At 64.0% G+C, this 55951-nt stretch carries 53 protein-coding genes and 1 riboswitch (1 of these 54 cut by a window edge); of the genes, 34 read left to right on the forward strand and 19 right to left on the reverse strand.

Annotated features, from left to right (window positions below; all coding sequences use genetic code 11):
- Positions 1-49: 49 nt before the first annotated feature.
- Together AB5Y94_RS00010 and fkpA are read right to left on the reverse strand one after the other, a co-directional pair.
- The gene (locus AB5Y94_RS00010; protein ID WP_042049593.1) at positions 50-1456 is read right to left on the reverse strand and encodes a sigma-54 dependent transcriptional regulator; all 1407 of its coding nucleotides are present in this window, start codon (positions 1454-1456) and stop codon (positions 50-52) included.
- A 139-nt stretch (positions 1457-1595) separates the two neighbouring features.
- A complete protein-coding gene (fkpA, locus tag AB5Y94_RS00015) occupies positions 1596-2402 on the reverse strand; it encodes an FKBP-type peptidyl-prolyl cis-trans isomerase (RefSeq protein WP_005303977.1) in 807 nt (268 codons plus the stop codon).
- Between the two features lie 119 nt (positions 2403-2521).
- Here fkpA and AB5Y94_RS00020 point away from each other — a divergent pair, with 119 nt between their 5' ends.
- Positions 2522-3490: a WD40 repeat domain-containing protein gene (locus AB5Y94_RS00020; RefSeq protein ID WP_017784365.1), complete on the forward strand. Its 969-nt coding sequence runs from the start codon at positions 2522-2524 to the stop codon at positions 3488-3490.
- Between the two features lie 14 nt (positions 3491-3504).
- Entirely contained in the window at positions 3505-3720 is a 216-nt protein-coding gene (locus AB5Y94_RS00025; RefSeq protein ID WP_005303987.1) for a SlyX family protein, read from the forward strand.
- 62 nt (positions 3721-3782) lie between these two features.
- Here the strand turns inward: AB5Y94_RS00025 and AB5Y94_RS00030 are convergent, their stop codons facing one another.
- Together AB5Y94_RS00030 and AB5Y94_RS00035 are read right to left on the reverse strand one after the other, a co-directional pair.
- Entirely contained in the window at positions 3783-4421 is a 639-nt protein-coding gene (locus tag AB5Y94_RS00030) for a peptidylprolyl isomerase (RefSeq protein WP_005303992.1), read from the reverse strand.
- Positions 4422-4653: 232 nt separating this feature from the next.
- Positions 4654-4860 (reverse strand): YheV family putative zinc ribbon protein, encoded by a 207-nt coding sequence (locus AB5Y94_RS00035; protein ID WP_010634894.1) that lies wholly within the window; start codon positions 4858-4860, stop codon positions 4654-4656.
- Between the two features lie 39 nt (positions 4861-4899).
- Between AB5Y94_RS00035 and AB5Y94_RS00040 the strand changes: the two genes are divergently transcribed.
- The 4 genes from AB5Y94_RS00040 to AB5Y94_RS00055 all read left to right on the forward strand — a co-directional run bounded on the left by AB5Y94_RS00040 (position 4900) and on the right by AB5Y94_RS00055 (position 8058).
- On the forward strand, positions 4900-5586 hold the full coding sequence (locus tag AB5Y94_RS00040) for a hypothetical protein (RefSeq protein ID WP_368204432.1): 687 nt from the start codon (positions 4900-4902) through the stop codon (positions 5584-5586).
- Between the two features lie 182 nt (positions 5587-5768).
- A complete protein-coding gene (locus AB5Y94_RS00045) occupies positions 5769-6668 on the forward strand; it encodes a chemotaxis protein (RefSeq protein ID WP_005304001.1) in 900 nt (299 codons plus the stop codon).
- Positions 6669-6724: 56 nt separating this feature from the next.
- Positions 6725-7708 carry a hydrolase gene (locus tag AB5Y94_RS00050; RefSeq protein WP_368204433.1) on the forward strand — a complete coding sequence of 328 codons (984 nt, stop codon included), beginning with the start codon at positions 6725-6727 and terminating at the stop codon, positions 7706-7708.
- 107 nt (positions 7709-7815) lie between these two features.
- Positions 7816-8058: a YheU family protein gene (locus AB5Y94_RS00055; protein WP_005304010.1), complete on the forward strand. Its 243-nt coding sequence runs from the start codon at positions 7816-7818 to the stop codon at positions 8056-8058.
- A 425-nt stretch (positions 8059-8483) separates the two neighbouring features.
- Here AB5Y94_RS00055 and AB5Y94_RS00060 read toward each other — a convergent pair whose 3' ends face one another.
- A complete protein-coding gene (locus AB5Y94_RS00060; RefSeq protein WP_010634898.1) occupies positions 8484-9830 on the reverse strand; it encodes a UDP-glucose/GDP-mannose dehydrogenase family protein in 1347 nt (448 codons plus the stop codon).
- 220 nt (positions 9831-10050) lie between these two features.
- Here AB5Y94_RS00060 and arnB point away from each other — a divergent pair, with 220 nt between their 5' ends.
- The 9 genes from arnB to AB5Y94_RS00105 all read left to right on the forward strand — a co-directional run bounded on the left by arnB (position 10051) and on the right by AB5Y94_RS00105 (position 19106).
- A complete protein-coding gene (gene arnB, locus AB5Y94_RS00065) occupies positions 10051-11187 on the forward strand; it encodes a UDP-4-amino-4-deoxy-L-arabinose aminotransferase (protein ID WP_017787720.1) in 1137 nt (378 codons plus the stop codon).
- A gap of 6 nt (positions 11188-11193) precedes the next feature.
- Positions 11194-12171 carry an undecaprenyl-phosphate 4-deoxy-4-formamido-L-arabinose transferase gene (arnC, locus tag AB5Y94_RS00070; protein WP_368204434.1) on the forward strand — a complete coding sequence of 326 codons (978 nt, stop codon included), beginning with the start codon at positions 11194-11196 and terminating at the stop codon, positions 12169-12171.
- On the forward strand, positions 12171-14162 hold the full coding sequence (gene arnA / locus AB5Y94_RS00075) for a bifunctional UDP-4-amino-4-deoxy-L-arabinose formyltransferase/UDP-glucuronic acid oxidase ArnA (RefSeq protein ID WP_368204435.1): 1992 nt from the start codon (positions 12171-12173) through the stop codon (positions 14160-14162). Before arnC ends, arnA begins: the two co-directional genes overlap by 1 nt.
- Positions 14155-15054, forward strand: a complete 900-nt coding sequence (gene arnD / locus AB5Y94_RS00080) for a 4-deoxy-4-formamido-L-arabinose-phosphoundecaprenol deformylase (RefSeq protein ID WP_368204436.1) — start codon at positions 14155-14157, stop codon at positions 15052-15054. Before arnA ends, arnD begins: the two co-directional genes overlap by 8 nt.
- A gap of 69 nt (positions 15055-15123) precedes the next feature.
- Positions 15124-16767, forward strand: coding sequence for a lipid IV(A) 4-amino-4-deoxy-L-arabinosyltransferase (gene arnT, locus AB5Y94_RS00085; protein ID WP_368204437.1), 1644 nt, complete (start codon positions 15124-15126; stop codon positions 16765-16767).
- The gene (locus AB5Y94_RS00090) at positions 16767-17111 is read left to right on the forward strand and encodes an EamA family transporter (RefSeq protein ID WP_005304030.1); all 345 of its coding nucleotides are present in this window, start codon (positions 16767-16769) and stop codon (positions 17109-17111) included. The genes arnT and AB5Y94_RS00090 overlap by 1 nt, the downstream gene beginning before the upstream one ends.
- Complete coding sequence (gene arnF / locus AB5Y94_RS00095; RefSeq protein WP_017787714.1) at positions 17108-17521, forward strand: 4-amino-4-deoxy-L-arabinose-phosphoundecaprenol flippase subunit ArnF; 414 nt, start codon at positions 17108-17110, stop codon at positions 17519-17521. Before AB5Y94_RS00090 ends, arnF begins: the two co-directional genes overlap by 4 nt.
- Before the next feature lie 166 nt (positions 17522-17687).
- Positions 17688-18557: a phosphoribulokinase gene (locus AB5Y94_RS00100; protein ID WP_010634905.1), complete on the forward strand. Its 870-nt coding sequence runs from the start codon at positions 17688-17690 to the stop codon at positions 18555-18557.
- A gap of 15 nt (positions 18558-18572) precedes the next feature.
- Positions 18573-19106, forward strand: a complete 534-nt coding sequence (locus AB5Y94_RS00105; protein ID WP_279452380.1) for a DUF4136 domain-containing protein — start codon at positions 18573-18575, stop codon at positions 19104-19106.
- Positions 19107-19168: 62 nt separating this feature from the next.
- Here the strand turns inward: AB5Y94_RS00105 and AB5Y94_RS00110 are convergent, their stop codons facing one another.
- Positions 19169-19465 (reverse strand): MliC family protein, encoded by a 297-nt coding sequence (locus AB5Y94_RS00110; protein ID WP_017763891.1) that lies wholly within the window; start codon positions 19463-19465, stop codon positions 19169-19171.
- A 49-nt stretch (positions 19466-19514) separates the two neighbouring features.
- Complete coding sequence (locus AB5Y94_RS00115) at positions 19515-19919, reverse strand: OsmC family protein (protein ID WP_005304045.1); 405 nt, start codon at positions 19917-19919, stop codon at positions 19515-19517.
- 311 nt (positions 19920-20230) lie between these two features.
- Here AB5Y94_RS00115 and crp point away from each other — a divergent pair, with 311 nt between their 5' ends.
- Together crp and AB5Y94_RS00125 are read left to right on the forward strand one after the other, a co-directional pair.
- A complete protein-coding gene (crp, locus tag AB5Y94_RS00120) occupies positions 20231-20869 on the forward strand; it encodes a cAMP-activated global transcriptional regulator CRP (protein ID WP_005304048.1) in 639 nt (212 codons plus the stop codon).
- 126 nt (positions 20870-20995) lie between these two features.
- Positions 20996-21796, forward strand: coding sequence for a putative RNA methyltransferase (locus AB5Y94_RS00125; RefSeq protein ID WP_099358998.1), 801 nt, complete (start codon positions 20996-20998; stop codon positions 21794-21796).
- Positions 21797-21855: 59 nt separating this feature from the next.
- Here AB5Y94_RS00125 and AB5Y94_RS00130 read toward each other — a convergent pair whose 3' ends face one another.
- The 4 genes from AB5Y94_RS00130 to AB5Y94_RS00145 all read right to left on the reverse strand — a co-directional run bounded on the left by AB5Y94_RS00130 (position 21856) and on the right by AB5Y94_RS00145 (position 32783).
- The gene (locus AB5Y94_RS00130) at positions 21856-23778 is read right to left on the reverse strand and encodes a glycoside hydrolase family 19 protein (protein WP_368204438.1); all 1923 of its coding nucleotides are present in this window, start codon (positions 23776-23778) and stop codon (positions 21856-21858) included.
- A 75-nt stretch (positions 23779-23853) separates the two neighbouring features.
- Positions 23854-26232: a M66 family metalloprotease gene (locus AB5Y94_RS00135; protein WP_368204439.1), complete on the reverse strand. Its 2379-nt coding sequence runs from the start codon at positions 26230-26232 to the stop codon at positions 23854-23856.
- 68 nt (positions 26233-26300) lie between these two features.
- Complete coding sequence (locus tag AB5Y94_RS00140; protein ID WP_368204440.1) at positions 26301-28910, reverse strand: glycosyl hydrolase family 18 protein; 2610 nt, start codon at positions 28908-28910, stop codon at positions 26301-26303.
- A 110-nt stretch (positions 28911-29020) separates the two neighbouring features.
- A riboswitch (cyclic di-GMP riboswitch) is annotated at positions 29021-29108 on the reverse strand.
- A 174-nt stretch (positions 29109-29282) separates the two neighbouring features.
- Positions 29283-32783 (reverse strand): PAS domain-containing hybrid sensor histidine kinase/response regulator, encoded by a 3501-nt coding sequence (locus tag AB5Y94_RS00145; RefSeq protein ID WP_017779157.1) that lies wholly within the window; start codon positions 32781-32783, stop codon positions 29283-29285.
- Positions 32784-33002: 219 nt separating this feature from the next.
- On the opposite strand from AB5Y94_RS00145, the gene AB5Y94_RS00150 reads away from it, so the two are divergent.
- Genes AB5Y94_RS00150 through AB5Y94_RS00160 form a run of 3 tightly spaced genes read left to right on the forward strand, consistent with a single transcriptional unit; the run spans position 33003 to position 35046 of the window.
- Positions 33003-33614, forward strand: a complete 612-nt coding sequence (locus AB5Y94_RS00150; RefSeq protein ID WP_043171028.1) for a DUF2975 domain-containing protein — start codon at positions 33003-33005, stop codon at positions 33612-33614.
- Positions 33615-33621: 7 nt separating this feature from the next.
- Complete coding sequence (locus AB5Y94_RS00155; protein WP_005304071.1) at positions 33622-33831, forward strand: helix-turn-helix transcriptional regulator; 210 nt, start codon at positions 33622-33624, stop codon at positions 33829-33831.
- Positions 33832-33837: 6 nt separating this feature from the next.
- Positions 33838-35046, forward strand: a complete 1209-nt coding sequence (locus tag AB5Y94_RS00160; protein ID WP_324039856.1) for a hypothetical protein — start codon at positions 33838-33840, stop codon at positions 35044-35046.
- Positions 35047-35120: 74 nt separating this feature from the next.
- Here the strand turns inward: AB5Y94_RS00160 and AB5Y94_RS00165 are convergent, their stop codons facing one another.
- Positions 35121-36275 (reverse strand): 3-phenylpropionate MFS transporter, encoded by a 1155-nt coding sequence (locus AB5Y94_RS00165; RefSeq protein ID WP_368204441.1) that lies wholly within the window; start codon positions 36273-36275, stop codon positions 35121-35123.
- 266 nt (positions 36276-36541) lie between these two features.
- A complete protein-coding gene (locus AB5Y94_RS00170) occupies positions 36542-38635 on the reverse strand; it encodes a TonB-dependent hemoglobin/transferrin/lactoferrin family receptor (RefSeq protein ID WP_368204442.1) in 2094 nt (697 codons plus the stop codon).
- A 188-nt stretch (positions 38636-38823) separates the two neighbouring features.
- Between AB5Y94_RS00170 and AB5Y94_RS00175 the strand changes: the two genes are divergently transcribed.
- Genes AB5Y94_RS00175 through AB5Y94_RS00185 form a run of 3 tightly spaced genes read left to right on the forward strand, consistent with a single transcriptional unit; the run spans position 38824 to position 40863 of the window.
- Entirely contained in the window at positions 38824-39807 is a 984-nt protein-coding gene (locus tag AB5Y94_RS00175; protein WP_368204443.1) for a ChaN family lipoprotein, read from the forward strand.
- 60 nt (positions 39808-39867) lie between these two features.
- Positions 39868-40419 (forward strand): cysteine hydrolase family protein, encoded by a 552-nt coding sequence (locus AB5Y94_RS00180; protein WP_017784347.1) that lies wholly within the window; start codon positions 39868-39870, stop codon positions 40417-40419.
- A 39-nt stretch (positions 40420-40458) separates the two neighbouring features.
- A complete protein-coding gene (locus AB5Y94_RS00185) occupies positions 40459-40863 on the forward strand; it encodes a hypothetical protein (RefSeq protein WP_368204444.1) in 405 nt (134 codons plus the stop codon).
- 71 nt (positions 40864-40934) lie between these two features.
- Here AB5Y94_RS00185 and hutZ read toward each other — a convergent pair whose 3' ends face one another.
- Both hutZ and hutX read right to left on the reverse strand, forming a co-directional pair.
- Positions 40935-41492, reverse strand: coding sequence for a heme utilization protein HutZ (gene hutZ / locus AB5Y94_RS00190; RefSeq protein WP_005304092.1), 558 nt, complete (start codon positions 41490-41492; stop codon positions 40935-40937).
- Entirely contained in the window at positions 41489-42001 is a 513-nt protein-coding gene (hutX, locus tag AB5Y94_RS00195; RefSeq protein ID WP_005304096.1) for a heme utilization cystosolic carrier protein HutX, read from the reverse strand. Before hutX ends, hutZ begins: the two co-directional genes overlap by 4 nt.
- Before the next feature lie 168 nt (positions 42002-42169).
- Here hutX and AB5Y94_RS00200 point away from each other — a divergent pair, with 168 nt between their 5' ends.
- Genes AB5Y94_RS00200 through AB5Y94_RS00215 form a run of 4 tightly spaced genes read left to right on the forward strand, consistent with a single transcriptional unit; the run spans position 42170 to position 45706 of the window.
- A complete protein-coding gene (locus AB5Y94_RS00200; protein ID WP_368204445.1) occupies positions 42170-43009 on the forward strand; it encodes a hemin ABC transporter substrate-binding protein in 840 nt (279 codons plus the stop codon).
- Positions 43006-44037: an iron ABC transporter permease gene (locus AB5Y94_RS00205; protein ID WP_274438117.1), complete on the forward strand. Its 1032-nt coding sequence runs from the start codon at positions 43006-43008 to the stop codon at positions 44035-44037. The genes AB5Y94_RS00200 and AB5Y94_RS00205 overlap by 4 nt, the downstream gene beginning before the upstream one ends.
- A gap of 14 nt (positions 44038-44051) precedes the next feature.
- Entirely contained in the window at positions 44052-44840 is a 789-nt protein-coding gene (locus tag AB5Y94_RS00210; RefSeq protein WP_201970395.1) for a heme ABC transporter ATP-binding protein, read from the forward strand.
- 50 nt (positions 44841-44890) lie between these two features.
- On the forward strand, positions 44891-45706 hold the full coding sequence (locus tag AB5Y94_RS00215) for an ABC transporter substrate-binding protein (RefSeq protein WP_010634925.1): 816 nt from the start codon (positions 44891-44893) through the stop codon (positions 45704-45706).
- Here the strand turns inward: AB5Y94_RS00215 and AB5Y94_RS00220 are convergent.
- Positions 45694-46320 (reverse strand): YitT family protein, encoded by a 627-nt coding sequence (locus AB5Y94_RS00220; RefSeq protein WP_005304112.1) that lies wholly within the window; start codon positions 46318-46320, stop codon positions 45694-45696. The two genes, AB5Y94_RS00215 and AB5Y94_RS00220, sit on opposite strands and share 13 nt — an antisense overlap.
- Positions 46321-46643: 323 nt before the next feature.
- Between AB5Y94_RS00220 and AB5Y94_RS00225 the strand changes: the two genes are divergently transcribed.
- The 4 genes from AB5Y94_RS00225 (at position 46644) to AB5Y94_RS00240 (ending at position 50068) form a co-directional block, all read left to right on the forward strand.
- Positions 46644-47663 (forward strand): NAD-dependent epimerase, encoded by a 1020-nt coding sequence (locus tag AB5Y94_RS00225; RefSeq protein ID WP_054544205.1) that lies wholly within the window; start codon positions 46644-46646, stop codon positions 47661-47663.
- 209 nt (positions 47664-47872) lie between these two features.
- Entirely contained in the window at positions 47873-48061 is a 189-nt protein-coding gene (locus tag AB5Y94_RS00230; RefSeq protein ID WP_011704892.1) for a hypothetical protein, read from the forward strand.
- Between the two features lie 207 nt (positions 48062-48268).
- On the forward strand, positions 48269-49123 hold the full coding sequence (locus AB5Y94_RS00235; RefSeq protein WP_019840200.1) for a lytic transglycosylase domain-containing protein: 855 nt from the start codon (positions 48269-48271) through the stop codon (positions 49121-49123).
- Between the two features lie 108 nt (positions 49124-49231).
- Positions 49232-50068, forward strand: coding sequence for a 5'-methylthioadenosine nucleosidase (locus tag AB5Y94_RS00240; RefSeq protein ID WP_268000506.1), 837 nt, complete (start codon positions 49232-49234; stop codon positions 50066-50068).
- A 90-nt stretch (positions 50069-50158) separates the two neighbouring features.
- Here the strand turns inward: AB5Y94_RS00240 and AB5Y94_RS00245 are convergent, their stop codons facing one another.
- Positions 50159-50668 (reverse strand): YgjV family protein, encoded by a 510-nt coding sequence (locus AB5Y94_RS00245; protein WP_268000505.1) that lies wholly within the window; start codon positions 50666-50668, stop codon positions 50159-50161.
- Positions 50669-50725: 57 nt separating this feature from the next.
- Positions 50726-51301, reverse strand: coding sequence for a Crp/Fnr family transcriptional regulator (locus AB5Y94_RS00250; protein ID WP_368204446.1), 576 nt, complete (start codon positions 51299-51301; stop codon positions 50726-50728).
- A 241-nt stretch (positions 51302-51542) separates the two neighbouring features.
- Between AB5Y94_RS00250 and ettA the strand changes: the two genes are divergently transcribed.
- The 3 genes from ettA (at position 51543) to AB5Y94_RS00265 (ending at position 55246) form a co-directional block, all read left to right on the forward strand.
- A complete protein-coding gene (gene ettA / locus AB5Y94_RS00255; RefSeq protein WP_005304135.1) occupies positions 51543-53210 on the forward strand; it encodes an energy-dependent translational throttle protein EttA in 1668 nt (555 codons plus the stop codon).
- 96 nt (positions 53211-53306) lie between these two features.
- Entirely contained in the window at positions 53307-53642 is a 336-nt protein-coding gene (locus tag AB5Y94_RS00260) for a hypothetical protein (protein ID WP_368204447.1), read from the forward strand.
- Positions 53643-53902: 260 nt separating this feature from the next.
- Positions 53903-55246: an NCS2 family permease gene (locus AB5Y94_RS00265; protein ID WP_005304142.1), complete on the forward strand. Its 1344-nt coding sequence runs from the start codon at positions 53903-53905 to the stop codon at positions 55244-55246.
- A gap of 76 nt (positions 55247-55322) precedes the next feature.
- Here the strand turns inward: AB5Y94_RS00265 and djlA are convergent, their stop codons facing one another.
- Positions 55323-55951: the 3' portion of a co-chaperone DjlA gene (gene djlA, locus AB5Y94_RS00270; protein WP_017779140.1), read on the reverse strand. Its footprint extends 202 nt past the window's final position; 629 of the gene's 831 nt are visible here — the last part of the coding sequence; the start codon falls outside the window, past its right edge — the gene reads right to left on this strand; it ends in the stop codon at positions 55323-55325.

Here is a 55951-nt window from a genome sequence, read left to right on the forward strand (position 1 = left end):
AATGGGCCGCCCCGCACGCTTCATCCCCCGAGGGGGTAGCCCCAGGACGTCAGACCAGGCTCGCCTCCTCCCAGCTCTGTTTCTTGCGATAGATGGTGGAGGGGCTGATCTCCAGCAGGGCCGCCGCCTTGGGAATGTTGCCGTCACAGCTGGCGATGGCCTGCTCTATGGTCTCTTTTTCCACCAGCCAGAGCGGGCGGATCGGGGCATTGGACATCACAGGCTCGGTGCTGCCGACCGGCGCCGGTGCGGATACCGCCAGCGGCAGGCCCCCCCGGCTGCCATTGAGGGGCGGCGGCAAGATGTCAGGGCTCACCAGCTCGCGGTCGTTGAGCACCACTATGTTGCGCACCACGTTCTGCAGCTCGCGCACGTTGCCGGGCCAGGGGTAGTCGAGCAGCACCCGCGCCGCCTCGGCATCGAAATCCTTGAAACGCTTGCTCTCTTCCTTGGCGTAGCTTTGCAACAGGTTGCGCGCCAGCAACAGTATGTCCTCGCCCCGCTCGCGCAGCGGCGGCAGGCTCAGCGGGATCACGTGCAGCCGGTAGTAGAGATCCTCGCGAAAACGCCCCGCTTTCACCTCCACCAGGGGATCCCGGTTGGTGGCACAGACGAAGCGCACGTCCACCGTCTCCAGCTTGCCGCTGCCGACCCGCTGCAGGGTGCCGGTCTGGATGAAGCGCAGCAGCTTGCTCTGCAGGTCGAGATCCATCTCGCAGATCTCGTCGAGGAACAGGGTGCCGCCATCCGCCAGGCTGGCCGCCCCTTTGCGATCCCCCTGGGCGCCGGTGAACGACCCCTTCACGTGACCGAAGATCTCGCTCTCCATCAGGTCGTGGGGAATGGCGGCGCAGTTGAGGGCGATGAAGGGTTGCTCCCGGCGCGGGCTGCACTGGTGGATGGCCTCTGCGCACACCTCCTTGCCGGTGCCGCTCTCGCCGGTGATGAACACGGTCGCCTTGCTCGGCGCCGCGCTCTCGATGATGCGATAGACCGCCTGCATCGGCATGGAAGCACCGATGAAACCGGCAAACGAGCTGCGCTCGAAGTTCTCCCGGTACTGGGCCACCAGCGAGCTGAGTTGCTGGTGCTTGAAGGCGTTGCGAACGGTGGCGCACAGCCGCTTGCCGTCAAACGGCTTGGTCAGAAAGTCGAAGGCGCCGAGCCGCATCGCCTCCACCGCCACGTCCACCGAGCCGTGGGCGGTGATCACCACCACCGAGCAGGGCAGCTGCTGTTCGGTGATCTGCTGCAGAATGTCCATGCCGGACATGTCGGGCAGCTCGAGATCCAGCAGCACCACGGGGGGTGGGCTGCTCAGCAGCTGGGCCAGGGCCTGCTGGCCACAGTCGGCCCGCAGCACCTCATAGCCATCCTGGACCAGATACTGTTCATAGACCACTGCCAGACTGCGGGTATCTTCCACCAGCAGGACTCGGGGTTTGCTTTCCGCCACGGCGCCATCCTTGCAATTGATTTTGTTGTCTATTTCGCCATCTTAGCACAGTTGGCGACTCTCTCTTTTATCCCGCCATTCGGCAGGATATACAAGCAAAAACGGCTCCCTAAGGAGCCGTTTTTTCAACGCGGGCCGTTTACTTCTTGGCGTTCTCGCCATCGGCAGCCGGCTTCTCGATGGCCAGCAGCTCAACGTCGAACACCAGCACGGCGTTGGCCGGGATGGAGCCTGCACCGTGCTCGCCATAGGCCAGCTTGGACGGCAGGAAGAACTTGAACTTGGAACCAACCGGCATCAGCTGCACGCCTTCGGTCCAACCCGGGATCACCTGGTTGAGCGGGAAGGTGGCCGGCTCGCCGCGATCGACGGAGCTGTCAAACTTGGTGCCGTCGGTCAGAGTACCGGTGTAGTGTACCTTGACGATGTCGGTGGCCTTCGGCTTGGCGCCGGTACCCATCTTCTCGACCTGGTATTGCAGGCCGGATTCGGTGCTCTTCACGCCCTCTTTCTTGGCGTTGGCGGCCAGGTACTCTTCACCCTTCTTCAGGTTTTCCACCGCATCCTTGTCAGCCTTGGCCTTGGTCAGCTCGTTGATCTTGGCATCGTATTGCTGCAGAACCTTCTGGATATCCTCGTCGGTCATCTTGGCTTCTTTGCCCAGACCGTCGGTGACGCCCTTCAGGATCACGGCATTGTCCAGCTTGATGCCGAGCTCCTGCTGGCGCTCCAGGGTATTGGCGATATAACGACCCATGGAGAGGCCAATTGCATAGCCGGATTGCTCTTCAAAGCTCTTGGCTTCAGCCTTGGGGGCCTCTGCCGGCTTGCTGGCTTCTGCCTTGACCTCTGCGGTATTCGCAGCAGTCTTCTCGTCTTTTTGGCAAGCAGTCAGACCTACGGCAACCGCCGCAGCCAACAGGGACACCTTCAGAAAATTGTTCATCAGTTTCTCCAAAACTCTAAATACCGCTCTCGGTTCCTTCGTGAAATGAGAGGTTTATCGTGATAAGCGCCTTATACTAACGCCGTGATCGCAGGTAACGAAAGCATGAGACAGGAAAAATGATAAAAAGTGCCATTTATCTCGTCGCGGTTTGCCTGATACTGACAGGCTGCGAACAGAGCTCATCGCCGGACCGGCAACTGACCCTCGCCAGCCAGGGGCTGCTGAGCGCCGATCTGGCCAGTGACGGCAAGCAGGCCATCGTCTCCAGCCTGGGCCAGGGCACGGTAGTGTGGGACCTGGAGCAGGACAAGGAGCGCTGGCGCTGGCGCCAGTCCGACAATCCGGACGACTTCGTCATCATTACCCGCTTCTCGGCGGACAACAGCCACGCCGTGACCGCCAGCCTGAATACCTTCGGGATCTGGCGCCTCAAGGATGGCCAGTCCCAAGGCTACTATTCGCTTCCTGAATCCAGGCTGAGGGACATCGCCCTCTCCGCCGACGGCCGCCAGGTGCTGATCGGCAGGGAAGACGGCAAGGCGGAGGTGGTGGACACCCGCACCGGCCGCAGATTGCAATTCCTCGGCCACACCGAGCAGGTCAACACAGTCGACATCTCCCCCAACGGCCGTTATGCCCTCACCGGCGGCAACGACTACAGCGCCTACCTGTGGGATACCCGCAGCGGCCAGGTGGTGTGGCGCTTCAACCACGCCGGCCGGGTGGTGTTGGCCCGGCTCGACCCGAGCGGACGGCTCGCCTTCACCGCCGACAGCCGCCAGGCCAGCATCTGGGATCTGACAACCGGCAAGGAGCTGAGCCGGCTGCAGTTCGACCACCGCTTCGAGGTCTACACCACGGCGCGCTTTGCCAACGACGGCAAGTGGCTCATCACCGGCGCTCCCTCCCGCCAGCTCTCCCTGTGGCAGGTGAGCGACGGCAGCCTGCTGCAGAGCTGGCGCGTCTCGCCCCATCCCAAGGTGAAACCGCCGAGCGCAGTGGTCTACGGCGTGGCTTTGCGCGACAATAGCCACCTTGTCAGTGCCAGCTCCAGCGGCCTGGCCGAAATCTGGACTATCAAGTAAGGACCAAAAGGCCCATGAGTCAGCAATTAAACGATCGCCTCGAAACCCTGGAAAGCCGCCTCGCCTTCGCCGAATACACGGTGGAGCAGCTCAACGAGGAGGTCACCACCCAGGGGCGCGAGCTGGATCGGCTCAAGCATCGGATCCAGCTGCTGGTGGACAAGCTGCAGAGCGTGCAGCCAAGCCAGATCGCCAGCATGGCCGAAGAGACCCCGCCGCCGCACTACTGAGTGCGCAGCCATAAAAAAACCCGCGCCATGCGCGGGTTTTTTTATCATCGGCCAGGCCGTGATCAGTGCTGATGGCCCTTGCCACCGCAACCGCCGCCACCGCAGCAGCCGCCGTGACCATGGTCGTCGCCGTGGTCATGACCGTGATCGTGGCCGTGATGGCCACCGCCGCAGCAACCGCCGTGCTCATGGTCGTGACCATGATCGTGGTCGTGGCCATGGTCATGACCGCAACCACCGGCACCGTGCACGTGGCCATGGGCCAGCTCTTCGGCAGTGGCGGCGCGCACGTCCTTGATCTCGACCTTGAAGCCCAGGGTCACGCCGGCCAGCGGATGATTGCCATCCACCTTGACGAACTCTTCGGACACTTCGACCACGGTCACCGGACGGTGACCTTCGTCGGTCTCGGCCACAAAAGTATCCCCTTCAGACACTTCCATGCCGTCGAACAGCTCGCCCGGCACTTCTTGCACCAGGTTCTCGTCGTACTCGCCATAGGCCTGGCTCGGCGTCAGGGTGACGTCGAACGCCTCGCCCACGCTGCGCCCTTCCAGCTCGGCTTCGAGGCCGGAGACCAGATAACGGGTACCGTGCAGATACACCAGAGGCTCTTTACCGACAGTGGTGTCGATGACTTCACCGTGTTCGTCGGTGACCGTGTATTCCAGCGTAACCACGCTCAGGGGAGCTACTTTCATGTCAGGGATCCTGCGGATAGAAAAAAACGGGCCCAGAATACCTCAAAAAGGCAGACAAGCATATGGTGCGCCCGGCTCAGTCGTGATGAAAAAGCCAGCAGGGGATGGCAATGCAAAGCCGCCCGCCATCCCGTTGGCCGGCACTCATGGGAGTGAGCGGCGCGCTGGCCCGTGCAGGCCGGCGGCCGCCATCAGCCCGAGGGATGGGCACCATCTGCGCTCTGCCCCTCCATTATTCCGGGCGAAACACCCCGATCACCTGTTCGGTCTCGCGGGTCACCTTGGCCACCTCGGCCTCGGTCTGCACCTGGGTGTCTCCGCACTCGACGCAGGTCACCTTCTCGACTCCATGCTCCATATACAGCATCATGGTGTCCATTTTGCCGCACGCCGGGCAAACAGCCCCGGCAATGAAGCGTTTTTTACGTCTGGTTTCCATTTTTGTTACCTCCTGGCAGCATCATATCAGGGTTTTTACATGCATCACGCCATCGAACATCAGCATTTTTTCACCCCCCATCTGCAAGTCGGCGTTCGCAAACGCGTGCCGGCAGGGCAACTGCTGCGGATTGCACGGGGTGCGGCACTGCTGCGACTCGGCGCCCATGAGCTGCTGCTGACGACGGGAAGCCACTTCTGGCTCTGTGCCGATGCCCTGGCCGCGTTCAGCCCGCTGGCCGGCTGCCGTTACGATCTGCTGACCTGCTCGGTGCGTGTCGACCAGCCCGCCCAGGCGGGCTGGCTGCAACCCGGCCCGCTGCTGGACCCCCTGTTCGACAGCCTGGCCGACTGGCAGCGCCCCCGCGACTGGCACGGCGCCTACGGTCACCGGTTGCAGGTGCTGCTCGACGAGCTGCAGGGCTGCCCCATCCAGTCGCAGGCGGATGTTGCGCTGCAGACCGCCTGGCAGGGGTTGGCCGCTGGCCAGGCTGGCGGCAACGAGGCATGGCAGCAGGCGCTGGCGCAGCGCGGTCTCAGCGAACCGGCATTGGCGGCCGATGCCCTGCGGGCGCAGTGGCAGCTGCTGCAGGCGGTGCGTCTGCTCAAGAGCGGCAGCAAGGCTCCCCAGGTGGCGAGCAAGCTCGGTTACGAGGATGAGCGCGCCCTCGATCGCGCCTGCCAGCAGTGGCTCGGCTGCCCGCTGGCGACCCTGCTCGCGCTCTGACCGCCCCCTCGCAGCTCGGCCCCCGGCGGTTCGCACCAGGGCGGATCGCCGCAATAAATGGATGAAATGAGTCCAGTTTTACGGCAAACGGTCGTTAATAACGGAAGGGCCATTTCTCCTATAATCCTTTATGCTAGGGGCCTGAATCGACTGATACCGTTTTGACTCACAGGACATCTGCCATGAAAAGCAAGGCCAACCAATCCCAGGGCATGTTGCTGTTTCATCTCTCGGCCAAGCAATCCTTCGCCATCGGCACCCTCAAGGTAAAAGAGATAGTGCCCTACACCCAGCTGACGGCCATGCCGCACTCGCACCCGACCGTGCTCGGCGCCGCCAGCATGCGTGGCACTACCATCCCGGTGATCGACATGGCCATGGCGGTGGGTTATCGCCCGATCAGCCAGGAAGAGATGCCGCACTGCTTCATCATCATCACCGACTGCCGCCGCACCCTGGTGGGCTTTCTGGTGCGCGGCATCGACAAGATCACCGAATGCAACTGGCGCGACATAGCGCCGCCCCCCGCCTCCCTCGGTCACAACGTGTTCGTGACCGGCGTGACCCGGGTCAATGACCAGCTGATCCAGCTGCTGGACGTGGAGTTGATCCTCTCCCGGGTCTACCCGGACGACCCCAGTCACCTCTACCCGGTGCTGACCGACGTGCAGCGGGAGCGGATCAAGCCGATGCGGATCCTGCTGGTGGATGACTCCTCGGTCGCCCGCCGCCAGCTGATGGCGGCGCTGGACTACATCAACATCCCCTACGAGGTGTGCACCAACGGCAAGGATGCGCTGACCCTGATGCAGACCCGTGCCGCCCAGAAGACCCCCATCGACATCCTGGTGAGCGACATCGAGATGCCGGGGCTGGACGGCTACGAGCTGGCCTTCGAGGTGCAGAGCGACGCCAAGCTGGCGGGTGCCTACATCATCCTGCACACCTCGCTCTCGAGCGAGATCAGCGTGGAGCGGGCCCACCAGGTGGGTGCCCACGAGGCGCTGACCAAGTTTGAAGCCAACGAGCTGATCCAGGCCATGCTGCGCGGTGCCGAGCACCACGACAGCCTGCCGGCCTGATCCCGACGGCGAGCAGCCCGGCTGCTCGCCGTTTCCTTTTCTGTCCCGGACCCAGCATGCTGATCGAAAGCCACTTTCACGCCCCCTGGTGGGCACGCAATCCCCACCTGCAAACCATCCTGCCCAAGTGGCTGCGCCGCCAGCCGGCCCGCTTCGTGGCCGAGCGCTTCGAGCTGGCGGACAGCGACTTCGTCGATCTCGCCTGGAGCGGCGAGATCAGCCGGGATGAGCGACCGCTCATCGTGCTGTTTCACGGGCTGGAGGGAAGCATTCACTCCCACTATGCCAAGGGGCTGTTCGCCCACCTGCAACGCCAGGGCAACGAGGCGGTGCTGATGCACTTTCGCGGCTGCAGCGGCGAGCCGAACCGGCTGCTGCAGGCCTATCACTCCGGTGCCATCGAGGATGCCCAGGCGGTGATCGCCGAGCTCGGCCGCCGCTTTCCCGGCAAGCCGCTCATCGCCATCGGCTATTCGCTGGGGGGCAACATGCTGGTCAATCTGCTGGCGCGCGCCTGCCCGCGCGAGCTGAAGGCGGCGGTGGTGATCTCGGCGCCGCTGCGGCTGGACAGCTGTGCCGATCGGGTTAATCAGGGCTTCTCGCGGGTTTATCAGCGTTATCTGCTGGGCACCATGCGCCACAACCTGCAGCAGAAGATCCGGCGGCAGGCGGCTGCCAGCGCCCGCTGGCAGCCGCAGCAGGTGCGCGCCATCGCCACCCTGCGCGAGTTCGACGAGCAGGTCACGGCGCCGCTGCACGGTTTTGACAGCGCCGATCACTACTACCAGCGCTGCTCGGGCCTGGGGATGCTGGCGCAGATCCCCATCCCCACCCTGGTGATCCACGCCGCCGACGATCCCTTCATGACCGAGGCGGTGATCCCGCAGGCGGAGCAGCTCTCCCCTATGGTGCGTTACGAGCTGAGCCGGCGGGGCGGCCACGTGGGCTTCCTGCACGGTACCCCTTGGCGGCCAAGATTCTGGCTGGAGGAGCGGATCAGCCAGTGGCTGCAGGAGCAGACTCAAGGTACGGGCCGGTAGCCATGGCGGCCGCTCTCTCACCTCATCGGCGGGCGGCCAGATAAATCCCTTGCGCTGGCCGACCACAGATAGACAATACCCGCTCTCTGGTAACGGAAGATGAAACCATGATAATCCCCTGGCAAGAGCTGGATGCAGACACCCTCAACAACCTGCTCGAGCACTTCGTGCTGCAGGAAGGCACCGAGTATGGCGAACAGGATGTCAGTCTGGCCGACAAGGTCGACGATGTCAGAGCTCAGCTGCAGCAGGGCGTGGCGGTGATCGTGTACAGCGAGCTGCACGAGAGCGTGAACATAGTGCCCAAGGCGACCCTCGACAGGGCGCAGGTGGACGACCTACCGCAATAGCCTGCCCATTGCCGTTGCGGGCCTGCCACCCTGGCTGCCCTTCTCCCTGTCTGTTCCCGCCGGATCTCCCTGCCCCCGATAAAACAACATGGCCCTGCGCAACTGCGCAGGGCCATGTTGACTGGCATTGCTGCCACCTTGCCGGATGTTGTTCATGCCGGTTCTGCAAACACCTTGCGCCCCTGGCGCGGCCTGTCCTCTCTCCCCGATAGCGGATAACGACAAGGGTGACCGCAATAATTAAGCGCCGGGCCATATCGACAAAATAGAATAAATAAAGTGAAGCGGTTCACAATATTAAATTATGATGACAAAACTCGCCCTCCCCATAAAAATAGTGAGAGCAATATCTCGCTTCAGCCAATATCCAGCAGATTAATTCGCCACACAGCTGATTATTGATGGCGGCCAAATATGACAAGATGCTATTTCATTACCGATTCGCCCCGGCCGATGGCGTAATAATGGAACCCATGATCTTTCATGCGACCCGGATCAAACAGATTGCGACCGTCCACGATCAGGGGTCGCTTCAACGCCTGCTTGATGGCGGCAAAGTTGGGGGCCTTGAAGTGGTTCCACTCGGTGCAGATCACCAGGGCATCCGCACCAAACAGGGCGGCCTCCTTGGTGCCCATCAAGCGCAGCTTGTCGCAGTTGCCGTAGATCTGCTGGGCCTCCTGCATCGCCTCGGGATCATAGGCCTGCACGGTCGCACCGGCCTGCCACAACGCCTCCATCAGGGCCCGGCTCGGCGCCTCGCGCATGTCGTCGGTGTTGGGCTTGAACGCCAGCCCCCACAGGGCGATGGTCTTGCCTGCCAGGGTCTCCCCTTCGGAGCGGAAGAACGCTGACAGCAGCTGAAACAGCCGCGACTTTTGCAATTCGTTGACCCGCTCCACCGCCCGGATCAGCGGCGTGTCGTACTCCAGCTCCTGGGCCGTGGCCAGCAAGGCTTTGACATCCTTGGGAAAACAGGAGCCGCCATAGCCACAACCCGGGTAGATGAACTGGTAGCCGATGCGCTGATCCGAGCCTATCCCCTGGCGCACCATCTCGATGTCGGCGCCGACCCGCTCGGCCAGTCCGGCCATCTCGTTGATGAAGCTTATCTTGGTGGCCAGCATGCAGTTGGCGGCGTACTTGGTCAGCTCGGCGCTGCGCACATCCATGAACAGGATGCGGTCGTGGTTGCGGTTGAACGGCTCGTAGAGCTCGCGCATCAGCTGGCGGGAGGCCTCGTTGGCCGTGCCCACCACGATGCGATCCGGCCGCAGGCAGTCCTGGATGGCGGAGCCCTCTTTCAGGAATTCGGGGTTGGAGACCACGTCGAAGGCGAACGACTGATCCCGCTGCTGCAGGATGCTCTTCACCCTGGCGGTCACCTTGTCGGCGGTGCCCACCGGCACGGTCGACTTGTTGACGATGATGACGGGCCGGTCACGATGCCGGGCGATGGTTTCGGCCACCGTCAGCACGTGGCTGAGATCGGCGGAGCCATCTTCCCCCGGTGGCGTCCCCACCGCCAGAAACTGCACATCACCGTGTTCGACGGCCTGTACGGCATCCGTGGTGAACACCAGGGCGCCGCTCTTGATGTTGCGTTGCAGCAGGGTGTCGAGCCCGGGTTCATAGATAGGGACATGACCGTCCATCAGGGCAGCCACCCGCTGTTCATCGACATCGACACAGATGACCTGGTGACCGACGTCGGCCAGCACGGTGGCCTGAACCAGGCCCACGTAGCCACTTCCAAATACAGTAATGTTCATATTGATACAACCAGAATGTCAGAGAATTTGTAATTTGGAAAAACATTAGGTTTGGGGGTTATAAATATTTATCACACTACCTAAGATGTCCGCACCAGTTAATTGTTACCAGCTGTTTCTGGACCATTGCAGGCCCGCTTTTATATCCGTATGTTGAGTAAAACAGTTTGGGGGAGCCCAATTTAATGGGCGCTGATTAATATTCTTTGTTGGATCTCATATGCAAGATTTTCTGCCATTTTCACGGCCAGCCATGGGCGATGCCGAGATAAGTGCTGTCTGTGATGTATTGAAATCGGGCTGGATCACCACGGGCCCGAAGAATCATGAACTGGAGCAGCAATTCTGCCATACCTTCGGCTGCCAGCATGCCGTTGCCCTCTGCTCCGCCACCGCCGGTATGCACGTCACCCTGATGGCGCTGGGCATAGGCCCGGGAGACGAGGTGATCACCCCCTCCCAGACCTGGGTCTCCACCATCAACATCATCACCCTGCTGGGGGCCGAGCCGGTCTTCGTCGACGTCGACCCGGATACCCTGATGACCAGCGCCGAGCTGATCGCGCCGCTCATCACCGCCAGGACCAAGGCCATCATCCCGGTGCACTATGCCGGCGCCCCCATCGACCTGGACCCCATCCTTGAGCTGGCCGGCCGGCACGGTATTGCGGTCATCGAAGATGCCGCCCACGCAGTCGGTACCCGTTATCGGGAGCGCTGGATCGGCGCCAGCGGCACCGCCATCTTCTCCTTCCACGCCATCAAGAACATGACCTGCGCCGAAGGGGGCATGCTGGTGACCGACGACAAGGCGCTGGCAGACAAGGTGCGGATGCTCAAATTCCACGGCCTGGGAGTGGATGCCTTTGATCGCATGAGCCTGGGCCGCAAGCCGCAGGCGGAGGTGATCACCCCGGGCTTCAAGTACAACCTGGCCGACATCAACGCCGCCATCGCCCTGGTGCAGCTGGCACGCCTGCCCGAGCTCAATGCCAAACGGGCCGAACTGGTGGCCCGCTACCAGGAGCGGCTGGCCGGTCTGCCGCTGGCACCGCTCGCCGTGCCGGGCTACCCCCACCTGCACGCCTGGCACCTGTTCATGGTACGAGTCGACCCCGAGCGCTGCGGCCTCGATCGGGATCAGCTGATGCAGGCGCTGCAGGAGCGTGGCATCGGCACCGGTCTGCACTTTCGGGCAGCCCATACCCAGAAGTACTACCGCGAACGCTACCCGACCCTCAGCCTGCCCCATACCGAGTGGAACTCCTCGCGCCTGTGCACCCTGCCACTCTTCCCGGACATGACGCTGGCCGACGTTGACCGCGTGGTCGCGGCCCTTATCGACATATTGGAGTAACCAAACGTGAACAACACTGACATCAAGCTGGTTTCGGTGGTCATCCCCGTCTACAACGAGGAGGCCAGCCTGCCCGTGCTGCTGAGCCGGGTTACCGCCGCCTGTGATCAGCTGTCGCAGGATTACGAAGTGATCCTCATCGACGACGGCAGCCATGACGGCTCCACCGAGCTCATCAGCGAAGCCGCCGCCATTGATGGCAGCAAGCTGGTCGGGGTGCTGCTCAACCGCAACTATGGCCAGCACGCCGCCATCATGGCCGGCTTCGAGACCGCCAAGGGGGATCTGGTGATCACCCTGGATGCGGATCTGCAGAACCCGCCGGAGGAGATCCCCCGCCTGGTGGAAGCCGCCATGCAGGGCTACGACGTGGTGGGCACCATGCGCCGCAACCGCCAGGACTCCTGGTTTCGCAAGACCGCCTCCAAGCTCATCAACAAGTCGGTGCAAAAGGCCACCGGCGTGCACATGAGCGACTACGGCTGCATGCTGCGCGCCTATCGCCGCCACATCATCGACGCCATGCTCTGCTGTCAGGAGCGCAGCACCTTCATCCCCATCCTGGCCAACAGCTTCGCTCGCCGCACCATAGAGCTGGAAGTGGGCCACGCCGAGCGGGCCCATGGCGAGTCCAAGTACGGGCTGATGCACCTCATCAACCTGATGTATGACCTGGTCACCTGCATGACCACCACCCCGCTGCGTCTGCTCAGCATCGTCGGCAGCGTGGTGGCGGGTATTGGTTTCGTCTTCTCCATCCTGCTGATCCTGATGCGCCTGGTAATGGGCGCCGACTGGGCCGCTGATGGCGTCTTCACCCTCTTTGCCATTCTCTTCACCTTTGTCGGCGTGCAGCTGCTGGGCATGGGGCTGCTGGGAGAGTACATAGGCCGCATGTACACAGACGTGCGCGCCCGTCCCCGCTACTTCATCCACCGGATCGTGCGCACCGCCACCACCCCTTCGCAACAGGAAGCTGAATAATGAAAGTCGTCGTCTTTGCTTATCACGATATCGGTTGCACCGGCATCGAGGCCCTGCTCGAGGCAGGCTACGAGATCCAGGCCGTCTTCACCCACGCCGACGATCCGGGCGAGAACCGCTTCTTCGGCTCGGTCGCCCAGCTCTGCGCCGAGCACAACCTGCCGGTCTACTCCCCCGAGGACGTGAACCACCCGCTCTGGATAGAGCGCATTCAGGAGCTGGCGCCCCAGGCCCTCTTCTCCTTCTACTACCGCAACATGCTCAAGCAGGCGATCCTCGACATCCCGACCGTCGGCGCCTTCAACCTGCACGGCTCCCTGCTACCCGCCTACCGCGGCCGCGCCCCCATCAACTGGTGCCTGGTCAACGGCGAGACCCAGACCGGCATCACCCTGCACCAGATGACCGCCAAACCCGATGCCGGCGCCATCGTCGCCCAGCAGGCGGTGCCCATTGCCGACGACGACACCGCGCTGACCCTGCACGGCAAGGTGCGTCTCGCCGCCCGGGCGCTGCTGGAGCAGGAACTGCCCAAGCTGCGCGCTGGCGACATCCGCCTCACCCCGCAGGATGAGAGCAAGGCCAGCTACTATGGCCGCCGCACCCCGGCCGATGGCGAGCTGCACTGGCACCGCCCGGCCCGCGAACTGCACAACCTGGTGCGCGCCGTCACCCAGCCCTACCCGGGCGCCTTCAGCTTCGCCGGCGATCGCAAGCTGACGGTGTGGAAGAGCCACTGGCTGGCCCAGCAGAGCGACAAGCAGCCGGGCACCATCCTGAGCCAGGAGCCGCTGCGCATCGCCTGCGGTGAAGGGGTGCTGGAAATCGTGGCCGGTCAGGCCGAAGGGGGGCTCTATGTGCGCGGCGCCCAGCTGGCCCGCGAACTGGGGCTGGTGGAAGGGATGAAGATCGGCGCCAAGGCGAGCAATGCCCTGCGCAAGGCGCGGCTGACCCGGGTGCTGATCCTCGGCGTCAACGGCTTCATCGGCAACCACCTGACCGAGCGCCTGCTCCAGGATGGCGGCTACGAGGTGTATGGCCTCGACATCGGCTCCAGTGCGGTGGATCGTTTCATCGGCCACCCCAACTTCCACTTCGTGGAGGGGGACATCAGCATCCACACCGAGTGGATCGAGTATCACATCAAGAAGTGCGACGTGATCCTGCCGCTGGTGGCCATCGCCACCCCCATCGAGTACACCCGCAACCCGCTGCGCGTGTTCGAGCTCGACTTCGAGGAGAACCTCAAGATCGTCCGCTACTGCGTGAAGTACCACAAGCGCATCATCTTCCCCTCCACCTCCGAGGTGTACGGGATGTGCGACGATCACAGCTTCGATGAAGACAGCTCCCGCCTCATCGTCGGCCCCATCAACAAGCAGCGCTGGATCTACTCGGTCTCCAAGCAGCTGCTGGACCGCGTCATCTGGGCCTACGGCAAGAAAGAGGGGCTCAACTTCACACTGTTCCGTCCCTTCAACTGGATGGGGCCGCGTCTGGACAGCCTGGACTCCGCCCGCATCGGCAGCTCCCGCGCCATCACCCAGCTGATCCTCAACCTGGTGGACGGCACCCCGATCCAGCTGGTGGACGGTGGCGCCCAGAAGCGCTGCTTCACCGACATCGAGGACGGCATCGAGGCCCTGTTCCGCATCATCGAGAACAAGGGGAACCGCTGCGACGGCCAGATCATCAACATCGGCAACCCGGACAACGAGGCCAGCATCCAGCAGATGGCCGAGATCCTGCTCGCCAAGTTCGAGGCTCACCCGCTGCGCGACCAGTTCCCGCCGTTCGCCGGCTTCAAGCTGGTGGAGAGCAAGTCCTTCTACGGCGATGGCTATCAGGACGTCTCCCACCGCCGGCCGAGCATCGCCAATGCCCGCCGCCTGCTGGACTGGGAACCGACCATCGAGATGGAAGAGACCATAGGCAACACCCTCGACTTCTTCCTGCAAGGGGCGGTCACCACGGGAGTCGAGCATGACTGAGGTAGGTCTGCGGATCGACGTCGATACCTTCAGGGGGACCCGTGACGGGGTGCCCCGCCTGCTGCAACTGCTCGACAAGCATCAGGTCAAGGGGAGCTTCTTCTTCTCGGTCGGACCGGACAACATGGGGCGCCACTTGTGGCGCCTGCTAAAACCCCGCTTTCTGCTCAAGATGCTGCGCTCCAACGCAGCATCCCTCTATGGGCTGGACATCCTGCTGGCCGGCACCGCCTGGCCCGGCAAGTCCATCGGCAAGCAGCTCGGATCCCTGATGCGCGACACCGACAGCGCCTGTCACGAGGTGGGGCTGCACGCCTGGGATCACCACGGCTGGCAGGCCAACACCGGCCGCTGGGACGAAGCCGAGCTGATTCGTCAGACCCGGCTCGGGGTGGATGCGCTCAACCAGATCCTGGGGCGCGAAGTGGATTGCTCCGCCGCCGCCGGCTGGCGGGCCGACCCGCTCACCACCCAGGCCAAGGAGCAGTTCGGCTTTCGCTACAACAGCGACTGTCGCGGCAGCGGCCTGTTTCGGCCCCTGCTGCAGGACGGTCGCCCCGGCACCCCGCAGATCCCGGTCAACCTGCCCACCTTCGACGAGGTGGTGGGTCATCAGGTGACGGTCGACGGCTTCAACCGTTTCCTGCTGGATCAGCTGGCGACCCCGCCGGCGCAGGGCCCCCACGTCTACACCATCCACGCCGAAGTGGAAGGGATCGTGATGGCGGATCAGTTCGCTGCCCTGCTCGGCGACGCCAGGGCGCGCGGCATCCGCTTCGTGCCGCTCGGGGATCTGTTACCATCCGACCCGACCACGCTGCCCACCGGCCGGCTGGTGCGCGGCACCCTACCCGGGCGGGAGGGCTGGCTCGGCTGCAAGGCCGAGGCCTGAGATGAATGACGCCACTTCGGGTGGCAGGACTAACCATCGCGCTAATCACACCATGCAACAGAGGATGTCATGACGTTGACCAAGTGGGCCCTGCCCCTGTTCTTTCTCTTCCTTTACCTGCTGCCGCTCGACCAGCGGCCGCTCTGGAGCCCGGACGAAAACCGCTACGCCGAAATAAGCCGGGAGATGGTGAGCACCGGAGACTGGGTGGTCCCCCACTTCCTGGGCTTGCGCTACTTCGAGAAGCCCATCGCCGGCTACTGGTTCAACAGCATCAGCCAGCAGCTGTTCGGTGACACCAACTTCGCCGTGCGCTTCGCCTCGGCCGCCGCCACCGGCCTCAGTGCCGTGCTCATCTTCTGGTTCGCCCTGCAGCTGTGGCAGTGCCGGCGCAAGGCCTTTCTCGCCGGGCTCATCTATCTGTCGCTGCTGATCGTCTACGGCATCGGCACCTACAGCGTACTGGACGCCATGGTGACCCTCTGGCTCAACGCCGCCATGGTGAGCTTCTACATCATCCGCAAGGAGGGTTCCCTTGCCAGCCGGATCGGCGGCTATCTGCTGTTCGGCCTCGCCTGCGGCATGGGCTTTCTCACCAAGGGCTTCATCGCCCTGGCGGTGCCGGTGGTGGTCATAGTGCCCTACGTCATCTATCAACGCCGTCTGCTCGAGCTGGTGCGCTTCGGGCCGCTGGCCATCCTGAGTGCGGCCCTGCTGGCAGCCCCCTGGGCCATCGCCGTGCACCTGCGCGAGCCGGACTACTGGCACTACTTCTTCTGGATTGAGCACATCCAGCGCTTCGCCGCCGACAACGCCCAGCACAAGGCCCCCTTCTGGTACTACCTGCCCATGGGGCTGCTCGGCACCCTGCCCTGGCTCGGCCTGCTGCCCGGCGCCCTGCGCAAGGGCTGGCAGGAGCGCAAGATAAACCCGGAGACCCTCTACCTGCTGGCCTGGGTGGTGTTGCCCTTCCTCTTCTTCAGCGTGGCCAAGGGCAAGCTGCTCACCTACATACTGCCCTGCTTCGCCCCGCTGGCCATGCTGATGGCCGCCAGCGCCGTCGACCTGCTCAAGGAGGGGAAAGAGCGGGCCTTCAAGGTCAACGCCTGGCTGAACGGCCTGTTCGGCCTCGTCTGCCTGATCGTGCTGGCGGTGCTGGCCTTCTCCCCCCGCCACGCCGTCTACGGCGAGGAGGATCACGGTGCGCTGGCGGTGGCCATGGTCATCTTCGCCGGCTGGAGTCTGCTTGGCTTCGTTCAGCTCAAGGCCATCAGCCAGCGCTGGACCCTGAGCGCGCTCTGCCCCATGGTGCTGGCCATCGGCCTGCCCTGGGCACTGCCGCAATCGCTGATCGACTCCAAGCTGCCGGAGCGCTTCATCGAGGCCAATCAGGCCGTGCTGATGAAGTCAGGCACCCTGCTGGCCAACGACGTGGGGCTGGCCTCCTCCCTCGCCTGGGGCACCCGGCGCAGCGAGATCAACCTGTTCGACAGCAAGGGCGAGGTCCATTACGGCCTCAGCTACCCGGATGCAGCGGGGCGCTACGTGGCCCGCGCCGACTTCCCGGCCTGGCTGGCACAGGCGCGCAAGAATGGCCAGGTGGCCCTGCTGATGAAGACGGATCGCGACGGCAACACCGGGCCCGTGCCCCCCGCCGACGAGACCATCGTCAGCCACCGGCTGACCCTGCTCATCTACCACGGGGCCCAGTGATGGACATACTGCTGCTGTTGCTGGTGTGCCTGCTGACCTGCAGCGGCCAGATGCTGCAAAAGCAGGCGGTCATCAGCTGGCAGCGCCGCCCCTGCAACCACTGGCAGAAGCTGCGTTCCCCCTGGCTCATCGCCAGCGTGGCGGCCCTCGGCTGCGGCATGCTGCTCTGGATCTACCTGCTGCAGCGGCTGCCGCTCGGCATGGCCTACCCCATGCTCAGCATCAATCTGGTGCTGGTGCTGGTGGGCTCCAGACTGTTCTTTCACGAGCAGATCAGCTACCACAACTGGCTGGGGGTGGGCGCCATCATAGTGGGCGCCCTGCTGCTGGGAGGTTTGCTATGAGCGGCGGCCATCAGCAGGCGCTGAAGGGGTATCTCTACGTGCTCGGCAGCATAGTGCTGGTGACGGTGGCCCAGCTCGGCATGAAGTGGGGGGCGATCCAGCTGCCGGCCTGGCAGCCGGATCTCGCCCTGATGCTGGCCCATCCGCTGCCGCTGCTGGTGATCCTGGCCGGCATCGGCTGCTATGTGCTGTCGCTGCTCTGCTGGCTGGCGGCGCTGCACTCCACCCCGCTCAACATCGCCTACCCCCTGCTCAGCACCAGCTATGCGCTGGTCTACCTGCTGGCGGTCAACATCCCGCTCTTCGCCGAGCCGCTGGAGCCGGGCAAGGCGCTCGGGGTGCTGTTTATCCTGCTGGGGGCCGTGCTGGTGGGGATCAAGCCTGCGGCTGGCAACAAGCAGGCAGACTAGTTTTTCTCTTGTTTGTCGCAAGGGCTGCCACGGCAGCCCTTTTTTTGTCTGCCGCCGATGCTGGCACGCCAGCGAAGCAGTTGCGCGGCGGTACTGTCAGACCGCACACTTGACCGTACTCGGAACATGCCCTTATAACGGAAACTCCCAAGGAAGAGAGAATTCTATGTCGGCCAAGCATCCCATCATTGCGGTTACCGGTTCGTCCGGTGCCGGCACCTCCACCTCCACCATCGCCTTTCGCTCCATGTTTCATCAGCTCGGTTATCAGGCGGCTGTGGTGGAAGGGGACAGTTTTCACCGCTACACCCGCCCGGAAATGGACGTGGCGATCCGCAAGGCGCGCGAACAGGGGCGCCACATCAGCTATTTCGGTCCCGAGGCGAATGACTTCGGCCTGCTGGAGAGCTTCTTCCAGGAGTACGGCCAGAACGGCAGCGGCCAGTATCGGCGCTACCTGCACAGCTTCGACGAGGCGGTGCCCTTCAACCAGATGCCGGGCACCTTCACCCCCTGGCAGAACCTGCCGAACGACACCGACCTGCTGTTCTACGAGGGGCTGCACGGCGGCGTGGTCACCGAGGATCACAACGTGGCCCGCCACGTGGACTTTCTCATCGGGGTGGTGCCCATCGTCAACCTGGAGTGGATCCAGAAGCTCATTCGCGACACCTCGGAGCGCGGCCATTCCCGCGAGGCGGTCACCGACTCCATCGTCCGCTCCATGGATGACTACATCAACTTCATCACCCCCCAGTTCTCCCGCACCCACATCAACTTCCAGCGGGTGCCGACGGTGGACACCTCCAACCCCTTCAGCGCCAAGGTGATCCCGAGCCTGGACGAGAGTATGCTGGTGATACGGTTTCGCGGCATCAAGCAGGTGGACTTCCCCTACCTGTTGTCGATGATCGACGGGTCCTTCATGTCGCGGATGAACACCATAGTGGTGCCGGGCGGCAAGATGGGCTTCGCAATGGAGCTGATCCTGCGCCCGCTGATCCAGCAGCTGCTCGAAACCGGCAAGATCACCTGAGCCAAGGAGCTGACGATGCGGTTAGCATTTATCTCTGTGGGATTGGCCGCCCTGCTGGGCGGCTGCAGCAGCGGCCCCGCTGCACCGACCCTGGAGGCGGGCACCATGGTGGTGCGCCCGGCGGCCAGCTGGCCGTTCGGGGCGACGCCGCGCTATGCGCTGGCCGAGCAGCTCCAGTATGCCGGCGACAGCGCCGAGGGCTGGCTGGAGCCGGTCCAGCAGGCGGTCAACCAGGCGCTGGGCAGCAAGGGGTGGCAGAGCGTGCCCCTCGACGAGGCCGACCTCTGGGTCGCCATCGGGGTGGCCGGCAGCAAGGATCTGAGCGACGGCGAGATCTTCGCCCGCCTTGGCATGACGCCGGGGCTGCAGGCCAAGGCCGATGCCCGCAAGGGAACCCTGGCCATCGTGCTGCTCGACCGGCGTACCCAGCAGGCGGTGTGGAGCAGCGCCATCTCCCTGGCCAGCGACGTGGCCATCGCCGAAGGGGATCGCCAGCAGCTGAGCCGGCAGCTGGCCGCCAAGATGCTCGACTCCCTGCCCACCCGCTGATCCCTTCCTTTGAATGCAAAACGGCCTGCATCAAGCAGGCCGTTGCGATCACACCATGACAGTCACTTGCGCTGGCAAGTCAGCAGGGTTACCCCTTTCTGGCTGAGGATGGCCTGCTTCTCCTGGTTCCAGAAGGTGGTGACACCGTCGGAATACTTGGCGCCGGACTCCGCCTCGACTCGGCCCAGCTTGTGGTAGACCCCGGCATAGGGGAACTGCACCATGTCGGCCTGGGCGTCATAGGTCACGGCCAGCATCTCTTCACCACACTGGTACTGGCTGAACTGGTATTGGGTCGGCTGCGGCATGCTGCAGGCCGCCAGTCCCAGCAGGGGGAGCAACACTATCATTTTTTTCATTGCACTTTCCTTATGTCATGGCGTTATTCGATCGGAATAATCACGGCTATCAGGCTTCAACAATTTGATAACTATGGGTAATTTCTACCGCTTTTTCCAACATCAGGGAAACTGAACAATATTTTTCCATCGACAGATCCACCGCGCGGGCCACCTGTTTCTCGGCCAGCCCCTTGCCGGTCACCACGAAGTTGAGGTGAATCTTCTCGAACACCCGCGGTACCGAGTCAGCCCGCTCTCCGGCCAGCTCCACATGACAGGCGGTCACGGATTGACGCGCCTTCTCCAGAATGGAGACCACATCAATTGAGCTGCAACCACCCACCGCCAGCAGGATCATCTCCATCGGGCTGGCACCCTCGCCGGGGTTGGCGCCGTCCAGGATCACCTGGTGACCGGACTCACTCTCGCCCACAAACTTCATGCCTTCCACCCAGCTGACCTTGGCTTTCATTTCACTTTTCCTCTTGATGACGACAGATCTGACCGACATAGCATACCCCAGACGGCGCGACAGCGGCACATATCCGCCATTTTCACGAACTTCCGGGCTAACTAGATCAAAATCAACATCTGATGCCCCCAGCTTCCTTACAATGGCGAACGGAGCGCAGCAGGGGTTGCAAGGGGAGCTGGCAAAAGCCCTCAAAGCCTTGTCAGCACAGACAAAGGCTCTTATCCTACTGCGACTAATACAAGGAATGGCAAGGTTGGCAGCTTGCCCGGACGCACGAGTCCATAAAAAGACACTACAGAGGAATTCTCATGGTCATTGGCAAACCGCAAAGCGATCCCACCCTGGAATGGTTCTTGTCGCACTGCCACATTCATAAGTATCCCGCCAAGAGCACCCTGATCCACGCGGGTGAGAAGGCGGAAACCCTCTACTACATCGTCAAGGGCACTGTGGCCGTCTTGATCAAGGACGATGAAGGCAAGGAGATGATCCTCTCCTATCTGAACCAGGGCGACTTCCTGGGCGAGATGGGCATGTTCGAGGAGAACGAGAATCCCGAGCGTTCCGCCTGGGTGCGTGCCAAAGGCTCCTGCGAAGTGGCCGAGATCTCCTACAAGAAATTCCGCCAGCTGATCCAGGTCAACCCGGAAATCCTGATGCGCCTCTCAGGCCAGATGGCCAAGCGGCTGCAGCACACCAGCCAGAAGGTCGGCAACCTCGCCTTCCTGGACGTGACCGGCCGGATCGCCCAGACCCTGCTGAACCTGGCCAAACAGCCGGATGCCATGACCCACCCGGACGGCATGCAGATCAAGATCACCCGTCAGGAGATCGGCCAGATCGTCGGCTGCTCCCGCGAGACCGTCGGCCGGATCCTCAAGATGCTCGAAGAGCAGGAGCTGATCTCCGCCCACGGCAAGACCATAGTGGTGTTCGGCACCCGCTGATCCCCGCTACTGGCGGCCCCGCACTGGGTCGCCGGATAAAAGAGGCTGCCACGGCAGCCTTTTCTGATCGCCTCCCCTATAATCCCGAACGCCCCTGCCAGCACGGCTTTCGCCAAGAGAGATCCTATGCACCTTCAATGCCCCATTTGCCGCAGCCCCCTTCAGCTGCATGACGCCTCCAAGGGGCGCTACTGCGCCAACAAGCACCACTTCGATCCCGCCCCGGAAGGCTATCTGGATCTCATCCCCGGCAAGAAGAATCCCAAGGACAGCGACAGCCGCGCCCTGATGCGCGCCAAGCGCCACTTCCTGGAGCAGGGCCACCAGCTGCCGCTGGTCGAGGCGATGGCCAGCCTGCTCGCCCCCCTCGAACCACGCGAGCTGATCCACCTGAGCTGTGGCGAGGGCTACTACTGCCGCGCCCTGGCCGAACGGCTGCCGGGCTGGCAGTTTGCCGGCGTCGACATCGCCAAGAACACCATCTTCGCCGCCAACAAGGCCCAGCCGGAAGGCCAGTTCGTCATCGCCGATCCGGCCCGCGCCCCCATCATGCCGGGCACGGCCCAGCTGCTGCTGGTCAACGATCTCAAGGTCAAGACCGAGCTGCTGGTCAACTGGCTGGCACCGGGCGGCTACCTGCTCTACCTGCAGCCGGGGCCGCGCCATCAGTGGCAGCTGAGGGTCAGCCTCAACCCTGTCAGCATGGAGCACCCGCTGAGCTGGCCGAGCCTGGCCGGCCTCGACCCCATGGGTCAGCTGCGCTGCCAGTTCAGCATGCAGATGGATCAGGGCCTGCGCGAGCACATTCTGGAGACCAGTCGCCTCGGCTGGCGTGCCAGCGGTGAGCAGCGCCACGCCTTCACCCACCAGGGACCGGACGCGCTGGAGCAGGATCTGCTGCTGAGCCTGTGGCAAAAGCCACTGTGAGCGCATTCATCCCATGAAAAAAGGCCCTGACGGGCCTTTTTTATTGCACAGAGATGCCGTTACAGCTTGATCCAGGCATCGCTCCAGGCCGTGCCCTTGCCGGGTTCGTAGGCCCAGGCCGCGCCGGCGCACCAGCCGGTGTAGGGATGGGGCTTGCACTGGTAGTTGTCCCCCAGGTTGCTCACCTTGTCACCGGCTTTGTAAGCGGTGCCCTCCTTGTAAGGCGGGTTGCCATCCGGCGGCGTGGTACCGCCGCTGCCCTTGATCAGGATCTCGTGGGTGGCGCTGCGGCTCAGCCCCTTGTCGTCGGTCACCTTGAGCACGAAGCCGTAGCGGGTGTCACTGGCCGGGGTCGGCGGCAGGGTGGCACTCAGGGTGGACTGGGTCAGATCCGAGGCGCTGGCCCCGGCCGGCAGGGTCCAGGCGTAGCTGAGGGGCTTGCCTTCCGGATCGCTCGAGCCCTGGCCGGAGAGCAGCACGGTGGCGCCGCCCAGCGCCTCGCTCGGGCCGCTGATGCTGGCCACCGGCGGCAGGTTGGTGCCACCGCCGTTGTCCTCGATAACCACCTCGGGGAAGAAGTGCTGCACGCAGCGGCTGTAGTCACGCTCCTTGAAGGCGCTGAAACGGGTCTGGTAGCCCACCAGCTTGCAGGCGTAGCTCTTGCCGCCGTTGGGGTTGCCCGGCACATAGCTCCAGTCGTTCTCCCAGTAGATGGGCAGGGCGCCGGATCCGGCCTCGTCGAACACCTTCATGTTCTTGCAGCCGAGCACCTCGTCGGTGGGCACCGGCACCCCCAGATACTGGGCCTGGGCCTGGTAGTAGGTGATCCGGTTCTGGGACTGGGCATGCTCGGCCGCACCGCCGCACTCCACCCCGCCGTTGATGATCTGGGTGGTCACCCCGAAGCCCGGCACCAGGCCGTTCTGCCGATCGTGGGCGTTGGGCTGCCAGGTGCCGTCGACCACGTGCAGCATGGAGGGCTTGGGCGGCTGCGGATAGACGAAGAAGAAGACGGCGCTGGCCAGGTTGAGCCAGGTGTCCGCCACTTTCTCCGGGTTGTCCAGCAGGGTGCGCACTGTGCCAAACATGGCCTCGGAGAAGGGGCCGTAGTTGTAGTTGTACGACAGCTGCTTGGCACCGCGACCGAAGTAGCTCTTGAACTCGCCGTTGTCGAACTTGCCGCACGGCCACTGCTGACCCTGCCACACCTCGGGGTTGCACTCGGCGTTGTAGCCGCCGCGCATCTGCTCGGTCCAGCCCATCTCGCGCACCCACACCAGGCCCTGGCGCCACTCGGGCTCGGGTCGCCAGTTCTCGTGGCCGCCGGTCTCCTGGGCGAAGTGGGCGAACATGGTGGCCAGCGACTTGCGGCAGATGGCCTCGGCGTTGCGCCCGTCGCTGTAGTCGCCACAGAAGGCCGGGAATTTGGCCACCGCCTGCAGGAAGCCGCGATAGGTGTACTCCGGCGCCCGCAGCGGGAACAGGAAGTTGAACTGCGACTCGCTGAGCAACCCCTCCACCCGTTTGACGTTGGCGGGGTTGAGCGGCAGGCCAGGGGCCACCGCCTCGACCACGGCGTTGTCGCGGGTGGCGATGGAGGCCTTGACCGCCGTCATGGCCGGGAAGTCGGTAAGCGCCTGCTCCCTGGCATCCAGCTCGCTCTGGCTCAGATAGACGGGGCTGCCATCGGCGGTACCGCTGCCGCCCTGCTCAGGCGGAGTGACCCCCTCTCCGCCGCCAGGGGGTGTCACCTCACCCTCCCCCATCAGCGCCCACGGCGAGTCCCACTCGTTGGCGACCTGCAGCCCCGGGCTCTGGCCCGGATTGGCATACCACTTGGCCTCGTAGAGCTGGCCGTTGAAGCTGACCTGGCTGCCGCCAGCATAGCCCTGATTGATGTCATAAGGGGTGGCGGCCCACAACTGGCCACTCAGACAGAGCGCGGCCAGCAGGGTGGCCACAGAGGACTTTCTTGTCATCATATTTACCTCTTGCTAGAGAAGGGCGGGGCTTGGCCCCCGCCCGTGGCACCTCGCGTTGCGCGAGGCGAAAAGGGATCAGCGCGTCGCCAGCGGCATGCCGTTGACCGTGTAGCCGAGCCCGGCCGGCGCAGCCGCAAGCTGGGCCTCGGCCTGTGACTGGTTGCGGCACAGCACGCTGGCGCTGCGTGGCTCACTCGCGGTCGGCACATTGACGTGGAACTTGTTCATCACGCTGGCGTTCAGCCTGTGGTTGGCCAGCTTGAAGCGCAGCAGACCGTCGCGGGTCTCCACCTGCAGCTGGCAATCGCTGTTGCCGAGCCGCTCGCCGTCATCGCCATAGGCAAAACCGTAGGCGCCGTGCAGCGCCGGGTAGAGGTAGCTCGGCAGCTGACCCTGCGGGTCGTAGTAGCCGATCAGGGTGGTCACCGGCACGCCGAAGGCGGCAGGCTTGCGATCTACCGCCAGATCCGCCGGCGCCCCCTCGTTCCAGCGGCTGCCGTCGGAGGTGTAGCTCTTCTTGAAGCCGCGCGAGACGGTGATCTGCTGGCCGTTGATGAAGAGGGTGCTGTTGTAGCCGGCATTGTGGTCGATGCTGACGATGCGGCCGCGATTGACCGTCGAGGCGGCCGGCAGCTGGATGTTACGGGTCCAGTTGCCATCCCACATGGCCACCTTGACCAGATCGTACTCGGCCAGCAGGGCGGCCAGCCTGACCTCACCCAGATCGCTCACCGGCGCGGTGATCTGCTCGGCGAGAGTGACCCGGTGGCGGTAGGGCTCCATCTTCGCCTGGCTTTCGTTCCACTTGCTGAAACCGGTAGGTGAGCTGGCGTCGAACACCGCCTTGCTCTCGAGGAAGCGCTGGATGATGGCGGCCGAGTTGGGGGTGTAGAGGGTGAAGCGGTTGAAGCCGGAGAGCGGCTCGCCGCCGGCCATGGCGTCGAAGCCGAACTTGCGGCCATCAAACGGGGCCTGGCACTGGCCATCCAGGCAGGCGCTCTGGCCGCTGCGGCTCGCAAAGAAGTTGGGGATGAAGCGGTTCTTGTCGCCATCCCAGCCCCAGGTGGCGTTGATCTGGTCGGCGCTGCGGTGCACCGAGCCGGCAAAGCCGCCCACGTAGTGGCCGAGGCCGTAGTTGTGGCCCACCTCGTGGCTGAACTCGTTGCCAAGGGAGGCGTCCAGGGTGACGATGCCGCCCCCGCCGGAGCCGCCGTGCACCTGCACCCCGTTGGCGTACTTGCCACGGCTGTTGTGGGCCGCCAGCTGGGCCACCACGTAGGGGTGGCTGCTCTCCCCCTCCCCGGCGGTGCTGTTGATGCCGTAGTTGGCGTTGTCGATGCCAAGGGAGACCAGCTCCTTGCCGATGCGCTGGCGCATGGTGCCACTGTGCCAGCCCCCCTCGCTCGGATCAAAGTCGGTGAGCAGGGTGCCATCGGGCAGCATCACTTCCGGCAGCGCCAGCGGCGCATACTGGCTGACGACGAGGCGGCTGGCGGGAATGGTCTGGAAATACTCCCGCTGGGCCTCTTTGTCTTTGGCAAAGGCGAACTGGTCGCGCGGGCTGGTCAGCATGCCGATATCGATGGTATGAATGAGCAGCTCCCCCGGTGCCCCCACCTTGAGGTCGCTCAGCTCGCCGCTCAGATCCCCCTGGCTCAGGCGCAGGGTGAGGCCGGGCATGATCCACTCGGCCGGCAGCACGGCGCTCCAGGCGTCGCTCGCATAGGTGATGCCGTTGTTTTCCAGCTCGCCATCGCGGATCCACTGGCCGCGCACGAACTTGAATTGCTGGCTCTGGCCGCGGGAGAGGGTCACCTGACGGCCGCTGAAGTAGACGGTGGAGTTGTAACCGGCATTGGAGGAGAGGCGCACCATCTTGCCCTCCAGACTCGCATCGCGAGGCAAGAAGATGTCGCGCACCCAGCGGCCATCGGCGGTCTGGATGGTGACCAGGGCATGGGGCTGCAGCTTGCCGAGCAGGAAGGCACCGCTCGGATCGCTCAGCCTGGCCAGCTCGCTGCTGCTGTTGATGACGGTACTGGTGCCGGGGCCCGGGGTGAAGTCGACCCCCTCCTCCGGCGTTCCTTCCAGGTAGTAGGCGGTCTTGGGCAGGCGGGAAGGCGGCTCCAGCGTGAGGCTGCCGAGCAGCTTGCCGGCGCCGTCGCGGGCCTCGAGCGCCAGCGGCGCCTCGTTGCCGGCCTGCAGCGGGCGCACCAGCAGCAGGCTCTTGCGCAGGGCGGTGAGACGGGGCTGGTTGTCACCCTCCCGCGGGTGGGCGGGCAGGATCTGGCTCTGGGCAAACTGGACCCCGGCCAGCAGCGATCCCTGCAGATCGTTCTGCGGGTGGGTGGTGTCAAAGACCAGTGGTGTGGGTGGCTGAACGGCGGCCAGCAGCGGGCCGCTTGCCAGGGCTGCGCCGATCAGGCAGGCAAGACGTGTGGTGCATGTGGTCATGGTGGTGCTCTTTTGTTGTTATGGGGGAAAAGGAGGGGCATGTCCTGCATGCCCCTGTGGATGGTGAATTATTTGCAGCTGGCGGCGCCGATGTCCTGCCAGACGTCGTGCTTGCCTGGCTCGTTGCCGCGGGTCCAGTACTGGGCCTTCCACTGGCGACCGTTGTGGCTGGTCACGTCACCGGCGTTATAGGCAACATTGGCATCCCAACCCAGCTGCACCTGGCTTATCAGCTTCCACTGATCGGCGCTGCGGCTCGGCTCATTGCCCTGGGTCCAGTATTTGGCCTGCCATACCAGCTGGTTGTGGCTCACCTTCTCGCCACCGTTGTAGGTGGTTGCAGCCTTCCAGGCCGGCCAGTTGGCGGCATCCGGATCGGTGGCGTTGCAGTCGCCACCACCGCTGACCGGGGTCACGGTGAGGCGGGTAGCGGCCTGGGCATCCAGTGCGCCGTCGGTCACGGTGACGGTGAGGTCATAGCCGGTCTCCACGGTTACGCTGGGGCCGGTCACTACCAGGGTCTTGCTGTTCTGACCGCTGGCGGTGAGCCCGGCCGGCACGCTCCACTGATAGCTCAGGGTATCGCCGTTGGGATCGCTGGCGTTGGCGGTGATGCTCACCTGCTTGCCGGCCTGCACCGAGACCTTGTCCTGCACCGTGACGACCGGCGGCAGGTTGGGTTGTGGCGCCTTGTTGGTCACCACTACCTGATCCTTGGCGCTGAGGTTGTGGTCATCGGTCACGGTCAGCTCGAACACCAGATTGACGTCCTGGCTCACCGCATCGACGGCCACCTTGGCCTTGGCCTGGGTGGCGTCGCTCAGGGTCGCCTTGGGACCGGAGATCTGGGCCCAGCTGTAGCTCAGTACCGCCCCTTCCGGATCGCGGGAGGAGGAACCGTCCAGCACCAGCTCGGCCGGGCCGGTCACCGCGAGATCGGTGCCGGCATTGGCCACCGGCGGCTTGTTGACTGGCGGTGTGCTATCGCCGTGGCCCAGCCCCTCGTGCATAGCGTTGAGAATGTCGCCGTTGTCGGCGTCGATTTCCCAGGCGAACATGCCGCCGAGCTGGTTGGCCAGCACGTACTGCCCCTTGGCCTTGACCGAGCGCTCGTCATCAAAGGTGATGAGCTCGCCGGTGGCAGCCTTGAACACGGACGGTGCCTCGGCCACTTCGTCATAGCTGTACTGCCAGTCGCCGGCCATCTTGCCCTTGGCGATGCCGCGATAATCGATGACCCCCTTCTCCCAGATCCCTTCCGCCTCGGTGCCCGCAATCGGGCCGGTGGCGGTGCCGGTGAAGGGGTTGTTGCCCTGATACCCGCTGACGCCGGTCCAGCCGCGGCCATACATGGCGGCCCCCACCACCACCTTGCCGGGCTCGACGCCCTGACCCAGCAGCGCCTTGACCCCCTTGTCGGTGGTGTACTTGGTATTGGGATCCCAGCTCGACTCGTAGAGCGCGGTCTGGTGACCCAACCCGGTGTTGGTCCAGGCGCCGTTGAAGTCGTAGCTCATCAGGAAGATGTGATTCATGTATTGCTGGGCGGCGCGATAGTCCACCTTGGCAATCTTGTCGCCGCCGGCACTGATGGCGGAGGTGAGCTCATAGGTGCGGCCCGTCTCTGCGCTCAGCTCGTCGAGCATGGCGCGCAGCTCCTTCATCAGCAGCACGTAGGTTTCGCCATCGGAGGGGCTGCCGAGGTTGGGGTTGGCCCCGAGGCCACCCGGGAATTCCCAGTCGATGTCCACCCCGTCGAAGAATTTCCAGGTCTGCAGGAACTCCTTCACCGACCCGACGAAGGTGTCGCGCTTGGCCTTGTCACCGAAGAAGAAGAAGGGGTCGGAGAGAGTCCAGCCACCGATGGAGGGGAGGATCTTCAGGTCCGGATAGGCCTTCTTGAGCGCCATCAGGTTGCCGAAGTTGCCCTTGTAGGGTTCATCATAGGCGGTGAGATTGCCCTGCCCCATCTGGATGGCGGCCCAGGGATCGTGGATGGAGACCTTGAAGTCCTCGCGCCCGGCACAGGAGCGCTGCAGCGCCTCGAAGCTGCCGGAGATCTCTTTCAGGCTGTCGTTGATGCCGTTGCCACCGCAGATCGGGGTGAAGCCATAGAGGATGTGGGTCAGGTTCTGGGCCGGGATCTTGTCCACGGTGAACTTGCGACCATAGACCCCCCACTCCACGTAGTAGGCCCCCATCACCTTGCCGGTCTTGTTGACGTAGGGCTTGTTGTTCTCCTTGAGCGGCGCCTTGAGCGGCAGCAGGTGGCTGCCGTCGGTGTCGGCCACCAGGATCTCTTTCTTGTCGGAGAGGGTGCAGCCGTCGGCGTTGCACAGGGCCACCTGCATCTGGTAGCGGCCCCCCTGGGTGACCTTGAAGTTGGCGGTGCCAGAGGCGGAGGCGGCGCCGGACCACACCTCCTTGCCGTCGAGCAGCACCTTGGCGGTCTGGCCGACATCACCGGACCAGAGGTTCCAGCTCACGCTGACCGGGGCACCATCCTTGTGGACCGTCACCAGCTTGTTGTAGGAGGTGGCGGCCTGGTCCACTTCGATGATGGCGAACTTGGTTTCGCCCCAACCGATGGTGGGTTTGCCGGGGGCGGCAGCGAAGGCGGAGGAGGCACAGAGCCCCCCGACGATCAGTGCCAGTACGGAGGGTTTTGGACTTAACATAGTTGAATATCCTTATTTCGTTCTTGGAATAGATAACGAAAAAGGCAACGCAACCTGACAGGTAACGCAGACAACATCGCACCATGGCTTGGCCCATGGACGAAACAACCTGTGGTGGCCCCGCTATCCTAGGTACCGCTGACCCTTAGACCGGAAGCTTTGCGTCCCGGACTTTCGTCCGGTTTGCCTTTTGCACAACTTGATTTGCGATAAAAATAATCGCGACCTGACTATAAGGGAGTCAAAGGAGAGAGGGCAAACCCCTGATTGATTATTAATAAGTCACTTTTTACCGATTTTGAGCCTCAAACGAGAAGAAAAGGCACATTTCCGGGTCGGAAAGTGCCGATCTTGCCACTTGGGGGCCACCGATTAAAAATCGGACGAATTCCCGGATTCGTGATCACCATCAAGTTTGGCCGGCCGCAAGATGCTGTTCATCAGCGCCCGCAACTTGAGCGGTTTGACCGGTTTGCTGATGTAGCCGTAGCCGTGTTCCCGGATCTGCGCCTGCAGCTCGCTCTTGCGATCCGCGCTGATGATGATGCCGCCGATATGGTTGCCGTGAGCGAGGCGCAGCATGTGCAGCGCCTGCAATCCGGTCTTGCCGTCGTCCAGATGGTAATCGGATAGCACCAGCTGCGGCAGGAAGCCGCCGGCGATGAGATCCTCCGCCTGGGCCTGGCTCTGGGCGCACACCACCTCGCAGCCCCAGCGCCCCAGCAGTGACTGCATGGCGATCAGGATATCGCTCTCGTTGTCGATGCAGAGCACCCGGATCCCCTCCAGTTGGCTGTCGCGCTGGGCAGGGGCCGCCACCTGCGTCGTTGCGACAGGACGGGTCGCCAGGTTGAGGGTGACGGCAAACACCGAGCCCGCCCCCGGCCAGCTGCGCAGGGTCAGGTTGTGGCCAAGCACCAGGGCGATGCCGCGAGCGATGGCAAGGCCGAGCCCCAGCCCCTGCTCCCGCGCAGTGCGGGAGTGATCGAGGCGGGAGAACTCGTCGAAGATCGCCTCCTGCTTGTCGGCCGGAATGCCGGGGCCGTTGTCCCACACCTCGATGCGCACCTTGTCGCCGAGCCGGCGACAGCCGAGCAGCACCCGACCGCCCGGGTTGTAACGAAACGCGTTGGTGAGGAAGTTTTGCAGCACCCGCCGCAGCAGGCGCACGTCGCTGTAGACCGCAAGGCTGCTCTCCACCACCGAGAACTGGATCTCCCCCGCCTGGGCCAGCACCCCGAACTCCGCCTTGAGGTTGTCGAACACGTCGCGCAGGGCAAAATCCAGCTTCTTGGCCTTGAACTTGCCCGCCTCGAGGCGCGAGATGTCGAGCAGATCGGTGATGAGATCCTCGGTCGCCCCCAGCGCATCATCGATGTGGCGGGCGATGCGGGCCGGCTCGTCCGCCGGCGGCAGCATCTCCAGCAGGGAGGAGGTGAACAACTTGGCGGCGTTGAGGGGCTGGGTCAGATCGTGGCTCACCGCCGCCAGGAAGCGGCTCTTGGAGTGGTTGGCCCGCTCCACCTGCTGGTTCACCAGCAGCAGCTGACGGTTGAGCTCGGAGAGCTCGTGGGTGCGCTCGGCCACCCTTGCCTCCAGGTGTTCGTTGGCCTCCCGCAGCACCCGTTCGGCGTCGCGAAACGGGGTGATGTCGGTGAAGGTCATCACGAAGCCGCCCGCCGGCATGGGGTTGCCCTGCATCTCGATCACCCGGCCATCGGGGCGCTCGCGGGCCGAGATGTGCTGGCTGCCCCGCTGCATGAAGGCGACCCGCCGCGCCACCTGGGCCTCCACATCGCCGGGGCCGCACAACCCCTGCTGGGCGTTGTAGCGAATGATCTCCTCGATGGGGCGGCCCACCTGGATGAGACCGGGGGGATAGTGAAACAGCTCGATGTAACGCCGGTTCCAGGCCACCAGCTTGAGCTCCCGGTCCACCACCGAGATCCCCTGCCCCATGTGTTCGATGGCCCCCTGCAGCAGGCCGCGGTTGAAGCGGAATACGTCGGAGGCCTCGTCCACTATGGTGGCGATCTCTTCCAGCTGCATGTTGCGTCCCTGCAGGGCCGAGGCCAGCACCAGCCGCGCGGACGAAGTGCCGAACACCCCGGCCAGCAGCCGCTCGGTGTGGGCGATGAGCTCGGCGGAGGCCTGCATCTGGGGCGCCAGGGTACCGCCCCGCTCGCCGGCGAAGCGGCCGAAGGCGCGCTTGACCCGGCTCGAGCCGACGAAGCGGGCCGCCAGCATTTCCAGCTCCTTGACCGAGACCCGTGCCTGATAGAGCGCCGTGGTGTCGCGGCTCGGCTTGCCGACGAAGTTGGCCGCCTGCAGCCGCTCGCTCACCGCCGGGCGGGAGAGCAGGGAGCCCGCCACATAGCCGGCAAGGTTGAGCAACAGGCTGAGGAAGATGCACCAGGCCCCCAGGCTGAGATCGCGTACCGCAGGCCAGTCGGGCGGCGCCAGCAGGGTCGCCAGCGGCGAGCCGGCCAGCAGGCCGCTCTCCGCCAGCAGGGTGGCGAACCAGAGGCTGACCCCGAGGGCGAGGCCGAGATAGACCCCCTTGCGGTTGCCGTGCCGCCAGTAGAGGCCGAGCAGCAGGGCCGGCGCGAACTGGGCCACGGCACCGAACGACAGATAACCGATGCGCGACAGGCTGGTGAGATCCCCGAGCCAGAGGTAGAGCCCCCAGGCCGCCAGCAGGATCAGCAGGATGGCGCCGCGGCGCACCTGCAGCAGCAGGCGCACCAGCCGCTCGTCCCGCCCCTGCTGCCAGAAGCGGCGCAGCAGCACCGGCAGCACCAGATCGTTGCTGACCATGATGGCCAGCGCTATGGTGCAGACGATCACCATGCCGGTGGCCGCCGAAGTGCCGCCGAGAAACGCCAGCAGCGCCATGCCGTCGAACCCGAGCGACATGGGGAGGCTGATCACATAGGTATCCGAGGCCATGCCGGCCCCCACCCACTGCTTGCCCGCCAGCGCCAGCGGCCAGATGAAGAGCCCCATCATGAACAGGTAGAGCGGGAACAACCAGCGCGCCCAGTGCAGATCCTGGCCCTGGTTGTTCTCCACCACGGTCACGTGAAACTGGCGCGGCAGGCAGATGACGGCGCACATGGCCACCAGGGTGTAGATGGCGAGCTCCAGCAGGCTGCCCGGCGTCACCGCCACCACCGCATCGAGAAAATCGCTGGCCACCAGGGTGCGGGCCTGGCTCGGCTTGCTGAGGATGAGCCAGAGCGCGAAGCTCCCCACCGCCATGAAGGCGAGCAGCTTGACCACGGATTCGAAGGCGATGGCCACCACCATGCCGCGGTGGTGCTCGGTGGCATCCAGGTGGCGGGTGCCGAACAGTATGCTGAACAGGGCCAGCAGCAGGGCCACCCCGAGGGCCAGCCCGGCGGTATTGCCGGTGGGGCCGGCGGGCACCGGGTTGGCCATCAGCAGATCCAGTCCGGTGACGATGGCTTTGAGCTGCAGCACCAGGTACGGAAGTATGCCCATGATGGCGATCAGCGCGATCACCATGGCCAGGCGCTGGGACTTGCCGTAACGGGCGGCGATGAAGTCGGCGATGGAGGTGATGTGTTCGCGCTTGGCCACCAGGATGAGGCGAGCCAGCAGTCGCCAGCCGAACAGGAACACCAGCATGGGCCCCAGGTAGATGGGCACCGGCGACCAGGGCGACTCGCTGGCCTGGCCCACGGTGCCGAAGAAGGTCCAGGAGGTGCAGTAGACCGCCAGCGACAGGCTGTAGAGCAGGGGCTGGCCCTGGAGGCGACGCCGTTTGTTCTTGTCCGCCACGTAGGCGATCAGAAACAGCAGCCCCAGGTAGGAGAGCGACAATCCGATCAGCAACCATCCCTGGTGCATCTGTAACCTCTTGTCCGTGTTGAAGATTCAAGCGCAGCAGCAGCCAGTCTAGAGAGCTGCCCGGAAAATGTCATCTGCTTATTGCGACGAGAATTTATCGTTTTTCAATAAAAAACGGTTGAATAAATATCGAAAAACGATAAACATCTGTCTGTGTTTATTGATAAACGATAACTCGGCGCTACGCGTGGCCCACCCTTTCACTCAAAGAGGTAAGCGATGAAACAGAACAAGCTCGAACGCATGAGCAGCCTGATCGAATGGATCCTGCTGGCTACCCTGCTGGCCACCCCCGTCCTGACGGTCATGGGGGTCTGGTCACACCTGATCGGCGGCAGCGACTACCTGCAGCAGGAGCTGCAAGAAGCGCTGAATGTGGAAGAGAGTTCGGTGCTCGGCAAGGTGCCCCTGACCACGGAATCGCTCCCGCAGGCCAGCACCCAGCCCACCGTTGCCGACTATCCCCTCACTTTGGGGACCCGCCTGCTGGGCACCCTGGTGATGCTGCTGCCGGATCTGGTGTTCATGCTGATGCTGTGGCAGCTGCTCCAGCTGTTTCGCGGCTATCGGCAGGCCATGCTGTTCACCTTCAGCCAGATCCGTCGCTACCAGTGGATCGGCCTGCTGCTCTGCGTCAGCTTCGTCACCAAGATCGGCACGACGCCGCTGCTGGACATAGTGCTCACCCTGCCGGGACCCGAGCTGCACGGCAAGATCAACATCAGCTCGTCGGACTTTCAGCTGCTGCTGGCCGGTCTGATCGTCTCGGCACTGGCCCTGGTGATGCGCGAGGCCAAACTGCTGGCCGATGAACAACAACTGACGGTGTGAGGATCCCATGCCCATCATCATCCGACTCGATGCCCTGCTGGCCGAACGCAAGATGACCGCCCGCGAGCTGGCCCTGCGGGTCAACATCACAGAGGCCAACCTCTCCATCCTGAAAAACGGCCATGCCAAGGCGGTTCGCTTCTCCACCCTGGAGGCGATCTGCCGCGAACTGGGCTGCCAGCCCGGGGATCTGCTGGCCTTCGAGGAGGAGCGTTGATCCCCTATGAGTCGCCATCTCACCCTGTGTGCCCTGTGGTTGCTGCCGCTGTGGGCCTGCGCCGCCGATGGTACCAGCGGCCCCCGCTACCTTGTCGAGCAGAGCAGCCGTGCCAATGAGTTGCAGATACGCCTCACGATGCAGGGCAATCCCCCTTTTACCCTGCTCCCCCCTCGCCAGTTGCCGGGCAGCACCGCGCCGGTTTCACCCAAGCTGGTCTGTCTTGCAGACAACCAGCCGGTGGCCCTCAACCAGCCCTTCTCCTGCCAAGAGGTAGGCTGGCAGGTAACCCTCACCCCGGCGCCAGCCCTGGGGGCCGATGCCTCGGCCCAGGCGTCGCTGCTGTTTGCCCCCAATCGGTGGCTATTGACCGAATGGGGCAATCTGGTGCGCCAGCAAGGGAGTCGCCAAGGGGACGTCTGTCTGCCGGATGGCAGTTGCCAGCCGCTGCCGGACCTCAATCAGCCGCCGCTGATCCTGCCATTTGGTCTGGCCACAGTGCCCGTCGCCAAACGGGATCCCAGGCTGCTGCTGAGCCATGACGAGACGGCCAATCAGCTCGATCTGCCGGCCCTGCAGCAACAAATGAACGAGATCATCGACTATCTCGCCTTCCAGCTCGATGTCACCCCGCCCACTCACCCGTGGCGGCTGGTGTGGCTGGGGCGGGATGTGGCGACCCGCTCCCTCGGCGGCGCCGCCGGGGATCAGGTGTTTGTCGCCAACTACCCCACCAGGGATGGCAAGCCGACGCCACAGGCGCCACTGCGTCTGCTGCGCACCTCCGCCCACGAGGCGGTGCACATCCTCAGCACCGCGCCACAGCCCACCTGGGTCAACGAGAGCCTTGCCGAGTACCTTGCCATCAAGGCGCTGCGCCGCTTTCGCCTGCATCAGGTCACGGCGGCCAACGAGCTGGCCGAACGGGGCAAGCAGTTGCCCCATGGCGAGAGCGGCCTCTATCGGGCAGCCCGCGAGGTGATGGCAGGGGATCGATCCTATTACCCGCTCTTTTACGTCAAGGGGAGCGCCTTCTGGGAAACCCTGGACAGGGAGCTGCAGCACAATGACGCCACCCTCGCCCGGCTGCTGCCCCAGCTGGGCTGGCTGCCGGATGGTCGCCTTGATGCCGCATCCAATGAGCTGCTTGCTGGCACCATAGGCTCGGATACCTGGCGCCGCCTGAGCCGCCACTATCTTGGCGAGCCGCTGTAACGCCGCACGCCGCAACGAAAAAGGGAGAGCCATGGCTCTCCCTTTTGCTGCGTGATGATTCAGACGGGTCGGTATCAGACCGGGACATGCCCCTGCCCAGACGGCGCAGCTGGGCGCAGCCGCAGCACGAACACCGGCAGCACCACCAGCACCATCAGGAAGAAGATGCGGCCCCCCAGCGGTTCGTAGAGCAGGCCGCACAGGGTCATCAGGGCGGCCACCGTCATGCCGAGCCCCAGCGCCGCATAGAGCGCCTGGGTCGGGATCAGCTGCTCGGCCGGCAGCTGGCGGGTCATGAAGCGCACGGCGCCGAGGTGGCTGACGCAGAAGGTGACCGCATGCAGCAGCTGGCCAGCCACCAGCACCAGGATCTCGGTGGAGGCTCCAAGCAGGATCCAGCGCACCACGCAGCCCAGCGCCCCCACCAGGAACAGGGTCTGGGCGCCGAAGCGGTTGAGGAAGCGCTTGTCGGCGGCGAACATGCCGATCTCCGCCACCACCCCCAGCGCCCACAGATAGCCGATGGTGGTGCCGCTGTAGCCCGCCGCCTTCCAGTGAATGGCGCTGAAGCCGTAGTAGGCGGCGTGACTGCCCTGCAGCAGGGCCGAGATCAGCAGGAAGCGGCGCACCTGGGGGGACTTGAGGGTATCGAGCAGGGAGGCCTTGGCCCGCTCGCCCTGGATGCCCCGCGGCGCCGGGTGCAGCGGCAGCCAGCTGAGCAGCAGCATCAACAGCAGCCCGGCCACCATGGTGTGCAGCACCCATTCGCTGCCAAAATTCCCCACCAGGGCCCCCACCAGGGTCGAGGCGACGATGAAGGCGAACGAGCCGCACAGGCGCACCTTGCCGTAGTCGAGGTGCGCCTGCACCACCATGCGGGTGGCCAGCGCCTCCCCCACCGGCATCAGGGTCGGGTAGATGAAGTTCGCCACCAGGGTCAGTCCCACCAGCCACCAGAGGTTGTGGCTGAGATAAAAGCCGAGGAAGGCCAGCAGGCTGAGCAGGCAGAGCAGGCGGGTGACCGGCAGCAGATGCCCCGCCCCCTTGATCTGCCCCATCACCATCAGGTTGCCGGCAAAGCGGATCGCCATGCCGGCACCGAGCAGCAGGCCTATCATCTCGGCGCTCACCCCGATCCCCTCCAGCCAGAGCGACCAGAACGGCAGATAGGCACCATAGACGAAGTAGAAAGCACCAAAAAACAGGGCTAACCAGGAGAAGGCGGGCATAGGTCCTCGACAAGGGGGAAGATGGGGCACAAATGATAACCGATTTGCCGGTGGGGATCCTGCGATCCCGGGCGGGAAGCCACGCAGATAATAATGAAAAACATCAATAAAATTGAACTATTGGCGCAAGACCGGTGTCTATCGAGTAACACCTCCTCCTGGTTAGTGTTGCAATCCTTCCACCCGCCACCGGCGGGTTTCTTTTTGGCCGCTCGCTTGCGCCATGAAAAAGGGGCCCGCAGGCCCCTTGTCGTGATGGGTATTCATCAGAACACGTACTTGACCCGTGCACTCAGGTTGCGGCCCGGCTCGGTCTTGTTGCTGGTGCTGGCACTGGCGCTCTGCCCCGTGATGCTCTCGTAGTTGACGTACTCCTTGTCGAACAGGTTGAAGACGCCCACGTTGAACTGCAGATCCTGCACCGGCTTGAACTGGGCGTAGATGTCCACCACGCCCCAGCCCGCGCTCTTGATGTTGTCGTTGCCCTTGGCATCCTTGCCCACCTTGCTCATGTCGTCGGCAAAGCGCAGGGCGGTGTTGATGTTCCAGTTGGCCTGCTCCAGTCGTACCCCCAGGGTCCCCTTGAGCGGGCTCAGGCTGTTGATGTAGTTGCCGTCGCCATCCTTGCCCTCGATGTAGGAAAGATTGCCCCAGACGTTGACCAGACCGTTCAGCCAGTAGTCCGCCTTGGCCTCGGCCCCCTTGGTGGTGGCCTTGTCCAGGTTCTGGTATTGGTAGACGGCGGTGCGCCCTTCGGTGCTCACCTGGCCCAGCTCGATGAAGTCGTCGTACTTGTTGTAGAAGGTGGCCACTTCATAGCTGAAGCCACCGGCGCTGCCGCGCACCCCCAGATCGATGCCGTCGCTGCTCTCGGGTTTGAGGTTGGTGTTGGGCTCGATGCGATAGCCGTACGCCTGATGGTTCAGGGTGGAGAAGGCGTTGTCATACATGGGGGTCTTGTAGCCGTGGCTGTACTGGGCAAACAGGTTGGCCGCCTCGTGCGCCTTGAACACCAGCCCCAGCTTGGGCGAGAACTCCCCTTCGGAGAAGCGTTTGAGATTCTCGCCCGTGTAGGCGGGATCCTGATCCGGGTTCATCCGGTAGTAGTCATAGCGGGCCCCCGGCGTCAGCACCCAGCGCTCGCCGAACTTCAGCTCGTCAAACGCCCACAGGGCGCCGTGCTCTGTGGTGGTGGAGGGGAAGCTCAGCTCGCTGTAGCCTTCAAAATCCCCCGCCACGGTCGGCGCCTTGAAGCGGGTCCGCTCGTTGTCGGTGTGCTCATACTCCAGGCCCCAGGCCAGTCGCTGGCTATCCAGCGCCTTGCTGAACTTCACCTGGGCGCCCAGACTCTTCTGCTCGAAACCGTTGTGATCCAGCGAGTTCTTGGTCACATAGGGGTTGGTCGGCCGCACCGGGTATTTGGAGGAGGCGTACTGATCCATGGTCTGCTTGGTGCGGGCGTAGTAGATCTTGCTGTCGATGCGATCGACCCAGGGCGCCTGCAGGGCGATGCCGTGATCCAGCACCAGCGACAGGTTGTCGGTATCCTTGTCGGTGATCGGCTGGTTGAAGACAGAGCCGGCCTTGGTGAGGTCGACCGCGTCGGGGTCCTGACCCTCGGTGAAGTAGTCGACGGTCAGCTTGAGGAACTGGCTATCGCTCAGGTTCCACTGGCTCTTGAACAGCAGCGCCTGGCTGACGATGTCGAACTCGTTCTTGTCGCTGTCGTAGTTCTGGGTCACCCCGCCGTCACGCCAGGTGTAGCGCAGCAGGTTTTCCAGCTCGCCGGTACGCAGGGCACCGGTAAAGCCCGCCATCTTCTGGTGGCTGCTGGAGGCGTAGCCGGAGGTGGCGTCCAGATAGCTGTCGCGCCCCTTGAGGAAATCCGCCGCATCCTTGGTGGTGATGGCGATGACGCCACCCAGCGCATCGGAACCGTAGGCGGCCGAGGCCGGCCCCTTGACCACCTCGACCTGCTTGATCATGTCGGTGTCGAAATAGCTCTGGCCCACGCCGCCATTTTTGTAGGCGTCGTTCTCGCGCACGCCGTCGCGCACTATCTTGACCCGGTTCTCGCCCATGCCGCGAATGATGAAGGTCTGGGCATCGCCGGCACCGCCGAGGGCGGTGACGCCCGGCTCGTAACGAAACAGGTCGGCGACGTTGCTCACCACCTGCTCTTCAATCTGTTCGGCGGTAATGACCGAGATGGGACCGGAGACATCTTCCAGTTTCTGCTCCATCCGGGAGCCACTGACCACCATGACGTCATCTGCTTTCTTGTCCGCCGCAAAAACCGGGGAAGCGAGGCCGGCCGCCACGGCAAGGGCGACCAGCGATAGGGTGTTGTTATGGGCCACTGCAAATCCTTATTGAGAACTGTTATCAAACAGCAGGCATCTTACTCACCTCTCAACAAAGATCAATAATAAACGGAATCATTCTCATTTTCTTTTGTCATGATTAGGTTCTACACTACGCCCCTCTGTTTTCCCGCCCGCCATGCTGCCATTGTATGGTGCAGGCACCTCATCGCTGCGAGACACCCATGACCCGACTTCTGCCCCTGCTCACTCTGCCCCTGCTGCTGGCCGCCTGTGCCACGACGGCCCCCGTCAACGATGCCGGCACCCTCTATCACTATCAGCTCAAGGCCACCCAGGGGGATGCGCTCACCCTGGAGCAGGCCCTGGCCCGGGTGGCGGATGCCGACATAGTGCTGGTGGGCGAGCTGCACACCCACCCGGCGGTGCACCTGCTGCAGGCAAGAATGCTGGCGGGCCTGGCCGACACGGCGCAGGCAGACGGCCGCCCCCTGGTGCTCTCCATGGAGCAGTTCAGCCGCGCCGATCAGCCGGTGCTGGATGCCTACCTGGCCGGTCGCATCGGCGAGGCCGCCCTCATTCGCGACAGCAACGCCTGGCCCAACTACCCGAGCGACTATCGCCCGCTGGTGGAGTTCGCCAAGGCGCACCACCTGCCGGTCATCGCCGCCAATGCCCCCAAACCGCTGGTGAGCTGTGTCGGCCAGGAGGGGCCGGCCTGGCTGGATCAGCTGCCCGCCAGCCGCCGCAGCCAGCTGGCCCGCACCCTCACCCTCGGCGATGACCCCTATCGCCAGAAATTCATGGCCTCGCTCCATCATGGGGATGCCGACGGCAACGCCCGCCGTTTTGCCGCCCAGACCAGCTGGGACGACACCATGGCCGAGAGCATGGTGGATTACCTGCGCAGCCACCCGGGCCGGCGTATCATGCACATAGCCGGCAACTTCCACGTGGAGGGGGGACTGGGGCTGGCCAGCCGCATCGCCAGCCGCAACCCGGCCCTCAAGGTGGCGCTGGTCGTGCCTGAGCTGACGGCGCCGCAAGCGGGTAAGGAGCAAGCAGCGGCAGCCGGCCGGGTGGCCGACGTGCGGGTCGGCATCGCCCCCCTGCCGGAACGCTGGCTAAATGCCGATGAAATGAAGCAAGATATGGGCGCACTGCATCAATCCCGCAGTCGTGACTGCAGCCAGTGGCTGCAACCCTGACCTTGCGTCTGAGGAGCCCAGTGGCTGCCACCCTGACAAACAATTGCCCAAGGATTTCATATGGATGTGTTACTGGTCATCGACATGCAACAGGGGCTGTTCACTCAGCCTCGCCATCAGGACGCCCAGGTCATCGCCAATATCAATCGATTGGCCGAGCGCGTGCGGGCAGAACAGGGTCGTGTCATCTATGTGCAGCACGATGCCCCCGGTTCCGAAGTGGATCCCGCCAGTCCGGGCTGGCAGCTGCACGCCGATCTCGCCCCAGAGGGGCATGACAGCCGGGTGCGCAAGACCGCCTGCGACAGCTTTCTCGACACCGAGCTCGGTTTCCTGCTGGCGGAGCAGCCGGTGGACAGGCTGCTCGTCTGCGGCTGTGCCACCGATTTTTGCGTCGACACTACCCTGCGCAGCGCCGCCGCCCGCGGTTTCGAGGTGGTGGCGGTGACCGACGCCCACACCACGGCGGACAGGCCCCACCTGAGCGCGGAGCAGATCATCGAGCACCATCACTGGATGTGGCGTCACCTCAGCCTGCCAAAAGGCAGAAGCGTGACCCTGCTCACGACGGATGAGCTGCTCGGCGCCACCCAACCCGAGCCGGCATGTTAATCTGCCCGCTTTGAAGCGATCACCCGATTGGAGTCTTGTGTGCGTCTACTCTCTGCCGTTGCCTTCACGCTGCTGTTACCGGCAATCACCGCCTGCTCCGGCTTGCCGGGGCGCCAGCCGGATGGCCCGGCCCCTCTGTTCAGGACCCACATCAACGAGGAGGGAAGCAAGCGCTTCACCTTCGAGGCCGCCCCGCTCGATACCCTGCCCACCCGCCTCCAGAACGATGACGGCAGCAGGCTGAGCAGGAACAAGAGCCTGCTGGAGCGGCGCGAAGCACTGCAGGATGCCCAGCTCACCCAGACACTGACCGAGCGCAAATACTGCCGCGAAGGCTACATAGTGCTCAGCCAGACTTCCTGGAAGATCCGGGGTGAATGCAACGAGACCGCCACCCGGGCCGACCGCGACGCCTTTCCCAACAAGGCCTCCTGGCAGGATTGAGGGAAAACCGTCCATAAAAAAACGGGCAGCCCCAGGGCTGCCCGTTTTGTCATCCTGGCGATCCGCGCGGATCAGACCGGCGCGTCGGCCGGGCTGGTCAGCTCGGCGCCATTGTCGATGCGCTTGTGCCCTTCCACCAGATGGACGAAGTCCACCAGCTCGTCACCGGAGACCCGGAACGCCTGGCCGAAGCCCTTGACGAACAGCCCCTGCTCGGGCTTGAGACGAAACAGCACGAAGTCCTTGAGATTGGAGAGCCCTTTGACTATCTCGCCAAAGCGCCCTTCCAGCGCCGCCACGGCCTTCTCCCAGCGCACGTCGTCGCGGGCCACCACTTCGGCCAGCGCATCGAAGGTGAGGCGCTTGCGGGCAAACAGTTCGCGGGCCCCGTTCTCGTCCTCGATCAGCATCAGCGACACCTTGGGCACCTGTTGCAGGTTGCGGGCGTGGCGGGCGATCTCGGAGATGAGCACATAGTAGCCATCTTCCTGCAGCACGAAGGGGGCATAGCTGGCATTGGGGTTGCCTTCACTGTCCACCGTCGCCAGCTGCAGGGTGCGGCAACCGTCGCGAAACTCGCGGATCTCCGGTTGCAGGCGGTTCTGCAGACGCTCCTGACGTTCACTCATGCTTTGACTTCCTCTTGATACTGGTGGCGCAGGGCCATGAAGCGTTCCACCTGGGCCGGCAGCAGCTGACGCTGCTCGTCACGCCCCAGATAGACCTTGAAAATGCAGCGACCGCTGTGGCCGAAGAACTGGAAGGAGTGCCCCTCCTTGCCCATGAACAGCTTGCTGACCAGGGCAATACCGACCACGTTGTCGAGCTTGAGGTGGCCGTGCATCTCGCCGTCACGCCCCATCAGGTTGTAGTAGCCACGGGCGCTCTTGCCGCGGGGGAAGGGGGCCTTCACCTCGAAGATGGAGCCGTCGGACTCGACGATGGTGGTCACCTGGCCCCAGTCGGCCAGATCCGCCAGCAGGGCTTCTGCCTGCTCGGCGGGCACCAGGGTAACCAGCTCGGCCGGCAGGTGGCGCACCACCTCCCATTCGCTGACGGCCAGCTCGGCGGCGATGGTGGACGGGTGAGCGCCGGGATCTTGTGCCAGCAGCCCATGAATGCGTTGTGCAATGCTCATCGGTTCTCCCTTGGGATGCCTGCGGCATCCCTGTTCTGTCATGGCGGATACTGTAATGAAGGCCCCAAACCAATGCAATTGATAATCGCTTTCATTCTCAGTGCATTTTTTTCGACAGCTTGATATTCTCGGCGACAATCCCACTTCATTCACCCTTCGGAGGTTAGCATGGGCCGTCGTTTTGCCCTCGCACTCAGCCTGCTCGGCTGCTCAGCCCTGTCCCTGCCCGCTCTGGCGCAGGAGCGTATCGTCAGCATAGGCCCGGCCACCACTGAACTCATTCTGGCACTCGGGGGCGAGCAGAGCCTCATTGCCACCGACATCAGCAGCCCGGAGCCGAAGAACCTGCCGCGGGTCGGCTATCACCGCGCCCTCGCCGCCGAAGGGATCCTGAGCCTGGCGCCGACCCGGCTGGTCGGCAGCGACGAGATGGGGCCACCACCCGCCCTGGAGCAGCTGCGCCGGGCAGGGGTCGAGGTGGACGTACTGCCCACCGCCCCCACCCTCGCCAACCTCAATCAGCGCATCGATACCCTGGCCACCCTGCTCAAGGACCCGGCCGCCGGCACCCGTCTGAAGGCCGAGATCCAGACCCAGAGCGAGCAGCTGGCCGTTCAGGCCAAGCAGAACAAGCCGCTCAAGGTGGTCTTCCTGCTATTGCACAAGGGCCAGCCCACCAGCATCGCCGGCGGCAACACCACCGCCAGTGCCCTGCTCACCTTGGCCGGCGGCGTCAACCCGGTGGCCCAGCTGCAAGACTACAAGCCCGTCTCCACCGAATCCCTGATCGAACTGCAGCCCGATCTGGTGCTGGTGAGCGGCCGCGACTGGCAGCAGTACCAGGATCCTGAAACCGTGCTGAGCCAGGTGCCCGCCCTTTCCGCCACCCCGGCCGGCAAGAACAGGGCCATTCACGCCATCGATGGTCACGCCCTGCAAGGGGGGCTCAGCCTCACCTCGCTGCAGCAGGCCAGCCAGATCGCCAAGTGGATCAAGCTGGGTTCATGATGCGTCTGCCACTGCCCTGGCTGCTATGCCTCACCGGCGGCGCACTGGCGCTGCTGCTGGTCGGGTCGCTGGCCACCGGCCCCATGACCCTCTCCTTTGGCGAGAGCCTGCGTGCCCTGTTCGCCGGCCAAGGGAGCGGGATTGAGGCCCACAAACTGCTGATCGTGCAGGAGATCCGCCTGCCGCGCACCCTGCTTTGCATCGCCGTGGGGGGGATTCTCGGCCTCTGCGGCGCCGTGATGCAGGGGCTGTTTCGCAACCCCCTGGCCGACCCCGGCATCATCGGGGTCTCCGGCGGGGCGGCGCTCGGCGCGGCGCTGGCCATCGTGCTGCTGGCCCCCCTCGGCCAGCAGTGGCAGAGCCTGCTCGGCATCGGCCTGCTGCCCCTGCTCGCCTTCCTCGGCGGGGCGCTGACCACCACCCTCGTCTATCTGCTCGGCACCCGGGAGGGGGGCACTTCGGTCACCGTCATGTTGCTGGCCGGGGTGGCCGTCACTGCGCTGTCCGGCGCCGTGATCGGCCTGCTTACCTATCTTGCCGACGATCAGATGCTGCGCAACCTGAGCCTGTGGCAGATGGGGTCGCTGGCGGCGGGCAAGCCGGTGGACGTGGCGCTGGCGCTGCTGACCCTGGTTGCCCTGCTCATCCTGTTCTTGCGCGATGCCAACCCCCTCAACGCCCTGCTGCTGGGTGAAGGGGAGGCCCGCCACCTCGGCATTCAGGTGCAGTCCCTCAAGCGGCGGCTGATCCTGCTCACCGCCGCCGGGGTCGGCGTGGCGGTGGCAGTGGCCGGCATGATAGGTTTCGTCGGCCTGGTGGTGCCCCACCTGGTGCGGCTGCTGGCTGGCCCCAACCACGTCCGGTTGCTGCCGCTCTCCGCCCTGCTCGGGGCAGCCCTGCTGCTGGGTGCCGACATGCTGGCCCGCACCCTGCTGGCACCGGCCGAGATGCCGGTCGGCATCATCACCGCCCTGCTGGGCGCCCCCTTCTTCATCTGGCTGCTGGTCAAGGGCCGCCGCACCCTTTAACCGGAGGACTCATCTTGTCAGCTTCATCGACCCTGCTGCACTGTCGTCAGCTCAGCCTCAGCCGGGGCGGCCGCCCCATCCTGGACAGGCTCGACCTCAGCCTGCAGGCGGGCAGCCTCACCGCCCTGCTCGGCCCCAACGGCGCCGGCAAGAGTTCGCTGCTCAAATGCCTCACCGGCGAGCTGGAACATCAGGGGGAGATAGATCTGTTTGGCCGGGAGCGGCGGGAGTGGGCCGGCAACGAGCTGGCCCACCGTGTCGGCGTGTTGCCGCAGAGCTCGTCCCTGAATTTCCCCTTCCTGTGCGAAGAGGTGGTGGCCATGGGCCGACTGCCCCACAGCGAGCCGGCCAGCCGACGCGACGAGATAGTGCGGGCCGCCATGACCCATGCCGGGGTGGATCATCTGGCCGGTCGCCTCTATCCCGGTCTCTCCGGCGGGGAACGCCAGCGGGTACAGTTCGCCCGGGTGCTGGCCCAGATCTGGCAGGCCCCGGAGGAACCGCAACAAGCGCGGCTGCTGCTGCTGGACGAGCCCACCTCGGCGCTCGATCTCAAGTACCAACACCAGCTGCTTACCATGGCGCGCGCCCTCGCCGCCCGTCATACCGCCGTGCTGGTGGTGCTGCACGACCTCAATCTGGCGGCCCGTTACGCCGACCGGCTGGTGATGCTGGAGCAGGGCAGAGTGATGGCCGACGGCACCCCGCGCGAGGTGCTGACGCCTGATCTCATCGACCGGCTCTACGACTACCCGGCCCGGGTGATCACAGACCCGCAGGGGATGTATACCGTCGTCCTGTAGGGCGATTTCTCGCTCATACTGCAAGGGTGTCAATCACGGATGCTTGCCCCATGCCTGCTCGTCTGCTGTTGCTCTGGCTCCTCTCCCCTCTCTGCGTTGCCGCCCCCCTGCGTCTGGTCGTCCAGGAGTTTGCTCCCTACAGCTTCATGGGCAGTGACAACCAGCCGACCGGCGCCATGGTGGACATGGTCAAAGAGGCGTGCAGCTACTGGCCTGAGGGGTGCCAGATCACGCTGCGCCCCAATCTGCGGGCCAGAAAAGAGCTGGATCTGGGGGAAGTGGACGGCATGTTTCCGCTCGCCTGGAGCGATGCCAGGGCAAAGACGCTGAGCTACTCGGTACCGCTGTGCAAGGCGAGCTGGGGCATCTTTGCCCACGTCGATGAAATTGACGCGCCGCTGACTCTGGCTCGCCTTGGTCACGCACGGATCGGGGTAACCAGAGGCTCGTTCAGCGAGACCTTGCTGCGCCAGCTGGACGACACCCTGCACCAGCAGGGGATCCCCCCGATGCAGCTGGAACTCAACGTCAACGATGATTATGCGAACCTGCTCAAGATAGAACGACAGGGGCGCTACAACCTCTACTTCTCCAACCTGGATGTGGCCCTCTATCGACTCAACCTCAGTGGCGCCTCGAAGATCAGGCTATGGCAAAAGAGTCACGAGGCGAACTACTACATCGCCTTCAACCGCCAACGCATGAGCGAGGCGCAGCTGGCAGCCTTCAACCAGATCCTGATCCGGCTGGAAGCCCAGGGCAATCTGCTGCGGCACAGGGTGCACTGGGGTCTCTCCTCACCGCTGCCCGATCATCGGCTGCACACCCTTTTTCCACCCGGCTCACAGAGGCCTCACGCCAACTGATAGCGACCCGGCTTGTGGTTGAGTGTCAACACCAGGTTACAGATGATGGCCGCCACCACGGAGAGGGCCAGGATCCAGGGCTGCACCACGAAGAAGGAGGCGATGACGATGGTGCAATCCAGCCCCATTTGCAGCTTGCCGGCACGGATGCCGAAGCGATCCTGGATAAACAGCGCCAGGATGTTGAAGCCGCCCAGGCTCGATTTGTGGCGGAACATGATGAGCAGCCCCATGCCGATCAGGGTGCCACCGATGAGCGCCGCGTAGACCGGCTCAATCTTGCCTATCTGCAGCACTGCATTGAGGTGATCCGTCATAAAGGAGACGGTCGCCACCGAGACGAAGGTGTTGAGGGTGAAGCGTGGCCCCATCCTGAGCCAGGCCAGGGCATAGAAGGGCAGGTTCATGCCGAAGAACAGCAGGCCGAAGCTCAGCCCGGTCACCTGCTGCAGCAGCAGTGCCAGCCCGGCGGTGCCGCCGGTGAGCAGGCCCACCTGATGAAACAGAAAGATGCCGAGGGAGACGAAGCCAGCGGCGGTCAGCAGGGCGATGATGTCTTCATAGAGGGGGTGCGCAGTACGAGCGGACTGCGCCGAGACGGGGGTGTTGTCCATAACCGGTATCCAATAGCGAAGTGAAAGAGTGTCTGTTGCCCGCAGGGCGGGCGCGAGCCCTGTCCACAGGGCTTCGTTATGGGATTCAGTCTATTTTTTGCGACCATGCTCACAATAGTCGCCACCCACGCCCCGTTTTGGTGCCTGTCATTCTCCATTGACAGCCGCTGCACCAAGATGCAGCATGCCGCGCCTGAGCCGCCCCCACCTTGACGAAAAGGGCGGTTTGCCATGGCACAGACGCGCCGGCTCTGCTACAACGCGCGCAGCCCCAACTCCAGCACCACCATCAGGAGCCCCATGATCTGCACAGGACCCCAGCCATGAAGTATCTGGTCACCGGCGCCGCCGGTTTTATCGGTTTTCACGTCGCCAGACGGCTGTGCGAGGCGGGTCATCAGGTGGTGGGGCTGGACAACCTCAACGACTACTACGAGGTGAGCCTCAAAGAGGCTCGCCTGTCGATGCTGACCCCCTTCCCCCATTTTCGCTTTGTAGAGGGCGAGCTGGCGGACCGGGCCGGCATGGCCGCCCTGTTTGCCGAGGGGCAGTTCGAGCGGGTGATCCACCTGGGCGCCCAGGCGGGAGTGCGCCACTCGCTGGAAAACCCCTTTGCCTACAGTGAGAGCAACCTCACCGGCATGCTGACGGTGCTGGAGGGGTGCCGCCAGCACGACATCCGGCATCTGATCTACGCCTCCTCCAGCTCGGTCTATGGCATGGGCGAGCAGCTGCCGTTCAGTGCCGATCAGCAGGTGGACCACCCGGTTTCCCTCTATGCCGCCACCAAGAAGAGCGGCGAGCTGATGGCCCACGCCTACTCGGCGCTCTACGGCCTGCCCACCACAGGGCTGCGCTTCTTCACCGTCTACGGTCCCTGGGGCCGACCGGACATGGCCATCGCCAGGTTCACCCGCGCCATCCTGGCGGGCGAACCCATCGACGTCTACAACCAGGGCGATCTCAGCCGCGACTTCACCTTCATCGACGACATCGTCGAGGGGATCCTCGCCGTCGCCGAGCTGCCACCCCGCCCCAACCCTCACTGGCACGCCGGCGAGCAGAGCCCGGCCGAGAGCGCCGCCCCCTACCGCATCCTCAACATCGGTCATGGCCAGCCGGTGCGGCTGCTCGACTTCATCGAGGCGCTGGAACAGGCGCTGGACAAGCCCGCCATCAAGCGGATGCTGCCGATGCAGGCGGGCGACATGCACGCCACCTGGGCCGACAGCGAGCCCCTTCACACCCTCACCGGCCTGCGCCCCGCCACCTCCATCGAGGAAGGGGTCGCCGCCTTCGTGCGCTGGTATCTCGACTACTACCAACCCGCTGAGCTGGAGTAGCCATCCCGACCGGACACTGGGTGCGCCCTGCTACGGCCAGCTGAAAATTGTTTGATGAGTTAATGGAATGGCGCCGCACCACCTCCCCCTTAGGATGGGGATGTGAGGCGGATAGCGGTTTGCCGGGCACCGGCTGGGGTATACTGGCCGCACTTGGTGCCACACGGGCACGCATCCGCCCCCTCACCATGATGAGAAGGAGTCACCTCATGATCCGTATTCTGCTGTTGCTGGGCGCCGCCCTGTCTGCCTACGGACTGCAACAGAGCCATACCCTGGCGCCGCTGCTGAGCCTGCTCGGCCTGCTATCGCTCTGGGTGGCGAGCGAAATTCGCCTGATGTATCGCCAGCTGCCCGCCGCCGAGCCGGACGAGCAGCCCTATCACCTCGACGTCTGAGGGGCCAGGGACAACTGATTTAGCCACCTCTTTATCGCCACCGACCACCTGGATGCACGGCCAGCCCCTGCTAGGACTGCATCGGTCATTGGTTCCATATCGTTTTGATCTCTGGATACCCGGATCAATAACAACAGGATCCACTGGATTAATGGCAGAACGGGCCATGTTCCCCTATATCTTCTGTACCCCAACAGGAGAGAATCCATGTCGAGCCTCAGCGAAAACAGGCTGTTTTTGCTGCTTTTTTTATCGCTGTTGCTGGCCGGTAACGTGCAGGCAGCGGCGCAAAGCAGGGATTTCAGACAGGCGCCCAAGGCGCTCAGCGCACTGAAGCAAGGTCAACAGGCACAGAGTCAGGGCAACCTGACCCAGGCCATCCACTTCTACTGCGCCGCCGCCACCACGGGTAACCCGGAAGGTTATTTTCGCATCGGCCGCCTGCTCGCCACCGGCCCGGGCTCGGTTCGCAACCCCCGAATGGCCAACGCCTACCTGGCCATGGCGATCCGCCTTGGCAACCAGCAGGCCATCCGTTACTACAACAGCCGGGTCGGCAATGCCGTGATGGGGGAGCAGTGCGGCAGCGGCGTCGGCGGATCCGGCGGTTACTTCGCCGCCATCCCCACCACCCCTTTCAATCTGGAGGCCTATCTGGCCCGCCAGTCGCCCGCCAAACAGAAGCTGGCCAACATGCTGCGCCACGCCGCCAAGCGCCACCGCATCGACGAGCGGCTGGTACTGGCCATCGCCATCGCCGAATCCAACCTCGACAGCCGCGCCGTCTCCCCCAAGAATGCCCAGGGGCTGATGCAGCTCATTCCCGAGACCCAGCAGCGCTTCGGGGTGACCCGCCCCTTCGATCCGGAGCAGAACATCAAGGGGGGCGTGGCCTACCTCAAGTGGCTGCACACCCATTTCGATGGCAACTGGACCCTGATGTCGGCGGCCTACAACGCCGGCGAAAAATCGGTGGAGCAGTATGGCGGCATCCCCCCCTATCAGGAGACCCAGCAATATGTGCGGCGGGTGCTCTACTTCGCCGGCCACAAGCAGCCCTGAACCCGACTTCCTGCCGGCCTGCTATTGACAAAAACCACACCTGCATTTGCGCAATCGTTTGCCTTTCGGTAGGATCCGGCGCTTTCTCGCACGTTCTACAGGTAATCCATGAATTTCATCAAACGCTGCTCGCGCCTGCTCACCCTGTTTGCCCTCTTCTCCTCCGCCGTCGTGGCAGCCACTCCGGCCCCCGCCCCCATCCTGATCCAGGGGGCAATGGATGTCGAAGTCGAGACCCTGGTGGCCGCCCTCAAGGACAAGCAAGAGCTGACCGTGGGCGCCTGGACCTACTGGCAGGGCACTCTCTCGGGTTATCCGGTGGTCGTCTCCCGCACCGAGGTGGGACTGGCCAATGCCGCCGCGGCCACCACCCTCGCCATGGAGCGCTTCCGGCCGCGCCTCGTCATCAATCAGGGCACGGCGGGCGGCCACGATCCGGCGCTGCACCGGGGCGACATCGTCATCGGCACCAAGAGCTTCAACATGGGGGCCTACCGCAGTGACCTGACGCCCGCCGAGCAGGGCGTCGATCCGAGCAAATGGCACAACTTCGAGGTCACCATGCGCCTGCGCGACAACGGCAAGCTGGTGGAACACACCGCCTTTGCCGGCGATCCCGAGCTGGTCGGCCGCGCCCTCGGCATGGCTGACCGTTATCGTCACGGTCGGGTGGTTCCCGGCATCATAGGCACCGCCGACGAGTGGAACCGCCAGGTCGCCCGCATCAACTGGCTGCACCAGACCTACCAGACCGCCGCGGAAGAGATGGAGACCTCGTCCGCCGCCCTGGTGGCGGAGGCCTACAAGGTCCCCTTCGTCGGCATCCGGGTGCTCTCCAACAGCGATCTGCACGGCGAGGAGTTCGATCCGCACACCGCCATCCACTGCCAGCAGTTCGTCATCGACTACGCAAAAGCGCTCATCAATGGCTTCAACAAAGCCTGACATGCCAAAGAGGCCGCCACAGTGGCGGCCTCTTTGCTTGGTAATCCCTATCAAGCGGGACTTGGCCCACGGTTTATCCCGCAGCCGATATCAACTCCCCGGACACGCCCTGCGCCCATAGTGGCGGTAGTAGCCCACCAGATTGCTGACCAGAAACAGCCCTTCCATCAACGCCGCCACGGGCGACCCCACCAGCAGGTTGTTGGCCAGCCAGCAGAGAGTGCCCAGCAGCATCCAGCGCCGCAGCAGGCGATCATCCGGGCAAAACGCAGCCCGGGTCTGCAGCAGACTGGCCAGCAACCCCAGCAGGGCGAGCGGCCCCTGATAGGTGGCGAGCACCGCGAGGCAGGACAACCCCATAAAGAGCCACATCAAGAGGCGATGAGTGGCCAGCATGCTGACCACGAAGCGCAGACTCGCCAGCCAGAGCAGCAGGGCGGCAGACCACTGTCCCAGCAGCGCGAAATGGGCGCCATTGAGGGCGCAGGAGAGCGCCAGACAGGCCAGAATGGCCCGGCGCGCCCGCAGCTGAAACGACAGCAGATCCAGCAGCAGCGCCAGGCTCACCACCAGTTGTGACCACAAAAACAGCGACATCATCCCCGCTCCAGGCTTGTTCGAGGGGCCCAGCATGGCGGGAATGGGCGCGGCGCGGCATTAACCCGTGTTAATGCGCCGGCGGATCCGCGACAGGGTGACCGGGCTGATGCCGATATAGTTGGCGAGCTGCACCTGGGTGAGCCGCGCCGGCCAGTGGGGGAAGGTGCGGCAGAGCTCCCGGTAGCGCTCCTCGGGGGAGTGGAGCAGCAAGAAGGCCTCCTTGCGCTCCTTGTAACACAGCTGTTGGCGCAGCAGGGCCATGCAAACCGGCTGCCAGGCGGGCTCGTCCAGCAGAACGAGCGGCACCCGCACCAGTTGCAGCGCCGTGACGGCCTCCAGCTGGTAGCGGGCAGGCGACCCGCTGAGCCAGCTGTCGTAGAGCAGACAGAGCTCCCCTTCGAAGTAGAACTCCTTGCAGCGCTCCTGCCCGCCCCGGGCGTAGTGGCAGGCACGGGTGATGCCCCGCTCGATATAGAAGGCCGACTCCTGCATCGCCCCCTGGGCCAGCAGCGGCTGACCCGGCTGCAAGGTCAAACGGGGCAGGCGGCCGGCAAGCGGCTCGCCGATGGCGGGTGCCAACCCCATGGCGGCGAGGGTGGCCGCCAGAGGCGGGGCAGAGGGCAGGCTGGTCATGCAAACTCCGGGGCAAACTGGGCCTTCATCATGCCAAGTTTGGCGGCCCGTTGCAGCAGGCTGTGATGGCCCCGGCAAAGGGGATGGCCGGCCGGGTACCACCTTTGCCCCCCCTCGCCCATTGGTTTACAATCGACGGGTTTTTTGGAACCCGGTTGGCGACCCGCCGACCTGGCCCCACCACGACATCAGTCTGTTAGTGCCAAGACATTAACCTGCTGAAAAGGAAGAGAATTAGCCAATGGCTCAATTTATTTACACCATGAACAGGGTCGGCAAGGTAGTGCCGCCCAAGCGTCATATTCTCAAGAACATCTCCCTCTCCTTCTTCCCGGGCGCCAAGATCGGCGTGCTGGGTCTGAACGGCGCCGGTAAATCGACCCTGCTGCGCATCATGGCAGGGCTAGATACCGAGATCGAAGGGGAAGCCCGTCCGCAGCCCGGCATCAAGATCGGCTACCTGCCGCAGGAGCCCAAGCTGGATCCGGAGCAGACCGTACGCGAAGCGGTCGAAGAGGCGGTCGGCGAGGTGAAACGCGCCATGGCCCGGCTGGACGAGGTCTATGCGGCCTACGCCGACCCGGATGCGGATTTCGACAAGCTGGCCCGCGAACAGGGCGAGCTGGAAGCCATCATCCAGGCCCAGGGTGGCCACAACATGGAAAACCAGCTGGAGCGCGCGGCCGACGCCCTGCGCCTGCCGGCCTGGGATGCCAAGATCAAGCACCTCTCCGGTGGTGAGCGCCGCCGTGTGGCGCTGTGCCGCCTGCTGCTGGAAAAGCCGGACATGCTGCTGCTGGACGAACCGACCAACCACCTGGACGCCGAGTCCGTGGCTTGGCTGGAGCGCTTCCTGCACGACTACGAGGGCACCGTCGTGGCCATCACCCACGACCGTTACTTCCTCGACAACGTGGCCGGCTGGATCCTGGAGCTGGACCGCGGCGAAGGTATCCCGTGGGAGGGCAACTACTCCTCCTGGCTGGAGCAAAAAGATGCCCGTCTGGCACAGGAAGCCAGCACGGAAGCGGCTCGCCGCAAGTCCATCGAGAAAGAGCTGGAGTGGGTTCGCCAGAACCCGAAAGGCCGTCAGGCCAAATCCAAAGCCCGTATGGCCCGCTTCGAAGAGCTCAACACCAACGACTACCAGAAGCGCAACGAGACCAACGAGCTGTTCATTCCGCCCGGACCGCGCCTCGGCGACAAGGTGGTGGAAGTGGCCAACCTGCGCAAATCCTACGGTGATCGGGTGCTGATCGACGATCTGTCGTTTGCCATTCCGAAGGGGGCCATCGTCGGCATCATCGGCCCGAACGGTGCCGGTAAATCGACCCTGTTCCGCATGATGTCGGGTCAGGAGCAGCCGGATTCCGGCGCCATTACCCTGGGTGAAACCGTGGTGCTGGCCTCTGTCGATCAGTTCCGCGACAGCATGGATGACAAGAAGACGGTATTCGAGGAAGTCGCCGACGGTCAGGATATCCTGCGCATCGGCAACTACGAGTTCCCGAGCCGCGCCTACATCGGCCGCTTCAACTTCAAGGGCGCCGATCAGCAGAAGCGGGTCGGCGAGCTCTCCGGTGGTGAACGCGGCCGTCTGCACCTGGCCAAGCTGCTGCAAACTGGCGGCAACGTGCTGCTGCTGGATGAACCGACCAACGATCTGGACATCGAAACCCTGCGCGCCCTCGAGAATGCCCTGCTGGAGTTCCCGGGCTGCGCCATGGTCATCTCCCACGACCGCTGGTTCCTCGACCGCATCGCCACCCACATCCTGGACTATCAGGACGAGGGCAAGATCGAATTCTTCGAAGGCAACTTCACCGAATACGAAGAGTGGAAGAAGAAGACCTACGGCGCCGAGGCGGTCCAGCCGCACAGAGCCAAGTACAAGCGCATCGCCAAGTAAACCGGCAAATGCGACAAGGGGAGCCCAGGCTCCCCTTTCTTGTGCCCGATGGCTTACAATCCAAGACGGATACCTTTTATGCATGGATGTAGCAAGATGACGACCCAGCCCACCACAGAGAGGAAACTGACCATCCAGATCCGGGTTGAACCGGGCTGCCTCGGGCCGGACGGCAAGGCGCACATCGAGACCTTCTGTGCCGCCGCCGCCAGGATCTTCGCCGCCGTGGAGCCGGAGCTGGTGAACTGGACCCTGCTGCCCCGCTATGACAAGCAGCTGCCGGAACAGGAGTTCTTCATCGACGGCCGCAAGCTGAGCGAGGAGCAGGCCAGCCTCTTCCTGCGCCACATGGGGCGGGAACTGGGAGAGGTGCAGGACAAGCTCGACTCCGTGCTGGCCCAGCTGGTGGAGCGTTACTTCAAGACCCTCTGACCCGACCCCTGCCCCTCAAAAGGTTCTCCAGCGAGAACCTTTTTTATTTTCGGCCGGGAAAACGTTTGAATTTTTGCTCTATTCATTGATCCGCCTCGCAGATCCGGGGTTTGTAAACGGCGCCGCCTGTGTAAAAATGTGCGCGCTGTCACGGTATCAGGACGAGTCTGGTTGTTTAACCACCAGAAAGCGGGCGTCACTCCCCCATGGAGGATGCCCCTCTCCTGCTGCTTATTTCACGTCACCTATTGGAATCCAACATGAATCAACCACACCAGGCCCCCGCACAGGCCGCCGGGCAAGGATTGCTTGAGCGTCTGTTTGCCCTGAAGGGCCATGGCACCAACGCCCGCACCGAAGTGATCGCCGGCATCACCACCTTCCTGACCATGGTCTACATCGTCTTCGTCAACCCGCAGATCCTCTCTGCGGCCGGCATGGACACCCAGGCCGTGTTCGTCACCACCTGCCTCATCGCCGGCATCGGCAGCATCCTGATGGGCCTCTTGGCCAACCTGCCCATAGCGCTGGCTCCCGCCATGGGCCTCAACGCCTTCTTCGCCTTCGTGGTGGTGGCCGGCATGGGTTACTCCTGGCAAGTGGGCATGGGCACCATCTTCTGGGGCGCCATGGGCCTGCTGATCCTCACCCTGCTGCGGGTGCGCTACTGGCTCATCGCCAATATTCCGCTCACCCTGCGGGTCGGCATCACCGCCGGCATCGGCCTCTTGATCGCCCTGCTCGGCCTGCACAACGCCGGCATCGTGGTGGCCAGCCCCGCGACCATGGTGACAGTGGGCAACCTCACCTCCCTGCCCTGCCTGCTGGGGCTGCTCGGCTTCTTCCTGATCTGCATCTTCTCGGCCCGCGGCGTCCACTCCGCCGTGCTGATCGCCATCGTGGTGACCACCACCCTGGGCTGGCTGTTTGGCGACGTCACCTTCAAGGGCTTCGTCTCCATGCCTCCCAGCATAGAGCCGGTGTTCGGCCAGCTGGATCTGATGGGGTCGCTCGACATCAGCCTGGCCGGGATCATCTTCTCCTTCATGCTGGTCAACCTGTTCGACTCCTCCGGCACCCTGATCGGCGTCACCAACCGCGCCAAGCTGGCCGATGACAAGGGTCACTTCCCGCGCATGAAGCAGGCCCTGCTGGTGGATAGCGCCAGCTCCGTCGGCGGCGCCTTCATGGGCACCTCCTCGGTCACCGCCTTCATCGAGAGCAGCTCAGGCGTCGCCGTCGGCGGCCGTACCGGTCTGACCGCCATCGTGGTCGGCCTGCTGTTCCTGCTGGCGATCTTCTTCTCTCCGGTTGCCGCCATGGTGCCGGCGTATGCGGCGGCGGGGGCTCTCATCTATGTGGGTGTGCTGATGTGCTCCGAGCTGACCCGGGTTAAGTGGGAAGACCTGACCGAAGCGGTACCGGCCTTCATGACCGCCGTCATGATGCCGTTCAGCTTCTCCATCACCGAGGGGATTGCCGTGGGCTTCATCTCCTACTGCGTGATGAAGGCGGGCACCGGCCGCTGGCGCGAGATCAACCCCTGCGTGCTGGTGGTGGCCCTGCTGTTCGTGCTCAAGTTTGTCTGGGTCGACAGCCACTAAGCCGCGACGCACAAATACTGCGCAAACAAAAATGCCCGTCAGCGACGGGCATTTTTTATGGCTGATGAAGGGGTGCTCAGCGAATGCCGCGCGCCTCGCGGATCCACTCCCAGGCCTGCTGGATCTCCTGGGTCTTCTCCTTGGCCATCTCCATCATCTCGGGCGGCAAGCCCTTGGCGGCCAGCTTGTCCGGGTGATGTTTGCTCATCTCCTTGCGGTAGGCGCGCTTGATCTCCTGATCGCTGTCGCTCTCGCTCACCCCCAACAGCTGATAGGCATCCTTGAGCCTGTCACGGGAGGGGGCCTCCTGCCGATACTGCTGACCACCCTGCCCGCCATTCTGATACTGACCGCCGTGGGCCCGGTTGAAGAAGTTCATCTGCGCCTCGGCCATCGCCAGGATGCGGGCCAGCTCGATACGGCTGAAGCCCAGCTCGTCGGCGATGGTGTGCAGGATGGCACGCTCGCTGGCCTCGACCTTGCCATCGGCGAAGGCGGCCTGCAGCTGTACCTCGAGGAAGAAGCGCAGAATATCGCGCTGGCCCTGACTGGCCTGGCGAAACTCGGCTAGGGTCTCCCGCAGCGGGAAGTCCGCCTCCTTGCCCTGGCGGAACGACTCCTGGGCGCGAGCCCGCTGCTCGCCTGCCAGCCGCATCCGGTCCATCAGGTTGGAGGCGACCCGGATCTCCTGCTCGGTCACCTGGC

Source organism: Aeromonas sp. s5, assembly GCF_040907865.1.
In the GTDB taxonomy this organism is placed as follows: Bacteria; Pseudomonadota; Gammaproteobacteria; order Enterobacterales; family Aeromonadaceae; genus Aeromonas; species Aeromonas dhakensis.

Bases quoted from the DNA above. Each gene is read 5' to 3' on its own strand.
- AB5Y94_RS00145 (WP_017779157.1), bottom strand. From the start codon at position 32,783: ATGCACCAGGGATGGTTGCTGATCGGATTGTCGCTCTCCTACCTGGGG.
- AB5Y94_RS00265 (WP_005304142.1), top strand. From the start codon at position 53,903: ATGAATCAACCACACCAGGCCCCCGCACAGGCCGCCGGGCAAGGATTG.
- hutZ (WP_005304092.1), bottom strand. From the start codon at position 41,492: ATGAGTGAACGTCAGGAGCGTCTGCAGAACCGCCTGCAACCGGAGATC.
- AB5Y94_RS00025 (WP_005303987.1), top strand. From the start codon at position 3,505: ATGAGTCAGCAATTAAACGATCGCCTCGAAACCCTGGAAAGCCGCCTC.
- AB5Y94_RS00125 (WP_099358998.1), top strand. From the start codon at position 20,996: ATGCACCTTCAATGCCCCATTTGCCGCAGCCCCCTTCAGCTGCATGAC.
- AB5Y94_RS00165 (WP_368204441.1), bottom strand. From the start codon at position 36,275: ATGCCCGCCTTCTCCTGGTTAGCCCTGTTTTTTGGTGCTTTCTACTTC.
- arnA (WP_368204435.1), top strand. From the start codon at position 12,171: ATGAAAGTCGTCGTCTTTGCTTATCACGATATCGGTTGCACCGGCATC.
- AB5Y94_RS00115 (WP_005304045.1), bottom strand. From the start codon at position 19,919: ATGAAAGCCAAGGTCAGCTGGGTGGAAGGCATGAAGTTTGTGGGCGAG.
- AB5Y94_RS00160 (WP_324039856.1), top strand. From the start codon at position 33,838: ATGAGTCGCCATCTCACCCTGTGTGCCCTGTGGTTGCTGCCGCTGTGG.
- AB5Y94_RS00230 (WP_011704892.1), top strand. From the start codon at position 47,873: ATGATCCGTATTCTGCTGTTGCTGGGCGCCGCCCTGTCTGCCTACGGA.
- AB5Y94_RS00100 (WP_010634905.1), top strand. From the start codon at position 17,688: ATGTCGGCCAAGCATCCCATCATTGCGGTTACCGGTTCGTCCGGTGCC.
- AB5Y94_RS00155 (WP_005304071.1), top strand. From the start codon at position 33,622: ATGCCCATCATCATCCGACTCGATGCCCTGCTGGCCGAACGCAAGATG.
- AB5Y94_RS00215 (WP_010634925.1), top strand. From the start codon at position 44,891: ATGCCTGCTCGTCTGCTGTTGCTCTGGCTCCTCTCCCCTCTCTGCGTT.
- AB5Y94_RS00105 (WP_279452380.1), top strand. From the start codon at position 18,573: ATGCGGTTAGCATTTATCTCTGTGGGATTGGCCGCCCTGCTGGGCGGC.
- AB5Y94_RS00060 (WP_010634898.1), bottom strand. From the start codon at position 9,830: ATGAACATTACTGTATTTGGAAGTGGCTACGTGGGCCTGGTTCAGGCC.
- crp (WP_005304048.1), top strand. From the start codon at position 20,231: ATGGTCATTGGCAAACCGCAAAGCGATCCCACCCTGGAATGGTTCTTG.
- AB5Y94_RS00050 (WP_368204433.1), top strand. From the start codon at position 6,725: ATGCTGATCGAAAGCCACTTTCACGCCCCCTGGTGGGCACGCAATCCC.
- arnB (WP_017787720.1), top strand. From the start codon at position 10,051: ATGCAAGATTTTCTGCCATTTTCACGGCCAGCCATGGGCGATGCCGAG.
- hutX (WP_005304096.1), bottom strand. From the start codon at position 42,001: ATGAGCATTGCACAACGCATTCATGGGCTGCTGGCACAAGATCCCGGC.
- AB5Y94_RS00220 (WP_005304112.1), bottom strand. From the start codon at position 46,320: ATGGACAACACCCCCGTCTCGGCGCAGTCCGCTCGTACTGCGCACCCC.
- AB5Y94_RS00020 (WP_017784365.1), top strand. From the start codon at position 2,522: ATGATAAAAAGTGCCATTTATCTCGTCGCGGTTTGCCTGATACTGACA.
- AB5Y94_RS00235 (WP_019840200.1), top strand. From the start codon at position 48,269: ATGTCGAGCCTCAGCGAAAACAGGCTGTTTTTGCTGCTTTTTTTATCG.
- AB5Y94_RS00260 (WP_368204447.1), top strand. From the start codon at position 53,307: ATGACGACCCAGCCCACCACAGAGAGGAAACTGACCATCCAGATCCGG.
- AB5Y94_RS00135 (WP_368204439.1), bottom strand. From the start codon at position 26,232: ATGACCACATGCACCACACGTCTTGCCTGCCTGATCGGCGCAGCCCTG.
- arnT (WP_368204437.1), top strand. From the start codon at position 15,124: ATGACGTTGACCAAGTGGGCCCTGCCCCTGTTCTTTCTCTTCCTTTAC.
- AB5Y94_RS00090 (WP_005304030.1), top strand. From the start codon at position 16,767: ATGGACATACTGCTGCTGTTGCTGGTGTGCCTGCTGACCTGCAGCGGC.
- fkpA (WP_005303977.1), bottom strand. From the start codon at position 2,402: ATGAACAATTTTCTGAAGGTGTCCCTGTTGGCTGCGGCGGTTGCCGTA.
- AB5Y94_RS00250 (WP_368204446.1), bottom strand. From the start codon at position 51,301: ATGACCAGCCTGCCCTCTGCCCCGCCTCTGGCGGCCACCCTCGCCGCC.
- AB5Y94_RS00040 (WP_368204432.1), top strand. From the start codon at position 4,900: ATGCATCACGCCATCGAACATCAGCATTTTTTCACCCCCCATCTGCAA.
- arnD (WP_368204436.1), top strand. From the start codon at position 14,155: ATGACTGAGGTAGGTCTGCGGATCGACGTCGATACCTTCAGGGGGACC.
- AB5Y94_RS00240 (WP_268000506.1), top strand. From the start codon at position 49,232: ATGAATTTCATCAAACGCTGCTCGCGCCTGCTCACCCTGTTTGCCCTC.
- ettA (WP_005304135.1), top strand. From the start codon at position 51,543: ATGGCTCAATTTATTTACACCATGAACAGGGTCGGCAAGGTAGTGCCG.
- AB5Y94_RS00110 (WP_017763891.1), bottom strand. From the start codon at position 19,465: ATGAAAAAAATGATAGTGTTGCTCCCCCTGCTGGGACTGGCGGCCTGC.
- AB5Y94_RS00225 (WP_054544205.1), top strand. From the start codon at position 46,644: ATGAAGTATCTGGTCACCGGCGCCGCCGGTTTTATCGGTTTTCACGTC.
- AB5Y94_RS00180 (WP_017784347.1), top strand. From the start codon at position 39,868: ATGGATGTGTTACTGGTCATCGACATGCAACAGGGGCTGTTCACTCAG.
- AB5Y94_RS00055 (WP_005304010.1), top strand. From the start codon at position 7,816: ATGATAATCCCCTGGCAAGAGCTGGATGCAGACACCCTCAACAACCTG.
- AB5Y94_RS00150 (WP_043171028.1), top strand. From the start codon at position 33,003: ATGAAACAGAACAAGCTCGAACGCATGAGCAGCCTGATCGAATGGATC.
- AB5Y94_RS00045 (WP_005304001.1), top strand. From the start codon at position 5,769: ATGAAAAGCAAGGCCAACCAATCCCAGGGCATGTTGCTGTTTCATCTC.
- AB5Y94_RS00200 (WP_368204445.1), top strand. From the start codon at position 42,170: ATGGGCCGTCGTTTTGCCCTCGCACTCAGCCTGCTCGGCTGCTCAGCC.
- AB5Y94_RS00130 (WP_368204438.1), bottom strand. From the start codon at position 23,778: ATGATGACAAGAAAGTCCTCTGTGGCCACCCTGCTGGCCGCGCTCTGT.
- AB5Y94_RS00030 (WP_005303992.1), bottom strand. From the start codon at position 4,421: ATGAAAGTAGCTCCCCTGAGCGTGGTTACGCTGGAATACACGGTCACC.
- AB5Y94_RS00140 (WP_368204440.1), bottom strand. From the start codon at position 28,910: ATGTTAAGTCCAAAACCCTCCGTACTGGCACTGATCGTCGGGGGGCTC.
- AB5Y94_RS00245 (WP_268000505.1), bottom strand. From the start codon at position 50,668: ATGATGTCGCTGTTTTTGTGGTCACAACTGGTGGTGAGCCTGGCGCTG.
- arnF (WP_017787714.1), top strand. From the start codon at position 17,108: ATGAGCGGCGGCCATCAGCAGGCGCTGAAGGGGTATCTCTACGTGCTC.
- AB5Y94_RS00205 (WP_274438117.1), top strand. From the start codon at position 43,006: ATGATGCGTCTGCCACTGCCCTGGCTGCTATGCCTCACCGGCGGCGCA.
- AB5Y94_RS00035 (WP_010634894.1), bottom strand. From the start codon at position 4,860: ATGGAAACCAGACGTAAAAAACGCTTCATTGCCGGGGCTGTTTGCCCG.
- AB5Y94_RS00175 (WP_368204443.1), top strand. From the start codon at position 38,824: ATGACCCGACTTCTGCCCCTGCTCACTCTGCCCCTGCTGCTGGCCGCC.